The 46,481-nt window shown below is 73.5% G+C and carries 51 protein-coding genes (1 of these 51 only partly in view); 24 read left to right on the top strand and 27 right to left on the bottom strand.

The window, feature by feature from the left end; translation table 11 throughout:
* Positions 1-411 precede the first annotated feature (411 nt).
* Both ABZV78_RS05915 and ABZV78_RS05910 read right to left on the bottom strand, forming a co-directional pair.
* Positions 412-1,095 carry a response regulator transcription factor gene (locus ABZV78_RS05915; RefSeq protein ID WP_355635693.1) on the bottom strand — a complete coding sequence of 228 codons (684 nt, stop codon included), beginning with the start codon at positions 1,093-1,095 and terminating at the stop codon, positions 412-414.
* A gap of 23 nt (positions 1,096-1,118) precedes the next feature.
* Complete coding sequence (locus ABZV78_RS05910; protein WP_355635691.1) at positions 1,119-2,411, bottom strand: ATP-binding protein; 1,293 nt, start codon at positions 2,409-2,411, stop codon at positions 1,119-1,121.
* Positions 2,412-2,622: 211 nt separating this feature from the next.
* Between ABZV78_RS05910 and phoU the strand changes: the two genes are divergently transcribed.
* Positions 2,623-3,276: a phosphate signaling complex protein PhoU gene (phoU, locus tag ABZV78_RS05905; RefSeq protein ID WP_189198221.1), complete on the top strand. Its 654-nt coding sequence runs from the start codon at positions 2,623-2,625 to the stop codon at positions 3,274-3,276.
* Positions 3,277-3,328: 52 nt separating this feature from the next.
* On the opposite strand, the gene ABZV78_RS05900 is transcribed toward phoU, so the two are convergent.
* Entirely contained in the window at positions 3,329-4,096 is a 768-nt protein-coding gene (locus ABZV78_RS05900; RefSeq protein ID WP_355635689.1) for a phosphoglyceromutase, read from the bottom strand.
* A 151-nt stretch (positions 4,097-4,247) separates the two neighbouring features.
* Between ABZV78_RS05900 and ABZV78_RS05895 the strand changes: the two genes are divergently transcribed.
* Positions 4,248-5,573, top strand: a complete 1,326-nt coding sequence (locus ABZV78_RS05895; protein ID WP_355635687.1) for an MFS transporter — start codon at positions 4,248-4,250, stop codon at positions 5,571-5,573.
* 107 nt (positions 5,574-5,680) lie between these two features.
* Complete coding sequence (locus tag ABZV78_RS05890) at positions 5,681-6,937, top strand: MFS transporter (protein WP_355635685.1); 1,257 nt, start codon at positions 5,681-5,683, stop codon at positions 6,935-6,937.
* Between the two features lie 379 nt (positions 6,938-7,316).
* On the opposite strand, the gene ABZV78_RS05885 is transcribed toward ABZV78_RS05890, so the two are convergent.
* From ABZV78_RS05885 to mshA, 3 genes are all read right to left on the bottom strand, one after another.
* On the bottom strand, positions 7,317-8,243 hold the full coding sequence (locus tag ABZV78_RS05885) for a hypothetical protein (RefSeq protein WP_355635683.1): 927 nt from the start codon (positions 8,241-8,243) through the stop codon (positions 7,317-7,319).
* A 187-nt stretch (positions 8,244-8,430) separates the two neighbouring features.
* A complete protein-coding gene (locus tag ABZV78_RS05880; protein WP_355635681.1) occupies positions 8,431-8,964 on the bottom strand; it encodes a YbjN domain-containing protein in 534 nt (177 codons plus the stop codon).
* A 48-nt stretch (positions 8,965-9,012) separates the two neighbouring features.
* Complete coding sequence (gene mshA, locus ABZV78_RS05875) at positions 9,013-10,374, bottom strand: D-inositol-3-phosphate glycosyltransferase (protein ID WP_355635679.1); 1,362 nt, start codon at positions 10,372-10,374, stop codon at positions 9,013-9,015.
* A gap of 171 nt (positions 10,375-10,545) precedes the next feature.
* On the opposite strand from mshA, the gene ABZV78_RS05870 reads away from it, so the two are divergent.
* Both ABZV78_RS05870 and ABZV78_RS05865 read left to right on the top strand, forming a co-directional pair.
* Positions 10,546-11,325 (top strand): SDR family NAD(P)-dependent oxidoreductase, encoded by a 780-nt coding sequence (locus ABZV78_RS05870; RefSeq protein ID WP_355635677.1) that lies wholly within the window; start codon positions 10,546-10,548, stop codon positions 11,323-11,325.
* Between the two features lie 43 nt (positions 11,326-11,368).
* Positions 11,369-12,151, top strand: coding sequence for a class I SAM-dependent methyltransferase (locus ABZV78_RS05865; protein WP_355635675.1), 783 nt, complete (start codon positions 11,369-11,371; stop codon positions 12,149-12,151).
* Between the two features lie 153 nt (positions 12,152-12,304).
* Here ABZV78_RS05865 and ABZV78_RS05860 read toward each other — a convergent pair whose 3' ends face one another.
* Positions 12,305-13,396, bottom strand: a complete 1,092-nt coding sequence (locus ABZV78_RS05860; protein WP_355635673.1) for a UDP-N-acetylmuramate dehydrogenase — start codon at positions 13,394-13,396, stop codon at positions 12,305-12,307.
* A gap of 70 nt (positions 13,397-13,466) precedes the next feature.
* Between ABZV78_RS05860 and ABZV78_RS05855 the strand changes: the two genes are divergently transcribed.
* From ABZV78_RS05855 to ABZV78_RS05820, 8 genes are all read left to right on the top strand, one after another.
* The gene (locus ABZV78_RS05855) at positions 13,467-14,222 is read left to right on the top strand and encodes a maleylpyruvate isomerase family mycothiol-dependent enzyme (RefSeq protein ID WP_355635672.1); all 756 of its coding nucleotides are present in this window, start codon (positions 13,467-13,469) and stop codon (positions 14,220-14,222) included.
* A 199-nt stretch (positions 14,223-14,421) separates the two neighbouring features.
* Positions 14,422-15,732, top strand: a complete 1,311-nt coding sequence (locus ABZV78_RS05850; RefSeq protein WP_355635670.1) for an extracellular solute-binding protein — start codon at positions 14,422-14,424, stop codon at positions 15,730-15,732.
* Between the two features lie 68 nt (positions 15,733-15,800).
* Positions 15,801-16,787 (top strand): sugar ABC transporter permease, encoded by a 987-nt coding sequence (locus tag ABZV78_RS05845; protein ID WP_355635668.1) that lies wholly within the window; start codon positions 15,801-15,803, stop codon positions 16,785-16,787.
* On the top strand, positions 16,787-17,620 hold the full coding sequence (locus tag ABZV78_RS05840) for a carbohydrate ABC transporter permease (protein ID WP_355635666.1): 834 nt from the start codon (positions 16,787-16,789) through the stop codon (positions 17,618-17,620). Before ABZV78_RS05845 ends, ABZV78_RS05840 begins: the two co-directional genes overlap by 1 nt.
* On the top strand, positions 17,617-18,984 hold the full coding sequence (locus tag ABZV78_RS05835) for a GH1 family beta-glucosidase (protein WP_355635664.1): 1,368 nt from the start codon (positions 17,617-17,619) through the stop codon (positions 18,982-18,984). The genes ABZV78_RS05840 and ABZV78_RS05835 overlap by 4 nt, the downstream gene beginning before the upstream one ends.
* Positions 18,985-19,003: 19 nt before the next feature.
* Complete coding sequence (locus ABZV78_RS05830) at positions 19,004-20,011, top strand: LacI family DNA-binding transcriptional regulator (RefSeq protein WP_355635663.1); 1,008 nt, start codon at positions 19,004-19,006, stop codon at positions 20,009-20,011.
* A gap of 79 nt (positions 20,012-20,090) precedes the next feature.
* Entirely contained in the window at positions 20,091-20,510 is a 420-nt protein-coding gene (locus ABZV78_RS05825; RefSeq protein WP_355635705.1) for a RidA family protein, read from the top strand.
* Between the two features lie 41 nt (positions 20,511-20,551).
* On the top strand, positions 20,552-21,457 hold the full coding sequence (locus ABZV78_RS05820) for a GNAT family N-acetyltransferase (protein ID WP_355635661.1): 906 nt from the start codon (positions 20,552-20,554) through the stop codon (positions 21,455-21,457).
* Here the strand turns inward: ABZV78_RS05820 and ABZV78_RS05815 are convergent.
* Positions 21,454-21,969 carry an O-acetyl-ADP-ribose deacetylase gene (locus ABZV78_RS05815; protein ID WP_355635659.1) on the bottom strand — a complete coding sequence of 172 codons (516 nt, stop codon included), beginning with the start codon at positions 21,967-21,969 and terminating at the stop codon, positions 21,454-21,456. The genes ABZV78_RS05820 and ABZV78_RS05815 overlap by 4 nt on opposite strands.
* 1 nt (position 21,970) lies before the next feature.
* Positions 21,971-22,765, bottom strand: coding sequence for an EI24 domain-containing protein (locus ABZV78_RS05810; protein WP_355635657.1), 795 nt, complete (start codon positions 22,763-22,765; stop codon positions 21,971-21,973).
* A gap of 37 nt (positions 22,766-22,802) precedes the next feature.
* On the opposite strand from ABZV78_RS05810, the gene ABZV78_RS05805 reads away from it, so the two are divergent.
* A complete protein-coding gene (locus tag ABZV78_RS05805; RefSeq protein WP_355635655.1) occupies positions 22,803-23,804 on the top strand; it encodes a WYL domain-containing protein in 1,002 nt (333 codons plus the stop codon).
* Here the strand turns inward: ABZV78_RS05805 and ABZV78_RS05800 are convergent.
* Complete coding sequence (locus ABZV78_RS05800; protein ID WP_355635653.1) at positions 23,795-24,709, bottom strand: SDR family oxidoreductase; 915 nt, start codon at positions 24,707-24,709, stop codon at positions 23,795-23,797. The two genes, ABZV78_RS05805 and ABZV78_RS05800, sit on opposite strands and share 10 nt — an antisense overlap.
* Before the next feature lie 76 nt (positions 24,710-24,785).
* Here ABZV78_RS05800 and ABZV78_RS05795 point away from each other — a divergent pair, with 76 nt between their 5' ends.
* Positions 24,786-25,457, top strand: a complete 672-nt coding sequence (locus tag ABZV78_RS05795) for a nucleotidyltransferase domain-containing protein (protein WP_355635703.1) — start codon at positions 24,786-24,788, stop codon at positions 25,455-25,457.
* Between the two features lie 7 nt (positions 25,458-25,464).
* Here the strand turns inward: ABZV78_RS05795 and ABZV78_RS05790 are convergent, their stop codons facing one another.
* The 5 genes from ABZV78_RS05790 to ABZV78_RS05770 form a co-directional block, all read right to left on the bottom strand.
* Positions 25,465-26,202 (bottom strand): alanyl-tRNA editing protein, encoded by a 738-nt coding sequence (locus tag ABZV78_RS05790; RefSeq protein ID WP_355635651.1) that lies wholly within the window; start codon positions 26,200-26,202, stop codon positions 25,465-25,467.
* Between the two features lie 11 nt (positions 26,203-26,213).
* Positions 26,214-27,101, bottom strand: a complete 888-nt coding sequence (locus tag ABZV78_RS05785; RefSeq protein WP_355635649.1) for an alpha/beta hydrolase — start codon at positions 27,099-27,101, stop codon at positions 26,214-26,216.
* Positions 27,098-27,418: a DUF2516 family protein gene (locus ABZV78_RS05780; protein ID WP_355635647.1), complete on the bottom strand. Its 321-nt coding sequence runs from the start codon at positions 27,416-27,418 to the stop codon at positions 27,098-27,100. The genes ABZV78_RS05785 and ABZV78_RS05780 overlap by 4 nt, the downstream gene beginning before the upstream one ends.
* A gap of 72 nt (positions 27,419-27,490) precedes the next feature.
* Positions 27,491-28,156: a hypothetical protein gene (locus tag ABZV78_RS05775; protein ID WP_355635645.1), complete on the bottom strand. Its 666-nt coding sequence runs from the start codon at positions 28,154-28,156 to the stop codon at positions 27,491-27,493.
* Entirely contained in the window at positions 28,153-28,764 is a 612-nt protein-coding gene (locus tag ABZV78_RS05770; protein WP_355635643.1) for a helix-turn-helix transcriptional regulator, read from the bottom strand. Before ABZV78_RS05770 ends, ABZV78_RS05775 begins: the two co-directional genes overlap by 4 nt.
* 111 nt (positions 28,765-28,875) lie before the next feature.
* Here ABZV78_RS05770 and ABZV78_RS05765 point away from each other — a divergent pair, with 111 nt between their 5' ends.
* Complete coding sequence (locus tag ABZV78_RS05765; RefSeq protein ID WP_355635641.1) at positions 28,876-29,673, top strand: alpha/beta hydrolase; 798 nt, start codon at positions 28,876-28,878, stop codon at positions 29,671-29,673.
* Between the two features lie 9 nt (positions 29,674-29,682).
* On the opposite strand, the gene ABZV78_RS05760 is transcribed toward ABZV78_RS05765, so the two are convergent.
* The 4 genes from ABZV78_RS05760 to ABZV78_RS05745 form a co-directional block, all read right to left on the bottom strand.
* Entirely contained in the window at positions 29,683-30,642 is a 960-nt protein-coding gene (locus tag ABZV78_RS05760) for an asparaginase (protein WP_355635639.1), read from the bottom strand.
* A gap of 94 nt (positions 30,643-30,736) precedes the next feature.
* On the bottom strand, positions 30,737-31,564 hold the full coding sequence (locus tag ABZV78_RS05755; protein WP_355635637.1) for a 3-keto-5-aminohexanoate cleavage protein: 828 nt from the start codon (positions 31,562-31,564) through the stop codon (positions 30,737-30,739).
* A gap of 118 nt (positions 31,565-31,682) precedes the next feature.
* Positions 31,683-32,795, bottom strand: a complete 1,113-nt coding sequence (locus tag ABZV78_RS05750; RefSeq protein ID WP_355635635.1) for a folate-binding protein — start codon at positions 32,793-32,795, stop codon at positions 31,683-31,685.
* Positions 32,792-33,220, bottom strand: a complete 429-nt coding sequence (locus ABZV78_RS05745; protein WP_355635633.1) for a Fur family transcriptional regulator — start codon at positions 33,218-33,220, stop codon at positions 32,792-32,794. Before ABZV78_RS05745 ends, ABZV78_RS05750 begins: the two co-directional genes overlap by 4 nt.
* Positions 33,221-33,287: 67 nt before the next feature.
* Here ABZV78_RS05745 and ABZV78_RS05740 point away from each other — a divergent pair, with 67 nt between their 5' ends.
* Positions 33,288-34,136 carry an aminotransferase class IV gene (locus ABZV78_RS05740; protein WP_355635631.1) on the top strand — a complete coding sequence of 283 codons (849 nt, stop codon included), beginning with the start codon at positions 33,288-33,290 and terminating at the stop codon, positions 34,134-34,136.
* An 86-nt stretch (positions 34,137-34,222) separates the two neighbouring features.
* Here ABZV78_RS05740 and ABZV78_RS05735 read toward each other — a convergent pair whose 3' ends face one another.
* Together ABZV78_RS05735 and mtfM are read right to left on the bottom strand one after the other, a co-directional pair.
* Positions 34,223-34,813, bottom strand: a complete 591-nt coding sequence (locus ABZV78_RS05735; protein ID WP_355635629.1) for an FABP family protein — start codon at positions 34,811-34,813, stop codon at positions 34,223-34,225.
* Complete coding sequence (mtfM, locus tag ABZV78_RS05730; RefSeq protein ID WP_046570768.1) at positions 34,807-34,911, bottom strand: small membrane protein MtfM; 105 nt, start codon at positions 34,909-34,911, stop codon at positions 34,807-34,809. Before mtfM ends, ABZV78_RS05735 begins: the two co-directional genes overlap by 7 nt.
* Positions 34,912-34,923: 12 nt before the next feature.
* Between mtfM and ABZV78_RS05725 the strand changes: the two genes are divergently transcribed.
* The 3 genes from ABZV78_RS05725 (at position 34,924) to ABZV78_RS05715 (ending at position 37,815) form a co-directional block, all read left to right on the top strand.
* Positions 34,924-35,298, top strand: a complete 375-nt coding sequence (locus ABZV78_RS05725) for a DsrE family protein (protein WP_355635627.1) — start codon at positions 34,924-34,926, stop codon at positions 35,296-35,298.
* Positions 35,299-35,383: 85 nt separating this feature from the next.
* Positions 35,384-35,764, top strand: a complete 381-nt coding sequence (locus ABZV78_RS05720) for an SCP2 sterol-binding domain-containing protein (protein WP_355635625.1) — start codon at positions 35,384-35,386, stop codon at positions 35,762-35,764.
* Complete coding sequence (locus ABZV78_RS05715; protein WP_355635623.1) at positions 35,761-37,815, top strand: glycogen debranching N-terminal domain-containing protein; 2,055 nt, start codon at positions 35,761-35,763, stop codon at positions 37,813-37,815. The genes ABZV78_RS05720 and ABZV78_RS05715 overlap by 4 nt, the downstream gene beginning before the upstream one ends.
* Before the next feature lie 54 nt (positions 37,816-37,869).
* On the opposite strand, the gene ABZV78_RS05710 is transcribed toward ABZV78_RS05715, so the two are convergent.
* From ABZV78_RS05710 to ABZV78_RS05685, 6 genes are all read right to left on the bottom strand, one after another.
* Positions 37,870-38,649: a hypothetical protein gene (locus ABZV78_RS05710; protein WP_355635701.1), complete on the bottom strand. Its 780-nt coding sequence runs from the start codon at positions 38,647-38,649 to the stop codon at positions 37,870-37,872.
* 243 nt (positions 38,650-38,892) lie between these two features.
* Complete coding sequence (locus tag ABZV78_RS05705; protein WP_107075761.1) at positions 38,893-39,216, bottom strand: DUF1416 domain-containing protein; 324 nt, start codon at positions 39,214-39,216, stop codon at positions 38,893-38,895.
* 4 nt (positions 39,217-39,220) lie between these two features.
* Entirely contained in the window at positions 39,221-40,069 is an 849-nt protein-coding gene (locus ABZV78_RS05700) for a sulfurtransferase (RefSeq protein WP_355635621.1), read from the bottom strand.
* Positions 40,070-40,273: 204 nt separating this feature from the next.
* Entirely contained in the window at positions 40,274-40,351 is a 78-nt protein-coding gene (locus tag ABZV78_RS05695) for an Ms5788A family Cys-rich leader peptide (RefSeq protein WP_311202345.1), read from the bottom strand.
* 82 nt (positions 40,352-40,433) lie between these two features.
* Entirely contained in the window at positions 40,434-41,219 is a 786-nt protein-coding gene (locus ABZV78_RS05690; protein WP_355635619.1) for a DUF2993 domain-containing protein, read from the bottom strand.
* Positions 41,220-41,301: 82 nt separating this feature from the next.
* Positions 41,302-42,345 (bottom strand): hypothetical protein, encoded by a 1,044-nt coding sequence (locus ABZV78_RS05685; RefSeq protein ID WP_355635617.1) that lies wholly within the window; start codon positions 42,343-42,345, stop codon positions 41,302-41,304.
* 250 nt (positions 42,346-42,595) lie between these two features.
* Between ABZV78_RS05685 and ABZV78_RS05680 the strand changes: the two genes are divergently transcribed.
* The 4 genes from ABZV78_RS05680 to pstS all read left to right on the top strand — a co-directional run.
* Positions 42,596-43,309, top strand: coding sequence for a response regulator transcription factor (locus ABZV78_RS05680; protein ID WP_091267462.1), 714 nt, complete (start codon positions 42,596-42,598; stop codon positions 43,307-43,309).
* 154 nt (positions 43,310-43,463) lie between these two features.
* Positions 43,464-44,333 (top strand): polysaccharide deacetylase family protein, encoded by an 870-nt coding sequence (locus ABZV78_RS05675; RefSeq protein ID WP_355635615.1) that lies wholly within the window; start codon positions 43,464-43,466, stop codon positions 44,331-44,333.
* A 66-nt stretch (positions 44,334-44,399) separates the two neighbouring features.
* Positions 44,400-45,326, top strand: a complete 927-nt coding sequence (gene mshD, locus ABZV78_RS05670; protein WP_355635613.1) for a mycothiol synthase — start codon at positions 44,400-44,402, stop codon at positions 45,324-45,326.
* Between the two features lie 301 nt (positions 45,327-45,627).
* Positions 45,628-46,481, top strand: partial view of a phosphate ABC transporter substrate-binding protein PstS gene (gene pstS / locus ABZV78_RS05665; RefSeq protein ID WP_355635611.1) — the 5' portion only. Its footprint extends 250 nt past the window's final position; the window shows 854 of its 1,104 coding nt (coding positions 1-854); its start codon is at positions 45,628-45,630; its stop codon lies beyond the right edge, outside the window.

Here is a 46,481-nt window from a genome sequence, read left to right as displayed (position 1 = left end):
CGGCCATTCCACCGTCGGGGTGCCGCGGACCACCCGCACAAACCGGACACCGCGCCCACAGCGGGACGGTCGGTGGAACAGCATGGGTGTATCCGCGCCCCGGAGACACCCATGGCGTTCCACTCAGCCGCCGAGCGCCGGCGGGAAACGGACATTCACCCAAGCCCGAGGCCCGTCAGGGCTGGCTTCGTCTTCAGTCGGCGCCAGCAGGTCGACAGGGCCCTGTCGAGCGACCTGATGAACTCCGGCTCGCCGAAGCGGGTATCCGGCACCCCGCGACACCGCCACCTCGCCGAGCCGGCGTCGATGGCGCCGCAGAGTGCACAGAAGGCGGCATCCGGAACATTCCGGACACCGCCTCCTCGCCGAGCGGGGTGGATCAGTCGAGGCCCGGCCCGGCCCCGGGACCGATCACGGTTCGAACTTGTAGCCCAGGCCGCGGACCGTGACGATGAAGCGCGGCGCGGACGGCTCCGGCTCGACCTTGGAGCGCAGCCGCTTGACGTGCACGTCCAGCGTCTTGGTGTCGCCCACGTAGTCGGCGCCCCAGACCCGGTCGATGAGCTGCCCCCGGGTGAGCACCCGGCCGGCGTTGCGGAGCAGCAGCTCCAGCAGCTCGAACTCCTTGAGCGGAAGCTGCACGGCGGCGCCGTCCACGGTCACGACGTGCCGCTCGATGTCCATCCGGACCGGCCCGGCGGCCAGCGTCGGCGCACCCGACTCGGTCGCCTCGGCACTCTGCCGGCGCAGCACCGCCCGGATCCGGGCGACCAGCTCGCGGGGCGAGTAGGGCTTGGTGACGTAGTCGTCGGCCCCGATCTCCAGGCCGACCACCTTGTCGATCTCACTGTCCCGGGCGGTGACCATGATGATCGGCACGTGCGACCGCTGCCGGAGCTGGCGGCAGACCTCGGTGCCCGACATTTCCGGCAGCATCAGGTCGAGCAGCACGATGTCGGCGCCGGTCCGGTCGAACTCGGTGAGGGCCGAAGTGCCCGTCGCGGCGACGGAGACCTCGAAACCCTCCTTGCGGAGCATGTAGGACAGGGCGTCGGAGAACGATTCCTCGTCCTCCACCACCAGTACGCGGCTCAACGGGGTGTTTCCTTTCCTGTCGGTCAGACCTGCCGGAGCTCGGCCGGGCCGGCCTCGATCCCAGCGGAGGAGAGTGTCGCCTCCAGGTCGTCCGGGGGGCGGGCGGGCAGCCGGAGGGTGAACGTCGACCCCCCACCAAGAGTGCTCGACACATCCACCCGACCGCCATGGTTGCTGGCGATGTGTTTGACGATGGCCAGGCCCAGGCCGGTGCCCCCGGTGGCCCGGGAGCGGGCCTGGTCGGCCCGGTAGAAGCGTTCGAAGATCCGGTCGACCTCGTTCGGGGCGATGCCGATGCCCTGGTCGGCGACGGCGATCTCGACGTGCTCGTCGGTGGCCCGCGCGGTCACCCGGACCGTGGTGTCCTCGGCCGAGTAGTTGATCGCGTTCTCCACGAGGTTCGCCACCGCGGTGGCGAGCTGGCTGTCACTACCGTACGCGGTCAGCCCGCGTTGCCCGTCGACGACGATCTCCACGTGCCGCGCGGTGGCCGCGGTGCGGGTCCGGTCGATCACCTCGGCGATCACCCAGTCCAGCGAGACGGGCTCGGGGGCGGGCTGCGGCTCGGCGCCCTGGAGCCGGGTCAGCTCCAGCAGTTCCTGCACTAGCCGGCCGAGCCGGGTCGACTCGTGCTGGATCCGCTCGGCGAACCGTCGGGCGGCGACCAGGTCCTCGGACAGCTCGGCCGGCCCGTCGCCGGCCGGTTCGGTGGCGTCCACCAGCGCCTCGGCGAGCAGTTGGAGGGCGCCGATCGGGGTCTTCAGCTCGTGGCTGACGTTGGCAACGAAGTCCCGCCGTACCCGGGCCAGCCGGTGCGACTCGGTGACGTCGGCCGCCTCGATCGAGATGTAGCCGGCGCCCAGTCCCATGGCGCGCAGGTGCACGCCGAGCGGGTTGTCGCCCGCGCTGTCGCGACCGCGCGGCAGGTCCAGCTCGATCTCGCGGCGCACGCCCGTGCGGCGGACCTGCCCGGCGAGGGTACGGATCAACGGGTGCGCGGCGATGGAGCCGGGTGTCGCCCCGGTGCGGAGCAGGCCCATCGCCCGGGCGGCGGGGTTCACCAGTACCGGCACGTCGTCCGGGTCGAGCACCACCACGCCGGCGCGCAGCGCGTCGACCGTCTTGCGGCCGAGCCCGGTGAGCCCGCCCTGCTGGTCGTCGGGAATCGCGGGCCTCCCTGAACTGCGACGGGAGGTCACGCCTCCCGGCGACACCGACCGGCGCCGCCACTGCTGGACGGGTCCGGACAGCAGCAGGCCGGCGACCAGCCCGGTCGCCAGCGCCACGGCCACCACGACCGCCACCGCCCATTCCACCCGGCGATCGTAGGGTCATTGTTAACCCGGGCATCGGTCAGAACGGGACGAACCACTCTCACTTTCGGGAATGTTCACTCGCGGGCCCCGCGTCGTTCACCCGCGTTCATCTCGGCGCCGGTTCCCCCGGCCTACCGTGGGTCGCGCACCTGCTCACGCCGTACCTCGGCCACCTGGCCGGGGCGGTGACCACCGACCCCAGGAAGTGACGATGCGCGACGAGTTCCGGGCCGACCTGCAGATTGTCAGCCAGCTGCTGGTGGACATGGCCGAGGGGGTACGGGCGGCCATGCGGCAGGCCACCAGGGGCCTGCTCACCGCGGACCGCGCCGCGTCGGAGACGGTGATCGCGCGGGACGCCGAGATCGACGAGCTGTACCGGCACGTGGAGGAGCGGGTCTGCGACCTGCTGGCCCGGCAGGCGCCGGTCGCCTCCGACCTGCGCGCCATGATCACCGCCCTGCACGTGGCCGCCGACCTGGAGCGGATGGGCGACCTGGCCGACCACGTCGCCAAGACGGCGCTGCGCCGGCACCCCTCGCCGGCGGTGCCGGCCGAGCTGCGCCCGGTCTTCACCGACATGGCCGCCATCGCCGACCGGATGGCCGAGAAGATCGCCTCGGTTCTGGCGAAGCCCGACGCCGACCTCGCCGCCGAGCTGGACCGCGACGACGACACCATGGACGACCTGCACAAGAGCCTCTTCGGCGTGCTGCTCGGCGACGACTGGCCCTACGGGGTGGAGACCGCGATCGACGCGACCCTGCTGGGCCGCTTCTACGAGCGCTTCGCCGACCACGCGGTGAACGCCGGCGAGCACGTGGTCTACCTGATCACCGGCGAGACCGCGCCCTCGGCGAGCTGAGCCGGACACGACGAAGGCCCCCGGTCACCCGAGGGCCTTCGTCGTCGGCGCGTCAGCGGCCCTGGTTGGCGACCGCGGCGGCGGCCTCCTTGGCGGCCTCGGGGTCGAGGTAGGTGCCGCCGAGGACCTGCGGGCGCAGGTCGGGGTCGAGGTCGTAGCGGAGTGGGATGCCGGTGGGGATGTTGAGCTTGGCGATCGCCTCGTCGGAGATCTGGTCGAGGTGCTTGACCAGAGCGCGCAGCGAGTTGCCGTGCGCCGCCACAAGCACCGTCCGGCCGGCCAGGACGTCCGGCACGATCGAGTCGTACCAGTAGGGCAGCATCCGCTCGACGACGTCCTTGAGGCACTCGGTGCGCGGCATCAGCTCGGTCGGCAGCAGCTTGTACCGGGCATCGCCGACCTGCGACCACTCGTCCGCGTCGTCGATCGGGGGCGGCGGCGTGTCGTACGACCGGCGCCAGAGCATGAACTGGTCCTCGCCGTACTCGTCCAGGGTCTGCTTCTTGTTCTTGCCCTGCAGGGCGCCGTAGTGGCGCTCGTTGAGCCGCCAGGACCGGCGCACCGCGATCCAGTGCCGGTCGGCGGCGTCCAGCGCCAGCTCGGCGGTGCGGATCGCGCGGCGCAGCACGCTCGTGTGCACCACGTCGGGCAGCAGGTTGTGCTCGCGGAGCAGCTCACCGCCGCGCCGCGCCTCGGTCTCGCCCTTGGCGGTCAGGTCGACGTCGACCCAGCCGGTGAAGAGGTTCTTGGCGTTCCAGTCGCTCTCGCCGTGCCGCAGCAGGACCAGCGTCCCGACGGTGGGCCCCTCGCTCGCAGTCATGCGGATCATCCTGCCGTACCGCGTCGCCGGACACGCGGGGACGGGTCGTGACGACCACCACGTGGAAAAGCTGATGACCGGCGTTCCCGGGCGCGACTAGGTTGTAAGGCGCTGCGGATAGATCGGTCATTACCAAAACGGGGGCGCGGGGATGCGGACGGTGCGGGGCTGGTTCCGGGACACCACAGGCGGGCTGCCGAGGACCTTCTGGTACCTCTGGACGGGCACGCTGATCAACCGGCTCGGCTCGTTCGTCCTGGTCTTCCTGGCCATCTACCTCACCCAGGAGCGTGACTTCTCCGCCTCACAGGCCGGCCTGGTCATCGGGCTCTGGGGCGTCGGCGGCGCGGTGGGCACCACGATCGGCGGCACCCTGACCGACCGGTGGGGACGGCGGCCCACCCTGCTCACCGCGCACCTCGGCGCGGCCACCATGATGGTCGCGCTCGGCCTGGCCCGGCCGCTCTGGGCGGTGGCGCTGGGGGCGCTGCTGCTCGGCACCTTCGCCGAGGCGGCCCGCCCGGCGTTCGGCGCCATGATGGTCGACGTGGTGCCGGAGAAGGACCGGCTGCGCGCCTTCTCGCTGAACTACTGGGCGATCAACCTGGGCTTCGCCTGCGCCGCGGTGCTGGCCGGCGTCGCCGCCCAGGCCGGCTACCTGCTGCTCTTCCTGGTCGACGCGGCGACCACGCTGGTCACCGCTCTGATCATCTTCACCCGGGTGGGTGAGACCCGGTCGGCGCATGCCGGCCCGGTGAGCAAGGGCGCGGCGGCCCCCACGGGCGCCCTGCGGACCATCCTCACCGACCGGGTGTTCCTGGGCTTCGTGGCGCTCAACCTGTTCGGCGCGCTGGTCTTCCTCCAGCACATCTCGATGCTGCCGATCGCCATGGGCGACTCCGGGCTGAGCCCGGCCACGTACGGCTCGGTGATCGCGCTCAACGGGGTGCTCATCGTGGTCGGCCAACTCTTCGTGCCCAGGCTCATCAAGGGCCGGAGTCGGTCGCACGTGCTCGCGCTCGCCGCGCTGGTGATGGGCGCCGGGTTCGGGCTGACCGCGTTCGCCGAGACCGCCTGGCTCTACGGCCTGACCGTGCTCATCTGGACGGTCGGCGAGATGCTCAACTCGCCGTCCAACGCCACCCTCATCGCCGAGCTGTCCCCGGCCGCGCTGCGCGGTCGCTACCAGGGCGCCTTCTCGCTCTCCTGGCAGCTCGCCGGCGCGACCGCGCCGGTCCTCGGCGGCCTCGTGCGGGAGCACGCCGGCAACACCGCGCTCTGGCTCGGCTGCGCCGCGATCGGCGCCGTGATGGCGGTGGCCCATCTGGTCTCCGGCCCGGCCCGGGAGCGGCGCGCCGCCCGGCTCCGCACCGCGGGCGCGCCGGTCACGCCGGTCACCGTGGCCCGGACCCCGGTGCCGGAGGCGGCCGAGGCCGCGGCCACCGCACCCGCCGAGCCGGTCCGCGCCGCCTCCTGAGGTACGCCCCGTCCGGGCGGTGGTGACCAGGGCCACGCCCGCACCGCCGGTTCGGGCTACTACCGTCGGCAGAGCGGATCGGTTAACAAACTTTCCCAGGAGGACGGGTGCGCGGCCTGCGGCGCTGGTGGGACGACACGGCCGGCGGGCTCCCCGCCACGTTCTGGTATCTCTGGTCCGGGCTGCTGATCAACCGGGCCGGCGCCTTCGCCATGCTCTTCCTGTCGCTCTACCTGACCGCCGCGCGCGGCGCCTCGGCGTCGCTCGCCGGCCTGGTGGTCGGGGCGTACGGGGCCGGCGGCGCGGTCGGCACGCTGCTCGGCGGGGTGCTGGCCGACCGGTGGGGCCGGCGGGCCACCCTGCTCGCCGCTCACCTGGGCGCGGCCGGGCTGATGGTGGCGCTGGCGTTCAGCCGGCACCTGGCCGTGATCGCCGTGCTGGCCGCGCTGGTCGGGGTGGTGCACTCGATGCCCAGCCCGGCGTTCGTGGCCGCCATCGTGGACGTGGTGCCCGAGGCCCGTCGCTCCCGCGCGTTCAACCTGCAGTTCTGGGCGTTCAACCTGGGCATGGCGGTGGCCTCGCTGCTGGCCGGGGTGCTCGCCGAGGCCAGCTTCCTGGCGCTGTTCCTGGTCGACGCCGCGGCGACCCTGGCGGCGGCCGTGGTCATCGCGCTGAAGGTCCCGGAAACGATGACCCGCCGCCCGGCGATCACCCTGCGCGCCGTGGCGGGCCGGCGGCCCGGGCTGCACACCGCGCTGACCGACCGCACCTTCCTGACCTTCGTCGGGCTGACCTTCCTGCTGGCCGTGCTGACCATGCAGACCTCGACCATCATGCCGCTGGCGATGCGGGCCGACGGCCTGCGCCCCACGGCGTACGGGGTGGTGGTGGCGCTCGGCGGCGCGCTGATCGTGGCCGGGCAGCTCTTCGTGCCCCGGCTCATCGAGCCCTACCGAAAGTCGACCGTGCTGGCCGTCTCCACCGGGCTCATGGCGCTCGGCTTCGGGGCGCTGACCGTCGCCGACGGCCTGCCGCTCTACCTGGGGGCGGCGGTGGTGTGGACGGTCGGGCAGATGCTCGCCGCACCGCCGAACGCGCAGATCAACGCGGATCTCGCCCCGCCCGAGCTGCGTGCCCGCTACCAGTCGGTGTTCTACCTGACCTTCCCGGCGGCGTCCTTCGTGGCGCCGGCGCTGGGTGGGCTCAGCCTCCAGCATCTCGGCGAACGGCACTGGCTCGTGGTGGGCGCCCTGGGCCTGGTCGCGGCGGCGGGTCACCTGCTGGCCGGGCCGCCCCGGGAACGCCGGGTCGCCGCGCTGCGGGCGGCGGCCGAGCGGGCGGAGACGGTGTCGGCGGGGCACTGAACGTCCCCGGAACGGCGTCGAGCGCCCACCACGACCCCCGTCGTGATGGGCGCTCGCACCGTACGCCCGGCGGCGGCGGGCGACCCTCACCCCCGTAAGCGTCGCCCGCTCGCGCCGCCGGTTCCACGGGTGGCACCGTCCCCCAACGGTGTGCTCCACCCGATCCCTCGCGCCTCGCTTGCGCGGATCTGATCGATCCGCCGCTCCCCCGAACGTTTCCAAGCGTGGCGCGGTGCAATAAAGTTAGTTCGCCCGGATTCCGGATTCAACCCAGATTGCTGTCTTGCCCGTCACAGCACTCGTGTCGGAAATCCGGCTGTCCCTGCTCCGGTCTCTTCGTTGGCCAACAGCGGGTTCCCGCCGACCATTCCCGTAAACCTCAGGCGTCCTCGCGATTCGGGTTCTCGGTCCGGAAGAAGTTGCTCTGCCGGCCGTCCCGCATCTGCTCCTGATAGATCAGGTTCAGGCCGCGCAGGTCGAAGGTCCGGAACCAGTCATCCCAGCTCACCTCGCGGATCCGGCTGCTCTCCCGGTATCCGGGGATGTTGAACGTCAGCACCCCGGGGCGGTCGCCGCGCTCCGTCCCGGCGATCGTGGCCGGTTTGGCGTTGCGGGCCCGGGCCCAACGCTGGATGACCTCGTGGTTGGTCGTCACCAGGCTCCGCCCGGGACGTTCGGGACGGTCGTCCAGCGACGTGATCTGCTGGGACGAACTCACCGACCGGGCCGCGGACCGACCGCCGCGGATCTGGGTGGCGGTCGCCGCCCGTGCCCGGGCCGGTCCCGTGGCCTTCTTCGCGGGTGCCGCCCGGGCGCCCGCGGCCTTCTTCGCGGGCGCCGCCTTGGCCCGGCCGCCCGCGGCCTTTTTCGCGGGCGCCGCCTTGGCCCGGCCGCCCGCGGCCTTCTTCGCCGGTGCCGCCTTCGCCCGGACACCCCCCGCCTTCTTCGCCGGTGCCGCCTTCGCCCGGACACCCCCCGCCTTCTTCGCCGGGGCCGCCTTCGCCCGGGCACCTGCCGCCTTCTTGGTCGGCGCCGCCTTCGCCCGGGCGCCGGTGACCTTCGCGGCCGGCGCGGCCTTGGCCCGCGACGGCGCGGCCTTGCGCGCCGCGGTGGTCTTCTTCGCCGCGGCGGTCTTCTTCGTCGCGGACGGCCGGCCGGCCGGGCCGGTGCTCTTCCGGGCCGCGCCACCGCGACCCTCCGAGCGCATGGTCCGGGCCAGCGTCTGCACCAGCTCCGGCTTCCGCAGGGCGGAGATCCCGGCGACCCCGCGCCGGCGGAGCTGGCTCCGGATGTCGTCGACCTTCATCCGGGAGATCTCGGATTCGGAGATGCGCGGCGTGTTCGGCGTCTGGTTGCCGGCTTGCCGCTTGGTCCTGGTCGCAGTCGTGCCGCGACTTGAGCTGTTGCGCTGAGCCATGGGACACGCTCCTCGACAGTCCGTCCTCGGCCCGCGGTGGGTCCCAAGTGCCGCACCGCGCGGTGCGGCATACCCGTCAGGACGGCTCCGAACCTCCGGCGGCCGAGCCGGCCGGGGTCGAGGGCTCGAAGAGGTGGGCGAACGCGGCCAGGTTGGCCGTCGACTCACCCCGCTTGACCCGCCACTCCCACTCCCGACGGATGGCGGTGCCGAAGCCGATCTCCAGCATGCTGTCGAAGGACTCGTCGGCGTAGGTCAGCACGGCCCCGAGCAGGCGGTCCAGCTCGTCCTCGTCGACACCGGTCAGGTTGACCCGCCCGGTCAGGTAGACGTCGCCGACCGCGTCGATGGAGAAGGACACCCCGTACATCCGGGCGTTGCGCTGGAGCAGCCAGGCCCAGAGCTCCTCGCGGCGCTCGTCGGGCTGGCGCATCACGAACGCCTCGACCCGCAGCGCGTGTTCGCCGACGATCAGGTTGCAGATCGTCTTGAGCTTGTGCGTCCCCGGCAGGGTGACCGCGTACGACGTCTCGCCGGTGGACTCCCACTCCAGCTCACGGTCGGCGCAGACGGCCTCGATCAGGGCGGCGACCTCACTCCTGCGGCTCATCGGACCCACTCTACGGCCGCCCGGCGGAGGTCGCCGGGCCACGGGCGCTCACCAGGAGCAGGTGAGCGCGGGGTCGCCGAGCCGCATGGCCAGGCGGGCGCGGTGGTCGGCGATCGCCTCGCCGTAGACGGCGAGCAGGCCGGAGGCGGTGCGGTGCCAGGAGAAGGCGCGGGCGTGCCGTTCGGCGCCCCGGCCCAGGGTGGCCCGGCGCAGCCGCTCGGGCAGCAGGCGGGCCAGCGCGCGGGCCCAGTCGACCGGGTCGTGGCCGTCGATGAGCATCCCGCTGACGCCGTCCCGGACCGCGGTGACCAACCCGCCCACGGCGGCGGCCAGCACCGGCGTGCCGCAGGCCTGGGCCTCCAGCGCGACCAGCCCGAACGACTCGTTGTACGAGGGCACCGCGATCAGGTCCGCCGCGCGGTAGAGGGCGGGCAGGTCGTCGCCGGTCTGCGGCGGGAGGAACCGCACCCGGTCGGCGACGCCGAGCGAGCTGGCCAGCTCGATGAGGGCGGTGGGGCGGTCCAGCCCGCTGCCGCTCGGGCCGCCGCAGATCACCACGGTCACCTGGTCGGCGAGCGCCGGCTCCCGCTCGCGCAGCGCGGCGACCGCCCGGATCAGCACGTCCGGGGCCTTGAGCGGCTGGATCCGGCCGACGAAGGCCACCACGTAGCCGCTGGTCGGCAGGCCGAGGCGGCGGCGGGCCGCCAGCATCGCCGCGTCCCGGTCGCCGAGGGCCGGGCGGAACCGGTCCAGGTCCACGCCGGGCTCCACGACGGCCACCCGGGCGGGCTCTGCGTCGTACCGGTCGATCAGGTCGCGGGCCTCGACCCGGGTGTTGGCGACCAGCCGGTCGGACTCGGCCACCACCTGCTCCTCGCCGATGACCCGCGCCTTGGGCTCGGGCCGGTCCCCGGCGGCGAGCTGGGCGTTCTTGACCTTGGCCAGGGTGTGCGCGGTGTGCACGAGCGGCACGCCCCAGCGCTCCTTGGCGAGCCAGCCCACCTGGCCGGAGAGCCAGTAGTGCGAGTGGATCAGGTCGTAGTGGCCCGGTGGGCGGGCGGCCTCGGCGCGGAGCACCCCGGCGGTGAAGGCGCAGAGCTGGCCGGGCAACTCCTCCTTGGTCAGCCCCTCCAGGGGGCCGGCGGTGACGTGCCGGACGCTCACCCCGGGCGCCATCTCGACCACCGGCGGCAGGTCGCCGGAAGTGGCCCTTGTGAAGATCTCCACCTCGACGTCGGCCTCGGCCAGCCGCCGGGCGACCTCCAGGATGTAGACGTTCATGCCGCCGGCGTCGCCCGTGCCGGGCTGGTGCAGCGGCGAGGTGTGGACGGAGAGGGTGGCGATCCGGCGCGGCCGCGGCCACGGCAGGGCACCTCGCTGACGACCGACACCGGTGTGCAACTCCGCCACGTCCGCTCCCTCTGTCACGGTTGATGCCGTCCCGCACGACCGGCGCTTCTCGGTCAACCTCCGCGCCGGATGTCATCTTCCCCATCGGGCTTCGGAAATGCGTCGCGGCGGGTCCCGGGCGTGACGGACCTCATCGGCGCGGGGAACGGGGCGCCGGGTGAGAATGACCGGATGACCTCAGTCGCGATCGTCACCGGGGCGTCCAGCGGGATCGGCGCGGCCACCGCCCGCCGGCTGGCCGCCGAGGGTTTCCACGTGCTCGCCGCCGCGCGGCGTACCGACCGGCTGGCCGGCCTGGTCGCCGAGATCGAGGCGGCCGGCGGCACGGCCACCGCGGTGGAATGCGACGTGACCTCGGACGAGTCGGTCGCCGGCCTGGCCACCGCGGCCGATGCCGCGCCCGGCCCGGTCACCCTGCTGGTGAACAACGCCGGCGGGGCGCGCGGCCTGGACCCGGTGGAGTCCGCCGACCTCGGCGACTGGCAGTGGATGTATGACGTCAACGTGCTCGGCACCCTCCGGGTCACCAAGGCGGTGCTGCCCGCGCTGGAGAAGTCCGGCGCGGGCACCGTGGTGATCGTCAGCTCGACCGCCGGGCACGTCGTCTACGAGGGCGGCGGCGGCTACACGGCGGCCAAGCACGCGCAGACCGCGATGGCCGGCACCCTCCGGCTGGAGCTGTGCGGCCGGCCGGTCCGGGTCATCGAGATCGACCCGGGCATGGTGAAGACCGAGGAGTTCGGCCTGGTCCGGTTCGGGGGCGACGCCGACCGGGCCGCCGCGGTCTACGCCGGTGTGGCCGAGCCGCTGGTTGCCGGCGACGTGGCCGACTGCGTCGCCTGGTGCGCCACCCGCCCGCACCACGTCAACATCGACCAGCTCGTGGTCCGCCCGCTGGCCCAGGCCGCCCAGCACAAGGTGCACCGGACCATGGTGAAGCGCGAGGAGTGAGCCGGGTCTGCGAGCCCCGCAGTCGCGAACGGGGAGGGTGCTGATGGCCCGGCCGCTCGGGGTGGTCACCCGGGGGACGACGAATCCGAACCGGCTCCGGCGGGTGGACAAATGGATCGTCGCGACCTGCGGCGACGCGCTGCGCGCGGCCGCCGACCCGCTCGTGGTGGACCTGGGCTACGGCGCCACGCCGGTCACCGCGGTCGAACTGCGGGCCCGGCTCGCGGCCGCGGTCCGCCCCGACGTGCGGGTGGTCGGGCTGGAGATCGACCCGGTACGCGTGGCCGCCGCCCAGCCGGCCGCCGACCCGCCCGGGCTCACCTTCGCCCGGGGCGGCTTCGAGCTGGCCGGGCTGCGTCCCGCCCTGGTCCGCGCGTTCAACGTGCTGCGCCAGTACGACGAGGGCGAGGTGGCCGACGCCTGGCGTGCCGTCACCGGGCGGCTCGCGCCGGGCGGGCTGCTGGTCGAGGGGACCTGCGACGAGCTGGGCCGGCTCGGTGGCTGGGTGCTGCTCGACGCCACCGGCCCGCGCACGCTCACCCTGGCCGCGAAACTCACCACCCTGGAGAGCCCGGCGCAGCTCGCCGAGCGGCTGCCCAAGGCGCTCATCCACCGCAACGTCCCCGGTGAGCCCATCCACGACCTGATCGAGGCCCTGGCGGCCGCCTGGCAGGCCACCGCCGGCTACGCCCCGTTCGGCCCCCGCGACCGCTGGACCAGAACGGTCGCCGCCCTGAAGCAGTCCGGCTGGCCCGTCCTCGACCGCCCCCACCGCTGGCGCCTGGGCGAACTCACCCTCCCCTGGCCCACCATCGCCCCCACCTGACCCTCACCCGGCCCCGCCCGCCGGCCGCACTCCCGCGCCCGCACCCGGCCGCCGCCATCACCGTTGATCATGAAGTTAGCGGCAGTTTATGGCCGATTTGTCCCCGCTAACTTCATGATCACCGCGGCTCAGGCCAGGGGGAGAGGAGGGGGGTTAGATCGCGCAGTTGATCAGGACGGGTTCGGGGTGGAGGGGGATGCCGAAGCGGGTGTGGACGCCGTCGCGGATCTCGCGGGCGAGGGCGACCAGGGCGGCCGTGCTCGCGGCGCCGGTGCGGTTGGTCAGGGCCAGGGTGTGCTTGGTGGAGATGGCGACGCCCTCGGGGCCGGTGTAGCCCTTGCCGAAGCCGGCCCTGTCGATCAGCCAGGCGGCGCTCAGCTTGACCGTGTCCCCCGGGCACGGCCAGGACGGCGGCTCGCCCAGATCGGCGGCGCGCTCCCGGAACAGCTCGTACGCCTCACGCTCCAGCACCGGGTTGGTGAAGAACGAGCCCACCGACCAGGTGTCCGGGTCCTGCGCGTCGAGCACCATGCCCTTGCCGGCGCGCAGCCGCCGCACGGTGGCCCGGGCGTCGGCCAGCGGCACCCGGTCGCCCACCTCGACGCCGAGCGCACGGGCCAGCTCGGCGTAGCGCACCGGGCCGGAGTGCGGGGAGCGGGTGAGCCGGAAGTCGACCGAGAGCACCACCCAGCGGTCGCTGTACTTGAAGATGCTGCCCCGGTAGGCGAACCCGCAGTCCGCCGCCGCGATCCGGACCACGGCGCCCTCGGTCCGGTCGTACGCGTCGACGGCGGTGATCGTCTCGGCCACCTCCTGGCCGTACGCGCCGACGTTCTGGATCGGGGTGGCGCCGGCCGAGCCGGGGATGCCGGAGAGGCACTCCAGCCCCGACCAGCCGCGCTCGACGGTGGCGGCGACCAGGTCGTCCCAGGGCTCGCCGGCCTCGACCCGTACGGTGACCGTGTCGGCGTCCTCGGCGACCACCCGGAACCCCCGGGACCGGATCAGCACGACGGTGCCGGGAAAACCCTGGTCGCCGATCACCACGTTGCTGCCGCCGGCCAGCAGGAGGACGGCCTGCTCCCGCGCCTCCGCCTCCCGCACCTTCTGGACCAGCTCGTCGGCGCTGGTCGCGATCTCCAGCCGCCCGGCCGGGCCGCCGAGGCGCAGCGTGGTGTAGCGCGCCAGGGTGGCCGGGTCGGTCGGGTGGGCTCCGGTCGTCGGTTCGGCGTAGACGTCTGACACGCCTCTCACCCTAGGCTGAGGGGTAGCCGCGGCACCCACTGGTGGCCCGGTCACCCCCGGGAGGATTGCGATGAGCAGACTGCACGGCACGAAGGACTTCTGGATCGGCGCGTTGCGGACGGAGGGTCCCGCCTTCGCCGCCGCCGTCGCGGAGGCACCCCCCGAGACACCGGTGCTGTCCTGTCCCGGCTGGACGGTCTCCGACCTCGCCCTCCACCTCACCCGGGTCTACGCCTGGGCCCGCACGGTGCTGACCGCCGGGACGGCCAGCCGCCCGGAGCGGCACGACCCGGAGCCGCCGGCCGGCCTGACCCCGGCCCAGTGGTACGGCCAGGAGTACGAGCGGCTGGTGACGCTGTTGGAGGGGCTGGACCCGGAGGCCCCGGCGTGGAACTTCGCGCCGCAGCCCAAGAAGGCGGGCTTCTGGCCGCGCCGGATGGCGCACGAGACCGCGGTGCACCGCTGGGACGCCCAGCTCGCCATCGGCGCGGGTGAGCCGATCGAGGCCAAACTCGCGGCCGACGGGGTGAGCGAGGTGCTGGACACCTGGCTGCCGGCGGGCCGGCGGATCCAGCCCGGGCAGTGGCACGGGGTGGTCCAGCTGACCGCCACCGACGCCGCCCAGGAGTGGTACCTGCGGCTGCGCGGCGAGGGGATCGCCCTGCTGGACACCGCGACGATCCTCGACCACGACGAGCACCACGCCCGCGCGCAGGCCACCGGCACCGCGAGCGACCTGCTGCTGGCCGTGATGGGCCGGATCAGCTTCGACGCCCTCGGGGTGGCCGGCGACCGTCGCCTGCTCGACGGGTTGCGGGTGGGCTGACCCCGCCGGGGGGGGTCTCGGGGACATCAGGCGGAGAGCGGCGTTTCCCACCGGAGCGCCACTCTCCGCCTTTTTCCGGACGCTCTGAGAGCGCTCTCTTGACAGGCCCGGGGGGAGCCACCACCCTGTCGTGAGAGCGCTCTCTCAGTACCGGAACCATCCACCACCACCCGATACACCTAGAGGGGTCAGATAAGAGATGGTCACCTTCACGCGTCGCCGCCTGGCCGCGGTGGCCCTGGTCGCCACCACCGCGCTGCTGGGCGCCACCGCCTGCGGGGGCGGTGACGACGAGGCCGCCAGCGATGGCCCGGTCACGCTCACCGTCGACGTCTTCGGCCAGTTCGGCTACGAGGAGCTCTACAAGGAGTACATGGCCAGCCACCCCGGCGTGAAGATCGTCGAGCGGGGCACCGGCAGCAACCTGGACGAGTACTCGCCGAAGCTCACCCAGTGGCTCGCGGCGGGCAAGGGCGCGGGCGACATCGTCGCCATCGAGGAGGGGCTGCTGGTCGAGTACAAGGCCAACCCGCAGAACTTCGTCAACCTGCTGGACCACGGCGCCGCCGACCTGAAGGGCAACTTCCTGGACTGGAAGTGGAACCAGGGGCTCACCGCCGACGGCAAGCAGCTCATCGGCCTCGGCACCGACGTCGGCGGCATGGCCATGTGCTATCGCAAGGACCTGTTCGCCAAGGCCGGTCTGCCCACCGACCGGGAGGCGGTCTCGAAGCTCTGGCCCACCTGGGCGGACTACATCAAGGTCGGCGAGCAGTTCAAGGCGAAGAACACCGGTGCCTCGTTCCTCGACGCGGCGACCAACACGTTCAACACCATCCTGCTCCAGACCGCCGGCAACAGCACCGGCTACAGCTACTACGACACCGGCGACAAGCTGGTCGTCGACAGCAACCCGGCGGTCCGGCAGGCGTACGACACCACGATGGACATCATCGACTCCGGCCTGTCGGGCCGGTACGGGTCGTGGTCGGACGAGTGGGTCTCCGCGTTCAAGCAGTCGAAGTTCGCCACCATTGCCTGCCCGGCCTGGATGACCGGGGTCATCGAGGGCAACGCCGGACCGGGCGCCAAGGGCAAGTGGGACATCGCCCAGGTCCCCGGCAACGGCGGCAACTGGGGCGGCTCGTTCCTCGCGGTGCCGAAGCAGGGCAAGCATCAGGCCGAGGCGATCGAGCTGGCGAAGTTTCTGACCAGCGCCAAGGGCCAGATCGGCGCGTTCAAGGCCAAGGGCCCGCTGCCCTCCTCGCCGCAGGCGCTGGCCGACCCGGCGATCGTCGACTCGACGAACGCGTACTTCTCGGCGGCCCCGGTCGGCAAGATCTTCGCTGCCGGCGCCACGGGCCTGAAGCCGGTCTACATGGGACCGAAGAACCAGGCCGTCCGCACCGAGGTGGAGAACGCCGTCCGCACCGTGGAGCTGGGCAAGCGCAACCCGGAGCAGGGCTGGACCGACGCGGTCGAGAACGCCAGGAAGGCCGCTGCCAAGTAACCCGAGCCAGGCGTGCGGGCGGCCCCGGTGACGGGTGCCGCCCGCACGGCGGAAAGGAGTCCCGGGCCATGGCAGTCCAGCTCGACGCCCGCCCGCCGGTCGCACCGGCACCCGGCACCACCCGCCCCTCCCGGGGCGCCCGGCTCAGCCGGTTCGACACGAAATACTCGCCCTACCTCTACATCGCCCCGTTCTTCCTGCTCTTCGGGGTCTTCGGGGTCTACCCGCTGGCCTACACCTTCTGGGTCTCGCTGCACGACTGGGACCTGCTCGGCGCCGAGCACCCGTTCGTCGGCCTCGACAACTACAGCCAGTTGCTGGCCGACCCGGACTTCTGGCACTCGGTGGTCAACACCCTCGGCATCTTCGTCATCTCCACGGTCCCGCAGCTGCTGCTCGCGCTCTGGCTGGCCAACCTGCTCAACCGGCAGCTCCGGGCCCGGACCACCTGGCGGATGGCGGTGCTGATCCCGAACGTCACCTCGACCGCCGCGGTGGCGATCGTCTTCGCGGTGCTGTTCGGCCGCGACTTCGGGATGATCAACTGGCTGCTCGACCACGTCGGGATCGACGCGATCGACTGGAAGGCCAACCGGCTCGCCTCCTGGGTGGCCATCTCCACGATGGTCGACTGGCGGTGGACCGGCTACAACGCGCTGATCTTCCTGGCCGCCATGCAGGCCATCCCGCGCGACCTCTACGAGTCCGCCGCGATCGACGGCGCGGGCCGGTCCCGGCAGTTCTGGTCGATCACCGTCCCGCTGCTCAAGCCGACGATCATCTTCGCGGTCATCATCTCCACCATCGGCGGCCTCCAGCTCTTCACCGAGCCCCGGCTGTTCAACTCCGGCACGAACGCGATCCGCGGCGGCCCGCTGCGCGAGTCGCAGACGGTGACCATGTACATGTTCGAGAACGCCTTCGCGCCGCACTACAACTTCGGCTACGGCTCGGCGATCGCCTGGCTGCTCTTCGCGCTCATCGCGGTGGTCGCGGCCGTCAACGTCCTGCTCCTCCGCCGGCTCGGCGGCGGCGCGCGCAAGGAGGACTCCTGATGACCCGCCTCTGGTCGGCCGGCCGGCTCACCTACCTGGCGCTGGTCCTCACCGCCGTCCTGTCGATCTTCCCGATCTACTGGATGTTCGTGGTGGCCAGCCGGACCAGCGACGCGATGGGCCAGGTCCCGCCCCCGGTCACCCCGGGCGGCAACCTCGGCGCCAACATCGCCCGGCTGTTCGCCAACACCGACGCGTACTTCCTCACCGGCCTGATCAACTCGGCGATCGTGGCCGGCACGGTCACCGTCTCCGTGGTGTTCTTCTCCACCCTGGCCGGGTTCGCCTTCGCCAAGCTGCGCTTCCACGGGCGCAACGCCCTGCTGCTGGTCATCGTGGCCACCATGATGGTGCCCACCCAACTCGGGGTGATCCCGCTCTACCTGCTGATGACGAAGCTGAACTGGAACGACCGGCTGCCCGCGGTCATCGTGCCGGCCCTGGTCACCGGCTTCGGCGTGTTCATGATGCGCCAGTACGCCGGCCAGGCGGTCAGCACCGAGCTGATCGAGGCCGCCCGGATGGACGGGTGCAACACCGCGCGGATCTACTGGAACGTGGTGCTGCCCGCGCTGCGCCCGGCCGCCGCGGTGCTCGGCCTGCTCACCTTCATGACCACCTGGAACGACTTCCTCTGGCCGTACGCGGTGCTCAACGATCCGGAGAACCCGACCGTGCAGCTGTCGCTGCGGGCCCTGTCCGACGGCTACTACCAGGACATGTCGCAGGTGTTCACCGGGACGGCCATCGCCACCCTGCCCCTGCTGCTGGTGTTCGTCGTGTTCGGCCGCCAGATCATCGGCGGGATCATGGAAGGCGCGGTGAAGGCGTGAGCGCGCTGCGGTTCCCCGAGGGCTTCGTCTGGGGGGCGGCCACCGCCGCCTACCAGATCGAGGGCGCGGTCTCCGAGGACGGGCGCGGCCCGTCCATCTGGGACACCTTCAGCCGTAGGCCGGGGAAGGTGTTCCAGGGGCACACCGGCGACGTGGCCTGCGACCACTACCACCGGTACGCCGAGGACGTGGCCCTCATGGCGGACCTGGGGTTGCGGGCGTACCGCTTCTCGGTCGCCTGGCCCCGGATCCGGCCCGACGGCACCGGCCCGGTCAACCCGCGCGGCCTGGACTTCTACGACCGGCTCGTGGACACCCTGCTCGACCGGGGCATCGACCCGTTCGTCACGCTCTACCACTGGGACCTGCCGCAGGCGCTGGAGGACCGGGGCGGCTGGCCGGTCCGGGAGACCGCCGAGCACTTCGCCGACTACGCGCTCGCCGTGCACCAGCGGCTCGGCGACCGGGTCCGCACCTGGACCACGCTGAACGAGCCGTGGTGCTCGGCGTACCTGGGCTACGGCAACGGGGTGCACGCGCCCGGCGGGCGGGACGCGGGGGCGGCCTTCCGGGCCGTACACCATCTGCTGCTCGGGCACGGCCTGGCGGCCCGGGCGCTGCGCGCGGCCGGCGCGGAGGTCGTCGGGATCACCCTCAACCTGGCCGACGTCCGGCCGGCGGACGCCGGCAGCGCGGCGGACGCCGCCGCCGCGCGGCTGGTCGACGGCCTGCAGAACCGGATCTTCCTGGACCCGCTGACCGGCGCCGGCTACCCGGACGACGTGCTGGCCCAGGTGAGCCGGACCGTCGAGCCGGACTTCCTCCGGGACGGCGACGAGAAGGTGATCGCCGCGCCGCTCGACCTGCTCGGGATCAACTACTACGCGCCCACCTACGTGGCCGGCCGGGCCGGCGGCGCCGGGAGCGGCGCGTACCCGGGCACCGCGGGCGGCGTCGAGTTCCTGCCGCCGGTCGGGCCGCTCACCGACATGGGCTGGATGATCGAGCCGGCCGGACTCACCCGGTTGCTGGAACGGGTGGCCCGCGACTACCCGGGGCTGCCCTTGATCATCACGGAGAACGGCGCGGCGTTCCCGGACGGGAACACCGACGGGACCGGCCGGGTGGCCGACACCGACCGGGTCGCCTACCTCGACGGGCACCTGCGCGCCGTGCACGACGCCGTCGCCCGCGGGGTCGACCTGCGCGGTTATCTCGTATGGTCGTTGCTGGACAACTTCGAATGGGCCGAGGGCTACCGGAAGCGGTTCGGGATCGTCCACGTCGACTACCTGACCCAGCGGCGCACACCGAAGGAAAGCGCCCGTTGGTACCAGGAGGTGATCTCCCGCAACGGGCTGTGACGAGGTGGTGGTGACGGGGATGACAACGGCACAGCGACCGACCCTGGAAGCGGTGGCCAAACGCGCGGGCGTGTCCCGGGCCACGGTCTCCCGGGTGGTCAACGGCTCCACCACCGTCGCCGCGTCGATCCAGCAGGCGGTCCGCCGGGCGGTCGAGGAACTGGGGTACGTCCCGAACCTCGCCGCCCGCAGCCTGGTCACCCAGCGCACCGACTCGATCGCGCTGGTCCTGCCCGAGGCGGCCACCCGGGTCTTCTCCGACGACCAGGTCTTCCCGGGGATCATCCGCGGCGCGGCCCAGGAGCTGGAGGCGGCGGACAAGCAGCTCGTGCTGATGCTGGCCGGCTCGCCGGCCGGGCACGAGCGGGTCGAGCGGTACACCACCGGGCGGCACGTCGACGGGGTGCTCTTCGCCTCGCTGCACGGCGAGGACCCGCTCCCCGGCCGGCTGGCCCGGCTCGGCATCCCGGTGGTGTGCAGCGGTCGCCCGCTCGACGGCGCCGAGGTGCCGTACGTCGACGTCGACCACGTCGGCGGCGTGGCCGAGGCGGTCCGGCACCTGATCGCGAACGGTCGGCGGCGGATCGCCACCATCGCCGGGCCGCAGGACATGGTCGCCGGCATCGAGCGGCTGGTCGGCTACCGGGAGACGGTCGCCGCGGCCGGCCTGCCGGAGCTGGTCGCGTACGGCGACTTCACCCGGGAGTCCGGCACCGCGGCCATGCGGCAACTGCTCGCCGCCGACCCGGAGCTGGACGCGGTGTTCGCGGCGTCCGACCTGATGGCGCACGCCGCGCTGCGCACCCTGCGGGAGGCCGGCCGGCGGGTGCCGGACGACGTCGCGGTGATCGGGTTCGACGACATCGAGACGGCGGCCTACACCGAGCCGCCGCTGACCACCGTGAAGCAGCCGATAGTGGAGCTGGGGCGGGCGATGACCCGGCAACTGCTCCGGATCGCCGCGGGCGAGCAGGTCGAGCAGGCGCTGCTGCTCCCCACCGAACTGGTGGTGCGCGACTCGGCCTGAGCGGAACGGAGCCGGTGGGCCCGCTTAAGCCGTCGCGGCGGCGGCACCTGGGCGCTACGGTCGCCCGGTGACCGGCATCGTGCGCCTGATCCGTGCGCCCCAGCTCTCCGACGTCGCCGAGTACGCCTACGCGGCCGAGCTCGCGCCGCCCGCGCGGCTGATCTTCACGGCCGGGGCCTGCCCGCTGGACACCGAGGGGCGGACCGTCGCGCCGGGCGACCCGGCCGGCCAGGCCCGGCAGGTGATGGCCAACCTGGAGACCGCGCTGGCCGCCGCCGGCGCCGGGCTCGCCGACGTCGTCCGGACCACCGTCTACGTGGCCAGCGGCGACCGCACCGACCTGGTGTCCGTCTGGCAGGTCGTCCGCGACGCGTTCGGCGACCACGATGCACCCAGCACCCTGCTCGGCGTGGCCGTGCTCGGCTACCCGGACCAGCTCGTCGAGGTCGAGGCGGTCGCCGCGGTCCGCGCCGAGGTGGGCGAGCGCCCGCCCCGATAATCCCGTCGCCGGTGGCGGGCGACCGCTCTAGGGTCGGCCGAATGACCGACGAGCTGATCCGACCCGCCCGCCCCGAGGACGCGCCCGGCGTCGTGGCGCTGCGCACCGTCGTCCACCCCTACCTGGTGCGCGGCGTCGAGTCGACCCGACGCATGATCGCCCAGCCGCCGCCCGGTGAGGACTGGGCGGCCTGGGTGGCGGAGGCGGACGGGCAGGTGGTCGGCTGGGTGTCGGCGTATCGGAACACTTCCACCTCGGCGGCGAACGTCGGGGAGATTTCCACGCTGCACGTCCACCCGGCGCACCGGCTCCGGGGAATCGGCACGGCCCTCCTGGACGCCGCGCTCGGCCACCTGCGCGGCCTCGGCGCGAAGCGGCTGCTCACCTGGTCCCGGCCCGAGTCGCTGCCGTTCGCCCGCCGGCACGGCTTCACGCCCAGCCGGGAGCTGCGCTACTCCGCTCTCGACCTCCGGCCCGAGCCGCCGATGCCCGAGCCGCCGCCCGGCGTACGGCTGCTGCCGGCCGCCGGGGTGGACCCGCGCGAGGTCCACCGGGTGGACGCCGAGTCGTCGCTGGACGAGCCGGGCGACGTCCCGACCGACGCGCTGGGCTACGACCTCTGGCGTCACGAGGTCTGGGACAACCTGGGGCTGGACCGGGACGCCAGCACGCTGGCCGAGGTGGACGGCAGGTTGGTCGCCGTCAGCCTGGTGAAGCGGGACGGCGACCGGATGTGGTCGGACTTCACCGGCACCGTCCCCGGGCACCGGGGCCGGGGGCTGGCCCGGCTGGCGAAGCAGGCCGCGCTGCACCGGGCCGCGACGTCCGGGGTACGCACCGCGTACACCTCGAATGACGAGGCGAACGCCCCGATGCTGGCGATCAACGCCCGGCTCGGCTACCGGCCGGTCGGCAGCCAGTGGTCCTGCGTGCGCGACCTCGCCTAGCGCCCGGCGGCGACCCGGACGGCGGCCGCGTAGGTGTCCGCGCCGAACAGCACGAGCCGGGCCTCGGTGACGTTGACCGGGGTGGCCGCGTGCAGCACGGCCAGCGCCTGGGCCACCGCGTCCTCGACCGGCCAGCCGTAGACGCCGGCGGAGACCAGCGGGAAGGCGACGCTCAGCGCGCCCAGGTCGTCGGCGACCCGGAGGCTGTTCGCGTAGCAGTCGCGCAGCAGCGCCGACCGGTCCTCGCGCGGGGAGAAGACCGGCCCGACGGTGTGCACCACCCAGCGGGCCGGCAGGTTGCCGGCGGTGGTGGCGACCGCCTGGCCGGTGGGCAGGCCCCGGCCGTAGCGGGAGGCGCGCAGCGCCCGGCACTCCTCCAGGATGGCCGGCCCGCCCTTCCGGTGGATCGCGCCGTCCACTCCCCCGCCGCCGAGCAGCGAGGAGTTGGCCGCGTTGACGATCGCGTCGACCTGCTGCGCGGTGATGTCACCCTCGATCAGGACGGTCTCCATGTCACCCCTCCTCGACGACGGACTGCCCGAGCGACCGGCGGGCCAGCAGGGTGGCCCCGGCCACGGCGGCCGGCATGACCAGCACCGCGCCGAGCGGGATCAGGAAGCAGAGGAAGACCGCCACCCCGAAGCCCAGGGTGGTCGGCCGGTCCGCCCTGAGCAACGACCGCCGCTCCGGCAGCCGCATGCCGCGCCGGTAGAACGGCGCGCCGACCAGTTCCAGGGCGAGGAACCAGCCCCCCACCAGGGCGCCGACCACGGGGACCACCGTCTGCCCGACCACCGGGATGAAACCGGCCACGAACAGGGGTACGCCGACCAGCGCGGAGATGGCCACCAGGCGCAGCGAGTCGAGGATGCTGCGCCGCAGCGAGGCCCAGAACGGCACCTCGATCGCGCCCGGTGTGCCGCCGAGGCGGTCCTCCACCCGCTCGGAGATCTTCTCGTAGAACGGGTCGCCGACGGCCAGGGTGACCGCCGTGAACGTGAGCACGCCGAGCAGGCCGGCCAGCCCGACGACGGCCAGCCCGGCCACCACCCGGACGATGCTCCGCCAGGTCTCCGACCAGTCGTCCGCGAACGGGGTGACCAGCGCGGCCAGGTCGTCCACGAAGTACAGCAGGGTGGCGAACAGGGCCGCGAAGAGCGCGCCGGAGATCAGCGCCGGCACGATCCCGAGCAGCATCAGGCCGGGGCTGCGGAAGTAAAGGCCGAGGCCACGCAGCAGCAGGCCGGCGCCGCTGAGGAAACGGGTGACGGCGCCGGTCACGGGCGCGGCGAGGCGGGGTGCGTCCACGATCAGGGAGCCTAACGGCCGCGCGCACAATGGGCTGGTGCGCGCGTCCCGGCTCATTTCGCTGATCCTGCTGCTCCAGTCGCGGGAGACGATGACCGCCACCGAGCTGGCCCGCGAGCTGGAGGTCTCCGAACGCACCGTCTACCGGGACGTGCTGGCGCTCTCCGCGGCCGGGGTGCCGGTGTACGCCGACCGCGGCCGAACCGGCGGCTACCGGCTGCTCGGCGGCTACCGGACCCGGCTCACCGGGCTGACCCGGGACGAGGCGGAGGCGCTCTTCCTGGCCGGGCTGCCCGGCCCGGCCGGCGACATGGGGCTGGCCGACGCGGTGGCCGCCGCCGAGCTGAAGGTGCTCGCCGCGCTGCCGCCGAGCCTGCGGAACGCGCCGGCCCGTACCGGCCAGCGGTTCCACCTGGACGTGCCGGGCTGGTTCCGGGAGTCCGGCCCGCCGCCGTGGCTGGCCGAGCTGGCTCGGGCGGTCTGGCAGGACCGGCTGGTCGAGCTGCGCTACCGGCGCGGCGACCGGGAGGTGACCCGCGCGGTCGCCCCGTACGGGCTGGTGCTGAAGAACGGCGTCTGGTACCTGGTCGGGCGGGTCGGCGACGGGTGGCGGACGTACCGGGTGGACCGGGTGGTCGGCGTCGAGGTGGGTGGGGAGAGCTTCGTCCGGGACGAGGGCTTCGACCTCGGGGCGTACTGGCGGGAGCAGGCCGAGGCGTTCCTGCGCGACATGCTCCGGGCCGAGGTCACCGTGCGGCTCAGCCCGGCCGGCCTGCGGGCGCTGCGGCACCTGGCCGACGCGCCGTTCGTCTACGCCGAGGCGGTCGCCGCCGCCGGCCCGCCCGACGGGCAGGGCCGGGTGGTGCTCCGGCTGCCCGTCGAGTCGGTCGAGGTGGCGTACGCCCAGCTGCTGGCGCTCGGCCCCGAGGTGGAGGTGCTCGACCCGCCCGAGCTGCGCGCCCGCTTCGCCGCGGCGGCCCGCCGCGCGGCCGCGCTCTACGCGGACGGCGCGGACGGGCCGGACGCCGGTCAGCGGTAGCCGGTGTCGTCCGCCGGCTTACCGGCCTTGATCACCTCTTCGTGGTAGCGGAGAAAGTGCGGGCGGGTGCCGTCGAGGTCGGTGAAGCCGTACACCTGGGCGAGGCTGCCGGCGTCGGTGGAGGCGCCGTTCCAGCGGGCCCGGTCCGGGTCGGCGGCCAGGGCGGCCACCGCGCGCCCGACGAAGGCCGGCGTCTCCGACATGACGAAGTGCGGGTCCTTCGCGGCACCGTCGCGCCAGGTGGCCTCGGTGACGCCGAAGTGCTCCAGCATCGCCTCCGAGCGCAGCCAGCCGGGGGTGAGGGCGACCGCCGTGGCGCCGTGCGGCGCCAGTTCGTGCGCCTGGCTGAAGGCGAGCCGGTTCACCGACACCTTGGCCAGGTCGTAGAAGACCGAGAGCCGGTACTCGGTGTCGTTGTACTCCTTGGTCCCGTCGCCGATCTCGACCACCAGGCCACCGGGGTTGCGGATCAGCAGCGGCAGGGCGAAGTGGCTGGTGATGATGTGGGTGTCGACGGCCAGCCGCAGGGTGCGGAAGCCGGCGTCCAGGGGCTGCTCCCAGACCGGCTTCTCCCAGGTGATCAGCGGGTCGGCGCCCCAGATGTCGTTGACCAGCACGTCCAGGCGGCCCTGTTCGGCGTCGATCCGCGCGACGAGGCGGCGGACCTGCTCGGGGTCCAGGTGGTCGACGGCGACGGCGACGCCGGTGCCGCCGGCCGCGGTAACCAGCTCGGCGGTCTCCTCGATGGTCTCCGGCCGGCCCATCTCGGAGCGGCGCTCCCGGGTGGAGCGTCCGGTGACGTAGACGGTGGCCCCGGCGGCGCCGAGCTGGACGGCGATCTGCCGCCCGGCGCCCCGGGTCGCGCCGGCGACGAGCGCGATCTTCCCTGTCAGCGGTGTGGTCATGGCACCACCGTGGCACCGATACCTGACAGCGGAAGTCCGGTTTCCCGGATGATCCCGATCAGCCATCATGACCGGCATGCACCTGCTGCTCTCCGGGATCGTCGGCTCGGTCGCGTACGGGCTGGCCGGGCCGGACTCGGACGTGGACCGGATCGGCGTCTTCGCCGCGCCCACGGTCGCCTTCCACGGCCTGCACCCACCGCGCGAGTCCGTGGTGACGACCGGTCCGGACGTGACCCTGCACGAGTGCGCGAAGTACGCCCGCCTGGCGCTGAGCGGGAACCCGACCGCCACCGAGCTGATGTGGCTGCCCGACGAGTGCTACGAGACCCGAACGGAGTTCGGCGAGCGGCTGATCGGCATCCGCGCGGCGTTCCTCAGCGCGCCCCGGGTGCGGGACGCCTACCTCGGCTACGCGAGCCAGCAGTTCCGCAAGCTGACGGCCCGGGACTCCTCAGTCGGGGGTCGGCGGCGGTCCGCGAAGCACGCCCGGCACCTGGCCCGCCTGCTGCACCAGGGCCGGGTGCTCTACGCGACCGGCGTGCTGGAGATCCGGCTGGCCGACCCGGAGTGGTTCCGGGCGTTCGGCGAGCGGGTGGCCGGCGGTGCGCTGGCCGAGGCGGAGGCCCTGGTGGCGGCGGCCGAGCGGGACTTCGACCGGATCCGCACGCCACTGCCGGAGCGCCCGGACGAGGACACCGTGGAACGGTGGCTGCTCGACGTCCGGGCGGCCCACCTGCCGCGCTGACCCGGCCTCAGTCGACCAGGCGGACGCGTACCCGGCGGTTGGCCCGGCCCTTGCTCTCCACCTTGACCACCTGGACCTTGCCGATCTGGGCGGTGGAGGCGACGTGGGTGCCACCGTCGGCCTGCACGTCCAGCCCGACGATGTCCACGATCCGCACCTCCTGCTCGTCCGGCGGGATCAGGTTGGACTGGGTACGGATGATGTCCGGCAGGGCCAGCGCCTCCGCCCGGGGCAGCACCCGGACGGCGACCGACCGGTCCGCGGCCACCTCGGCGTTGACCAGCTCCTCGATTCGGGCCTTGAAGTCCGGCGGCACCTCGGGGAGGTTGAAGTCCATCCGGGCCTCGCCCGGCTCCATGTTGCCGCCGGTGACCAGCGCGCCGAAGTCGCGGAACACCACGCCGCAGAGCACGTGCAGGCCGGAGTGGGTACGCATCAGCATGGTGCGCCGGGTGTCCTCGATCGCGCCGGTCACGGCGGTGCCGACCGGTGGCAGCGGGTCACCCTCGGCCGGGACGAGCCAGAGGTCGTCGCCCTTGCGGCTGCCCACGATCCGGGTTTGCACGCCCTGCCAGAGCAGCACCCCGTGGTCCGGCGGCTGCCCGCCGCCGCCCGGGTAGAAGGCCGACCGGTCCAGCACGATGCCCTGCTCGGGATCGGCCGCCAGCACCGTGCACGCCCACTCCCGCAGGGTGGGGTCGGCGAGGTCGAGGCGGTGCGTACGGCCGTGGTGTGTGACGCCCATGCCCGACGACGTTACCCGTTGAGGAACGTCGAGATCCGCTCCCGCAGGTCGGCGCGTTCCGTCCAGAGCACGCCCGGCCGGTCGTAGACGTGCAGGGTGGCCCGGGGCAGCGCGGCGGCCAACTGCTCGGCGACGGCCACCGGGTGCAGGTCGTCGCCCGCGCAGCCGATCACCAGGGCCGGCGCGGTGACCCCGGCGAGCACCTTGGCGTCGCGCAGCGGGGCCTGCTCGGGCAGGCCGGCCAGGCCCGGCGCGAGCCCGTCGCGGAGCAGCTGGTCGAGCCGCTGCCGCAGGTAGGCCCAGCCGGCCGGGGTGTTGCGCACCGAGGGCGGCAGCTCCAGCGACACCACGTCGGCCAGCGCGGAGGCGTCCCCGTCGGCCACGGCGTCGAGCAGGTCGGTGAGCCGGGTCCGGGCCACCTCGCCGCGCGGGGTGTCCAGCACGGCCGGCAGGAAGAAGACCAGCTTCTCGAAGCGTTCCGGGCTCTCGACCAGCAGCCGGCAGAGCGCGCCCGCGCCGAGGCTGGCCCCGAAGGCCCGGGTGGCGCCGCCGAGATCGGCGACGGCGCGCAGGTCACGGGCCAGGTCGAGGTAGCTCCACGGTCCGGGCGGCGAGTCGGAGCGGCCGTGCCCGCGGAACTGGAAGAAGAGCCGCCGGCCGGTGACGCCGCTGCCGAAGGGGCGGGTGGTGGCGATGCCGTTGCCCAGCCCGTGCGCGAACACGGTCACCGGGTCACCGGTGCCGGTGACCAGCCGCTCCAGCCGTACGCCGTGCGGGGTGGTGACCAGTTCGGTCTCCGGCTCGGGTAGGGCCGGCCGGCCGGTGCGGGGCGCGCCGGGCCCGGGACCCCAGGTGCGGGGGCCGCCGTCCGGCGGCGGGGGCCAGCGGAAACCTCTCACCAGAAGCCCCGGCCGTCGTGCAGGTCGCGCAGCCCGACCCGGACGTCCAGCAGGTAGATCAGGGCCGCGGCGATACCGATCAGACCGAAGATGCTGATCACGCCCCCGCCGACACCGAGCAGGGTGAGCAGCATGCAGACCAACAGGATGGCGATCCACCCGCCCTTGGGCAGCGTGCCGATCGCGGCGAACGCGTCGGACCGCTGAGTGATCGCGTGCACCAGGGAGACGGCCTCGATGACGAGGGCGAAGACGAGCAGGATCAACTCGATCACGAGGCGGACGTCGTCGAAGAAGAGCGGCGCGGCAGTGGCCATGTCGGCAAGCTTATGCCGAGACCCCGGAAACGTCCGACAGGACGCTGTCCGGGGTCTCGGTCCAGCTTCGACTCACTCGGCGGCCGGGCGGGTCCGCTTCGTGGTCTTCGGCAGCTTCGCCGACGGGGTGGCGGGCTTGGCGACGGTCGCCTTGGCCCGGGTCCGCTTCACCGCGGCGGGCTTGGCCTCGACGACCTCGGCCACCTCGGCCGGGGTCGGCACCTGGGCGGGCGCGGCCGGGGTGGTGTCGGCCTCGGTCGCCTCGATGTCGGCGTTCACCGTGTCGGCGGCCTCCAGCACGCCCGCGCCGACGACCCGCTCACCGCGGGCGACCAGCTCGGCGTACGCGGCGAGCGCGCGCTCCTGCGCGGCCTGCGCGCCGGCCAGCACGGCGGCGGCGTTGCGGCCGGCGGCCTCGCGCAGCTTGTCCAGGTTGGCGGCCTCCCGGAGCTTGTCCAGGTTGGCGGCCTCGCGCAGCTTCTCCAGGTCGAGGTCGGCCGAGCCGGCCTTCTCCCGCAGCCCGGTCGCGGTCAGGTTGGCGGTCTTCAGCGTCTCGGTCGCCTTCTGGCGCAGCTCGAACCCGGTGAGGACGGCCTTGCCACCGAGGTCGGCGACGACCCGGGTGCCGAGGCCACCGACCACGGTGGGCAGCTTGCGCAGCTGCTGGAGGGCGAGCTCGCCGGCGCCGGCGGCGGCGTAGACGGGGGCCGGGATGCGGTTGGTCTTCGGCTGGGTCATGACTGCTCCTCTTCGGCCGCACCGGCGGCCTTCCGGACCACCCTGCGGGCGGTCTTCTTCTGGGGGACGGCGGTGGTCGGGGCGGGCGCCGGGCCCGCCTCGGTGACGGCGACCGACTCGAGGACCGCCTCGGTCGGCGTGCCGTCCGGCGTCGTGGGGCCGGTCGCGGCCGGCGCGACGGTGGCGGGGGCCTCCGGCGCGGTGGCCGGCTCGGTCGGCGGCGTCGGTTCGGTGGCCGCCTGGGCCGCGGCCGTCGCCTCGGCGAGGCGCGCGTTCTCCCGGCGGAACGTCTCGTAGATCTGGGTGAGCGACTGCTTCTGGGCCATGGTCAGCTCGGCGTCGACGGCGATCGCCGCGAGCACGCCCTGCCCCTCCTTGTCGTCCAGCAGCCCGGCCCGCAGGTACATGGCCGGGGTCGAGACGCGCAGCGCGCTGGCGAGCTGCTGGAGCACCTCGGCGCTCGGCTTGCGCAGACCGCGCTCGATCTGGCTCAGGTACGGGTTGCTGACGCCGGCCTGCTCGGCGAGCTGGCGCAGCGAGATCTTCGCGTTGCGGCGCAGGTCGCGAATGAACCCGCCGACGTCGGGTAGGTCCTTGCTGGTGGCCATGACTCCACGCTAGCCCGTGCTGCTAGCTGCTGCAAGCAAAGTGCTAGCCAGAGTTAGCGAGGTCACCGATGGCCGGTTGCGCGACGGGTGTCCGGTCCGTACGGTGCCCCCGTGGCCAAGATCGAAGTGAACGGCGCCTCGCTCGCGTACGACGAGGCCGGCAGCGGCAGCCCGGTGGTGCTGCTGCACGCGGGCATCGCCGACCGGCGGATGTGGCGGAACCAGCTGCCCGCGCTCGCCGCCCGGCACCGGGTCATCGCCGTCGACCTGCGCGGCTACGGCGACTCCGAGCTGCCGCCCGCCGCGTTCGCCCACCACGACGACGTGATCGGGCTGCTCGACGCGTTGGGCGTGACGCAGGCCGCGCTGGTGGGCTGCTCGTTCGGCGGCAAGGTCGCGGTGGACACCGCGCTGGCGTACCCGGAGCGGGTGGCCGCGCTGGCCCTCTTCGGCGCCCCGGTCTCCGGCAACGAGTGGTCCGAGGAGACCGAGCGGCTCTGGGAGGAGCTGGTCGGCGACGTGGACCCGGAGGACTTCGCCGCGACCGCGGCCGGCGAGGTGCGGTTCTGGGTGGTCGGCCCGACCCGCCAGCCGGCCGACGTCGACCCGGAACTGATCCGGTTCGCCGAGGAGATGGACCGCCGGGCGCTCGCCGCCGAGCAGGCACTCAGCGCGGTCGAGGCCGGCGAGCTCGACCCGCCGGCGATCGACCGGCTGGCCGAGCTGCCGATGCCGGTGCTGACCGGCGCGGGCGCGGACGACCTGGCCGACATCCGCCGGCTGGCCGACCGGATCGCCGCCGAGGCCCCGCGCGGCGTGCGGCTGCCGGACGTGCCGGACGCCGGTCACCTGCTGCCGCTGGAACGCCCCGAGCCGGTCAACGCCGCGCTGCTCGACTTCCTCCCCTGAGGACGGCCGCTACCAGACCGGACGGACGGCGCCGACCGGCAGGCCGCCGCCGAGCAGCGGGATCTCGGCGTACTCGGCCAGCACCGGGGCCTCGACGCCGAGCCGGCGCAGCGCCGAAACCAGCACCGGCATCCGGGCCCGCCCGGCGCCGTCGTCGATCTTGAGGGCGACCGCGCCGGCCCCCGGGACCGCCGCCGCGATCACACCCTCCGCGCCGACCTTGGCCAGCAGCCCGGGTACGCCGCGCATCAGCCGGGTGTCGTCGGCCTGGGTGCCGCCCACCAGTTCCGGATACGCCCGCATCGCGTCGGCCACGGTCCGCTCGACGGTGCCCGGCTCGGCGGAGACCAGCCGCAGGAAGGCCCGCGCCAGGCCGGTCAGCGAGACGGCGAGCACCGGCGCGCCGCAGCCGTCCACTCCGACGGCCGCCGCCGTCTCCCCGGTGAACTCCTCGATCGCGGCGGTGAGCCGCTGCTGGAGCGGGTGCTCGGGACGCCAGTAGCCGTCCAGCGGCCAGCCGGCGGCCAGGCAGGTGAGCAGCATCCCGGTGTGCTTGCCGGAGCAGTTCATCAGGGTCCGGGTCGGCCCGCCCCCGGCGCGCAGCACCGCCTCCCGGGCCGCCTCGCCGACCGGCAGGTCCGGCGGGCAGTGCAGCGCCTCCTCCGTCAGGCCGGCGCCGCGCAGCAGGGTGGTGACCCGCTCGACGTGGAACTCCTCGCCGGCGTGGCTCGCCGAGACCAGCGCCACGTCGGCCGGGTCGGTCAGCGGCAGGCCGGACCGGAGCATCCCGATCGCCTGCATCGGCTTGTTCGACGACCGGGGGAAGATCGGCGAGGTGGCGTCCCCCGCCCCGGACACCGGCGCGCCGGTGGCGTCGAGCACCGCCACGGAACCACGGTGGACACCCTCCACGAACCCGGACCGGACCACCTCGGCGAGCGGCACGCCGCCCTCGTACGTCTTTCCCACGGAGTGGACGGTACCGACGGGCTCGGCGGGCCCGGCACCGGGGTGACCAGCGGCGTCAGCCGCGCACGTACAGGGGTGCCGGGCGGGTCGTCGCTTACAGGCCGAGCAGCGCCCGGGCCTCGGTGGTGGTCAGCGGCGGACGCTGGGCGAGCTGCGCGAAACCGACCGCGCGGGCGACCAGTTGCATGTTGGACTCGACCGGCCGGCCCTTGGCGTAGGTGACCGTGTCCTCCATGCCGACCCGGAGGTGACCGCCGGCCGACAGCGAGGCCAGCATCACCGGAATGGTGCTGCGACCGATGCCGGTGGCCGAGAAGGTGGTGCCCTCGGGCAGGTCGCGCAGCATCTGCTGGGCGGCCACCAGGGTGGCGGTGGTGCCCGGCATGCCGCCCGGCACGCCCATCACGAAGTCGACGTGCACGTGCCCGCCGTGCGGCAGGCCGTACTTGCCGAGCAGGCGCTGGAGCGCGGTGAGGTGGCCGAGGTCGAAGATCTCGTACTCGGGGACGACGCCCCGCTCCTGCATCCGGGTGTGCAGCTCGACGATGAACTCCCAGCGGTTCAGGAACACGTCGTCGCCGAAGTTGACCGTGCCCATGGTGCAGGAGGCCATGTCCGGACCGGCGTCGAGCACGGCCAGCCGGGCGGCCTCCGGGTCGGTCACCGCGCCGCCGGAGGAGAGCTGCACGATCAGGTCGGTGCTCTGCCGCAGCGCCGCCACGGTCTCCCGCAGCCGGCCCTGGTCGAGGGTGGGCTTCGCCTCGTCGTCGCGGATGTGGACGTGGATCACGGCGGCGCCGAGCGCCTCGCACTCCTTGGCGGTCAGCAGCAGCTCGTCGAGGGTCACCGGCAGCGCCGGCACCTCCGCCTTGGCCGACTCCGCGCCGGTGGGGGCAACCGTGATCAACGTTCCTGTGGTCATGCCCGGATCCTAGACCGCCGACCGCCCTCCGGTCGACAGCCGGAACGCTGCAGAATCGTGCGCACCTGCCGCCGAAAGCGGAAGATTTTCCGCCTTAGGACCGCCGGAACGACATCCCTTACGCCGGTTCGATGGCGGCGGCGCTCTCCCCCACCAGCAGCCGGGCGTCGTCGGCCACGTTGCGCTTGACCACGGCCAGGGCGATCTGACCCAGCTCGAAGTGGTGCACCGCGGTGCCGACGAAGCCGACCGCCCGGCCGTCCAGGGTCACCGGCGTGCCGGCGGCCGGCGGCTGGTCGGTGGTCACCCCGTCCAGGTGCAGCAGGACCAGGCGGCGCGGCGGCTTGCCCAGGTTGTGCACCCGGGCCACCGTCTCCTGCCCGCGGTAGCAGCCCTTGTCCAGATGCACGGCCGAGCCGATCAGGCCCACCTCGGCGGGGATGGTCCGGTGGTCGGTGTCCACCCCGGCCCGGGCGCGCCGGGCGGCCACCCGCACCGCCTCGTACGCCCACAGCCCGGCCACCGGCACGCCGGCGCCGCGCAGCTCGTCGACCACCCCAGCCATGGCCGGGCGAGGCACCAGCAGGTCGACGCCGAGCGCCACCCTCCGGGCCCAGCCACCGACGGCCAGCGGCTTCACGTCGTACACCACGGAGGGCCGGGGCGGCAGGTCGCCGGAGCGGAACTTCGGGCCCGGCACCGCGACCACGTCCGGCGCGGCCAGCCCGGTGACCCCGAGGGTGTCGAGCGCGCCGGTGGCCTCCGGCCCGACCAGCGAGAGCAGTGCGTGGTCGGCCGTGACGTCACGCGGGTCGACCTTGCTGAAGAACCGCATCTTCTCCAGGTAGGACAAAAGACCGCCGGTCATCCCCGGCTCGGTGTCCAGCCAGGTGGTCTCGCCGTCCTCGGCGACCAGGGCGTGCTGCTCGACGTGCCCGTGCGGGGAGAGCACCAGCAGCTCGGTGCCCTGCCACGGGCGCAGCGCGGCCAGGTGCTGGCTGGTCAGCGTGTGCAGCCAGGTCATCCGCTCCTCGCCCGGCACCGCGACCACCCCGCGGTGCGAGCGGTCGACCAGGCCGACGCCGGTGGCCAGGATGCGCTGCTCGCGCATCGGGTCGCCGTAGTGGGCGGCCACCGGGCCGACCCCGGCCGCCCGGTGGGCCGGCTCGGGCTGGTCCCGGGTCTCCTCGTCGATGGCCTCGGCGGTCACCGCGCCCGCGATGTCGATCATTTACGTTCCCCGTCCTCGCATTGGCCGCAGACGCCGAAGAGCGCCACGTGCCCGATGTCGACCTGGAATCCCCGCTGCGCGGCCAACTGGTCGGCCAGCGGCCGGAGCAGCTGGGGGTCGATCTCGTCGATCGCGCCGCACTCCCGGCAGACCAGGTGGACGTGCTGGTGCTCACCGGCCGCGTGGTAGGTCGGCGAGCCGTGCGACAGGTGGGTGTGGGTCACCAGGCCCAGCCGTTCCAGCAGCTCCAGGGTCCGGTAGATGGTGGTGATGTTGACCCCGGCGGCCACCTCGCGCACCGCCGTGTGCACCTGCTCCGGCGTGGCGTGCCCCAGGTCCATGACGGCCTGGAGGACCAGCTGCCGCTGCGCCGTCAGCCGCAGCCCACGGGAGCGGAGCAGTTCCGCCAGGGAGGATTCGGACACCGTCCGATCATAGTTCGGCCGCCGCGCCGGTCCGCCCGCCGGCGAGGTACGCCACTACGCTGCGCTCGTGGTGGCGACGCGGGTGGCCGTGCCGGGCCGGGGTGTCGTACCGGCCGGCGAGGCGGTGCTGCGCGGCGACGACCGGGGCGTGCTGCACGGCGACGGCCTCTTCGAGACCCTGCACCTGCGCGGCGGGCAACCCTGGCTGCGCGACGCCCACCTGGCCCGGCTGCGGGCCGGCGCGGCCGCGATCGGGCTGGCCCTGCCCCCCACCGAGGTGCTGGTCGAGCTGCTCGACACGGTCCGGGCCGGCTGGCCGCCGGATGTCGAGGGCGCGCTGCGGCTGGTCTGCACCCGGGGGCCGGAGGGCGGCGGGCCGCCGACGGTCTACGCCACGCTGGGCGAGGTCCCGGCGGCCGCCCGGCGGGCCCGGCGGGACGGGGTGACTGTCGCCACCCTGCCGCTCGGGGTGGCCGCCCGCTCCCGACCCGAGCTGGGCTGGCTGCCGGTCGGGGTGAAGTCCACCTCGTACGCGCTGAGCACCGCCGCCCGCCGCTGGGCGGAGCGGGCCGGGGTGGACGACGTGCTCTGGGTCTCCACCGACGGCTACGTGCTGGAGGCGCCGACCGCGAACGTGGTCTGGCTGACCGGCGACACCCTCCGCACGGTCCCGGCCGGGGCCACCGGCATCCTCCCCGGCGTCACCGCCCGCTGGCTCCTCGACCACGCGGGCGAGCTGGGCTTCGGGACCGACGAAGACCTACCCACCCCGACCGACCTGCACGAGGCCGACGCCATCTGGCTCACCTCGTCGCTGCGCGGCCTGGCAGAGATCAGATCCCTGGACAAAACCCCCCGCCCTCGCTCCCCCCAGACCCCGGCCCTCCTCACCCTCCTGGGCTTCGAGGCGGGTTGATCATGAAGTTGGCGGCGTTCCGCGTCCGATTTGTCGCCGCTAACTTCATGATCGACGGGGTGGCCTGCCCCGGGGCTGGGCAGGGGTCAGCCGGCTACTCGGGTTAGGCGGGCGGACAGGTGGGGGCTCAGGGCATGGCCCATGGCGGCCATCTCCTGGGCGTAGAGGAGGGCGCCCTCGACGATGCCGAAGAGGCGGGCGCCGGCGGTGACCTCCTTGGCGGTGGCCGTCCGGACCACCGCGTCGGTGGCGAACTCGATCTGGGTGCCCTTGCGCTTGCCGATGTGCAGCTCCATCACGCCGGTGGGCGTGGTCATCAGCGCTTCCAGCTCGTCGGTGACCCGGTCGCCGTCCATGACCGGACGCCACCAGCCCACCTCCCGGCCGGCCGGGCGGACCGGGCGGCTCTGCTCGTCGAGGATCCAGGCCCGGGACTCGTAGAACAGGAACGGCCGGCCGTCGTGGCTGATCCGGATCTCCTGGGCGAAGTCGAAGTCCTCGATGGTGGGAAACCCGCCGCGACCCCGCCCGCGCCACACCCCGATGTACGGCAGCAGGCCGTCCAGGCTCCGGTGCAGCTTCGGGCCGACGCGCAGGTCGTGGCTCTCCTCGTACGGGTACGGGTCGACCGGCGGCGCGTTCAGCCACGGGGGCTGGAGCGGGTTCTCGCTCACCATTTTCCTCTCGAGATGCGAACAGCGAGGTAGACCAGGCCACCGGCGAGCGCACCCAGGCCGGCGACCAGCAGGCTGACGAACCCGATCTCGGTAACCATCCCGGCCATCCTATGCTGGTCGTCATGGCCCGCACTCTGGTCGTCAAGGCCACCGCCGGCGCGGACGCCCCGGAGCGTTGCGCACAGGCCTTCACCGTCGCCGCCACCGCGGCCGCCGCCGGTGTCGACGTCTCACTCTGGCTCACCGGGGAGTCGACCTGGTTCGCGCTGCCCGGGCGCGCGCAGGAGTTCGAACTGCCGCACTCCGCGCCGCTGGGCGAGCTGCTGCACGTCATCCTGGCCACCGGCAAAGTGACCGCCTGCACCCAGTGCGCCGCCCGCCGCGACATCGGCCAGGACGACGTGATCCCCGGCGTACGGATCGCCGGGGCGGCGGTCTTCGTCGAGGAGGCGATGACCGAGGGCGCCCAGGCCCTGGTCTACTGAACCGTCCGGCCGCGCGGCGGATGTCCGTTCCGCGTGGACTGCCGATCCTGACCCGACATGTCCGACCGCTGCCTACGATTCGGATGTGGGTGAGGCGATCGAACGGTTCTTCGCGTCCCTGCCGGCGCGTGCCCCGGCGGTGCTGCGCGGTCCGATCCATGGCCACCTTCAGCTCGACCTGACCACCGGCAACCGCACCGAGCACTGGTTCCTGGTGATGGCGCCCGGGTCGATCCAGGTGAGCCGGGAGCAACTGCCGGCCGACGCCGTCTTCACCGTCAGCGCCGACCTGTTCGAGGGGCTGGTCACCGGCCGGGAGCAGGGCCTGGCGGCGGTGCTGCGCAACGAGGCCACGTTCAGCGGCAATGTGGTGCTGTTCCTGGTGTTCCGCCGGTTCTTCCCCGGTCCGCCCGGCGTCCGGGACCCCCGGGAGACCGCCCGCGAACACGTCCGGCGGTCGGGATGAAGGAACGCGTCAGCATCCTGGACGGCAACACGTTCCTGGTCAGCGACCGGCGCGGCGACATCGAGCCGTCGTTCGACTTCCCCACCGGGCTCTTCTCCTTCGACACCCGCTTCATCTCGACCTGGCTGCTCACCCTCAACGGGCAGCGGCTGCACGCGCTCTCGATCGACGACTCGCTGTCGTACCGGACCCGGTTCTTCCTGGTCCCCGGCGAGCCGACGCACTATCTGGACGCCAAGGTCTCGGTGATCCGCAGCCGGTCGATCGGCGGCAGCTTCGACGAGGAGCTGACCCTGCTCAACCACTCGGGGCAGGAGGTGGAGTTCGCCCTCCGGCTCGACATCGGCTCCGACTTCGCCGACCTGTTCGAGATCAAGCACAAGCGGGAGAAGAAGGGGCGCACCACGCCCACGGTCAGCGACCGTCAGCTGCGGCTCACCTACCGGCGGGAGGGGTTCCACCGGGAGGCGGTGGTGAAGAGCACCGCCGAGGCCGAGGTCGACCAGGCGGGGATGACCTTCCGGATCCGGGTCGGGCCGCACGGCGAGTGGACCAACCGGCTGCACGTGTCCACGATGATCTTCGGGGCCCGGGGGGAGGACTTCCGGGCCACCCTGCCGCTCGGCGGGCAGCGCACGGTGGCGGCCATCCACGCCGAGCAGAACGAGCTGATCGCGCGGGCCCCGAAGCTGGGCTGCGACTGCCAGCCGCTGGCCGGGGCGTACCGGCGCAGCCTCAACGACCTGGCCGCCCTCCGGTACGAGTCGATCACGCTGGGCGTACGGCTGCTCGCCGCCGGCCTGCCCTGGTTCATGACCCTGTTCGGGCGGGACAGCATCTTCACCTCGCTCCAGGTGCTGCCGTTCCTGCCGGAACTGGTCCCGCCGACCATCGCCATGCTGGCCGCTCTCCAGGGCAGCCGGCTGGACGACTTCCGGGACGAGGAGCCCGGCAAGATCCTGCACGAGCTGCGCTACGGCGAGACCGCCGGCTTCGAGGAGCAGCCGCACTCGCCGTACTACGGTTCGGCCGACACCACGGCGCTCTTCGTCGTCCTGCTCGACGAGTACGAGCGGTGGACCGGGGACGCGACGCTGGTCAAGCAGCTGGAGCAACCCACCCGGGCGGCGCTGGCCTGGCTCGACACGTACGGGGACCTGCTCGGCACCGGCTACGTCTGGTACATGACCCGCAACCCGGAGACCGGCCTGCAGAACCAGTGCTGGAAGGACTCCTGGGACTCGATCTCCTACTCCGACGGCCGGCTGCCGGAATTTCCCCGGGCCACCTGTGAACTCCAGGGCTACGCGTACGACGCCAAGCTGCGGGGCGCCCGGCTGGCCCGGACCTTCTGGAACGACCCGGCGTACGCCGACCGGCTGGAGCGCGAGGCGGCGGCGCTGAAGGAGCGGTTCAACCGGGACTTCTGGATCCCGGAGCGGGAGCACTACGCGCTCGCCCTGGACCCGGAGGGGCGGCACGTGGACGCCCTCTCCTCCAACATCGGCCACCTGCTCTGGAGCGGCATCGTCGACGAATCCCGGGCGGCGGCCGTCGCCGGACACCTGCTCGGGCCGCGGCTCTTCTCCGGCTGGGGCGTGCGGACCCTCGCCGACGACCAGGGCCGGTACAACCCGGTCGGCTACCACGTCGGCACGGTCTGGCCGTTCGACAACTCGATCATCGCGTGGGGCCTGTGGAAGTACGGCTTCCGGGACGAGGCCGGCCAGATCTGCGACGCGATGCTCAGCGCGTCCCGCTTCTTCGGCGGGCGGCTCCCCGAGGCGTTCGCCGGCTACGAGCGGGACCTCACCGACTACCCGGTGCAGTATCCGACCGCGTGCAGCCCGCAGGCCTGGTCGGCCGGCACCCCGCTGCTGCTGCTGCGGGTGATGCTCGGCCTGGAGCCGCAGGGCGAGCACCTGATCATCGACCCGGCCGTCCCCGGCGGGATGGGCCGGGTGGAGCTGCTCGACATCCCCGGCCGGTGGGGCCGGGTGGACGCCCTGGGCCGCAGCCGCTCGCCGCACGAACACCAGCCCGGGCACTGACCGTCGACCCGGTCCGCCGGAAGACGCGCGGTCGCCCGGCCGGCCGCCGGGACGTCAGCCGGCGCAGCCGGTGGAGGCCGCCAGCCGGAGCTGGTCGCCGGTGGCGTCGGCCAGCACGACGACGGATCCGCTGCGGTAGGCGTATTCCTCGGGGCGGTCGACCACCGCGGCGCCGAGCGGCTTCAGCGCGGCCAGCGACACCGGCTCCGCGCCGGCGGCGACGCGGACCGTCCGGGCGACCCCGCCCGCCGGGCACGGGGCGACGAGATGCTCGGGGCCCGGTGGGGCCGGCCGGCCCAGGGCCCGCAGCGCCCCGTCGAGTTCCGACCCCAGGGGGTACCCCGGCAGCAGGTGGGCGTCGACGACGGTGGTGTCGAGCGGGCGGCAGCCGGTGTCCACCGAGAAGCGGACCCGGCCGTCGGCCACCGCCCGGCCGTCGACCGCGACGAACTCCCCCGCGTCGGCTCGCAGCCGGGGGCTGCCAGCCTCCATGGCCACTCCGGCCCGCCAGTCGGCGGGGAGCCGCCGCGCCACGCGCTCCAGCACCTCGCGCTCCCCACCGGCGGGCACCAGCACGTCCACCCCCCGGGTGAGCGACGCACCGTCGGCCAGCGGGGTGACGCGGCAGCCCCGCTCGACGACGGGCGGCGTGAACGCCCAGGCGGCGTCGTCGAGGGCGGCCACCAGGTGGCCCGCCGCCCGAGTCGCCACCGGCACCGCCTCGCCCAGGGTGCGCTGCTCCTTCACGGTCGGCGGGTCGTGCCGCACCGACCACCAGGTCAGCCCGGCGAGCAGCACCGCCCACGCCACCGTGGCGGCCACCAGCCAGCGCAGCCGACGCCGGCCGCGGCTCGGCTGGTCGGGGCGGGTCGGCGGGGCGTATCCCGCCTGGACGGCACCAGTCACCGGGCCATGGTGTCACGCGGCGGCGACCGGTCGGGCCGCGCCTCGGCGCACCGCTGGTCGGGCCGGCGCGACCGCGGGCCGAAGCACGCTGCCGCGGCGGGCGTGCCGGCTCCGGAACGGCCCGTGGCCCGCCGCCCCGGATGGAGCGGCGGGCCACGATCAGAGCGTGGGTCAGGCGGCGACCGTGACGGTCACCTCGTTGATCCCGCGGGCGGCGGCGACGGCGGTGTCGCCGTTGCCGTGCCGGGAGAGCGCCCGCAGGGTCCAGTTGCCCGGCGCGGCGAAGAACCGGAACTGGCCGGCCGGGGAGGTCACCACCTCGGCGGTGAACTCGCCCGTCGAGTCGAGCAGCCGCACGTAGGCGCCCGGCACGGCCTCGCCGGACTCGGCCTTGACCAGGCCGGTGATGACAGTTTCCTTCTCCAGGTCCAGGCTGGCCGGGAGGGGGGCGGCCTGGTCCGGGGCGGCGCAGCCGGCGGCGGTGGGAGCAGTCATGGGATCACGCCTCCCCGGGCTCGTCGCCGAGTGCGACCGGAACGCCGACCAGCGAGCCGTACTCGGTCCAGGAGCCGTCGTAGTTCTTCACGTTGCGGTGGCCGAGCAGCTCCTGGAGGACGAACCAGGTGTGCGAGGAGCGCTCGCCGATCCGGCAGTAGGCGATGGTCTCCTTGCTGTCGTCCAGCCCGGCGTCGGCGTAGATCTTGCGCAGCTCGTCGTCGGACTTGAACGTGCCGTCCTCGTTGGCCGCCTTGGACCACGGGACGCTGATCGCGGTCGGCACGTGGCCGGCACGCTGGGCCTGCTCCTGCGGGAGGTGGGCCGGGGCGAGCAGCCGGCCGGCGTACTCGTCGGGGCTGCGCACGTCGACCAGGTTCTTGGCGCCGATCGCGGCGACCACCTCGTCGCGGAAGGCACGGATCGAGGTGTCCGGCTCCTGCGCGACGTACTGCGTCGCCGGGCGCTCCACCTTGTCGGTGACCAGCGGCCGGGCGTCCAGCTCCCACTTCTTGCGACCGCCGTCGAGCAGCTTGACGTCGCGGTGGCCGTAGAGCTTGAAGTACCAGTACGCGTAGGCGGCGAACCAGTTGTTGTTGCCGCCGTAGAGGATCACGGTGTCGTCGTTGCCGATGCCCCGCGCCGAGAGCAGCGCCGCGAACTGGGCCTGGTTGACGAAGTCCCGGCGCACCGGGTCCTGGAGGTCGGTACGCCAGTCGAGCTTGACGGCGCCCGCGATGTGGCCGGTGTCGTAGGCCGAGGTGTCCTCGTCGACCTCGACGAAGACGACGCCCGGGGCGTCGATGTTCTTCTCGGCCCACTCGGCCGAGACGAGTGCGGTGTCGCGACTCATCAGATCACTCCCTGTGAGGATGGATGGTGAGCCAGCGCGCGGAGATCGAAGTCGGTGATTGTCGCACCACGCGCGGGACCCAGAGCTAGGAACGGATCACGGGTACGTGCGACGGCGCCGCTGCCGGGCGATCAGGGGGAAAACCGGAGGGTACGCGGACCCTGCGTGCCGGTGGCCGCTAGGCGGCCGAGGACAGCCCCGCCGTCAGATGACGGGGCGACACAGGCAGGTGGCCACGCGGCACAGGTCGACCGCGCGCCGTTTGGTGAGGAGCGTCCCCATGGGGAGGGACACTACCAGCCGGCCGGGCCGGCGCCACCGGGCCGACCAGCATCCGGGACACCGCCGGGGTGGCGGGCCGGCCTCAACCGGCGGAGTTGATCGGCACGTTCCGCGCGTCGGCGGTGACCACCAGGCCCTCCGGCTGCGGCTCCACCTTGCGCACGTTGAGCTGGAACGGCAGCTCCGGCAGGGGCACGTCGATGGAGATGCCCCGGGCGTAGTTGGCCAGCAGCGTCTTCGCGAGCGGCAGGTTGGGCAGGCCCTCGGCGGTCAGGTCGTTGAAGCGCAGCGCCACCTTGCCGTTGGCGACCGTCACGTCGGCGGTGCCGTTGACGGTGAGCTTGGCGCCGAGGATGTCCACCGGCGCGGTGACCGCGAGCTTGCCGTTCCGCTCGCCCAGGGTGAGCCCGGGCCGGTCGAGCAGCTTCGCCAGGCTGTCGTAGGTCACGGTGCCCCGGCCGTCGACGCTCTCGGCCACCACGTCGCCCTGTCCGGAGCGGAGGGTGTCCAGCGACGCCTTGACGTTGCGGGCGTCCACGTCCAGCCGCGGCACGTTCACCGCGTCGCCCTGCACGTTGCCGCGCACGTCGGTCAGCACGATCGAGATGTGCTCGTACTTGCCGGCGAGCACCTGGGTGAGGAACGGGAAGCCGCCCACCTCGACCTGGGGCGCCGCGGACTGCGCGTCCTGCTTGGCGACCTCCTGCTTCACCTGGTCGGCGATGGCCCGCTCGGCGACACCGGCGGCCACCCGGTCGGCGACGACCAGGAGCCCGGCCAGGACCAGCAGCAGGACGACGAAACCGACCAGCACCTTCCGGCCCCGCCGCCGGGGCCGGCCCTCGTTCGCCGGGTACGCCTCTGCCACGCCGCCTCCTGCCCTCGCGCCGAACACCGCGTCTCGCGGCGCAACCGTACTTACCCGACGCGCCGTTTCCCCAACCGCGCGCTCAGAGGAACAGCACGCACATGGCGTACGCGGCCGGCGCGGCGAGCGCGAAGCCGCCCAGCGGGCCCTGCATGTGCCGCGCCACCCACATGGTGGGCGGCTCCCCGGCCATCAGCCGGCCCGCCTCGGCGTAGCCGACGGCGAGGTCGGCCAGCACGGCCGTGCCCGCGGTGACCAGGCCGACCAGCGCGGCGCTGGTCGGGGTGAAGCCGACCAGGTAGCTGCCGAGCACGGCGCTGGTCAGGGTGCCGAGCATGGCGCCGGCGACCACGCCGGCGGCGCCGCGGGGCACCTGCGGGGCGAGCCGGGGCCAGGGGGCCACCGCGTCGGTCAGCCGGGCCACCAGCAGGGCCACCCCGGTGGCGGTGAGGCAGACGGTGATCGCCTGGGTGCCCTTCGGGATCCGGCTGAGCACGATCAGCGTGGCGAACGCGACCACCCCCACCACGATCAGCAGGGTGCTGCCCAGCGAGTCGGTCACCCGGACCCGGTCGACCCGGCGGACGAGCTGGCCGAGCACGCCGAGCACGAAACCGGCGGCGGCCGCGTAGCCGAGGGGGGCCAGGCCGGCGATGTCGGACTGCACGGCCGCGGCGTCGGCGATCCCGGCCGCACCGGCGCTGACCAGCGCGACGACCAGCAGCGCGGGCGGGCGCATGGCCATCGTCCAGGCCAGCACGAAGAGCAGCTGGACGCCGAAGATGATGAACGCGAAGGGCAGCCGGTGCCCCGGGCCGGCGGTCTGCGCGCCGAGCACCAGGCCCACGCCGAGCAGCGCGGCGAAGCCCGCGACGGTCGCTGCGAGCGGGCGGCGCACCGGGACCGGCGGCACCTCCTCCTCGGGCGCCTCGTCGGACTCGTCGTCCGGGCGCCGGCCCGGCCCGCCCTTGCGGAGCCGGCGGGGGCCCTTCCGCTCCCGCCCGTCGTCGTCGGCCGGGCCGGTTCGCGGGGCCGGCGGGTAGCCGCGGGCGGGGCCGGCGGGCCCGCGGGCCGCGTCGTCGGACCACGGGTCACGGCCGGTGTCGGGCGAGGTCGAGGGAAACACGCCCCGATCGTGCCAGACCGGGCCGGCCCGGCCGAGTCACGGTTTCGGCAACGTTAAAACCTGAGCCGCGATCAGGGGCAGATCCGACAAACAGGAAAGGGCACAGAGGTGACGGCCGGGCCATCGGTTACGCTCAAGCCGTTACCCGCCCGTCAGCGACGCCGGGACCCACGCAAATTCTCAGCGCCACCCTCTCGGGAGTGCCGCTGGTCGCGCGCGGCCGCAGAGCCGCCGGGACGGAGGTGATCGTGTGGAGCTCCTGCTGCTGGTGACCGCGCGCGCAGGTGAACCATCGGCGGTGCTGCCGGCGCTCGACCTGCTGCCGCACTCGGTCCGCACCGCGCCGCGCGACGTGCGCACGCTGGTCTCCGGCCCGACCCCGGACGCCGTCCTGGTGGACGCCCGCGCCGAACTGAGCGAGGCCCGCGCCACCTGCCGGATGCTGCACGCCACCGGGCTGGGTGTGCCGCTGGTCGCGGTCGTCACCGAGGCCGGGCTGATCGCGCTGAACGCCGACTGGGGCGTTGACGACGTGATCCTGGCCGGGGCGGGGCCGGCCGAGGTGGAGGCCCGGCTGCGGCTCGCGGTCGGCCGGCTGAGCAACGCGACGGCGGGTGCCGGCGGCTCGATCCGGGCCGGCGAGCTGACCATCGACCCGGACACCTACGCGGCCAAGCTGAAGGGCCGCCCGCTCGACCTCACCTACAAGGAGTTCGAGCTGCTCAAGTTCCTCGCCCAGCACCCGGGCCGGGTGTTCACCCGGGACCAGTTGCTCCGCGAGGTCTGGGGCTATGACTACTTCGGCGGCACCCGCACGGTCGACGTGCACGTCCGCCGGCTGCGCGCCAAGCTCGGCTCGGAGTACGAGTCGATGATCGGCACGGTGCGCCAGGTGGGTTACAAGTTCGTGGTGCCGCCGTCCCGCTCGTTGCCGGAGTCGGAGCCCGCCCCGCTGCCCGTCTGACGGAGGTCCCCGACCCTCCCCCATCGGGGGGCCTTCCGCCGTTATGCCCCTTTTGCCCGCCCAGTCAGACCTACTCTGACTGCCGGATCTGCCGGGCGAAGGGGGCGACGGTGCGTGTGGTGACCACGGAGGCGACGAACGGTCGGGCCCGCTGATGTCGGCCTCGACGCTCCGCGCGGCCGGGATGGTGACGCTGGTGCTGGCCGCGCTGCTCGGCTCGGCCTACGCGCTCGGGCGCAGCCTGGTGCCCGATCAGCCGCACCGGGGCACGGGCGTGGCGGCGAGCGTCCGCGCCCCGCACTACGGCGATCAGCCGCCCAGCACCGACTTCCCCGGCCCGCCGGGCGGCGGTTACGGCGGGCCGAGCCCGGACGCCAGCCCGAGCGCGCCGGACCACACCCCCAAGGCCGACGACAGCGAGGGCCCGTACGGCGCCGAGGTCAGCACCGGCTCGGCCCGGATCGCGCTGACCTTCGACGACGGACCCGACCCACACTGGACGCCGCAGGTGCTCGCCCTGCTCAAGGAGTACGGCGTGAAGGCCACCTTCTGCGTGGTCGGCGAGAACGCGGAGAGCCACCCGGACCTGGTCCGGTCGATCGTGGCCGACGGGCACACCGTCTGCAACCACTCCTGGAACCACGACATCGCCCTGGGCAAGCGCTCGCCGGGCGCGATCCGGGACGACCTGCTGCGCACCAACGACGCGATCCGGGCGGCGGCCCCGGACGCGCGGATCGCATACTTCCGGCAGCCGGGCGGGGCCTGGACGTACCCGGTGGTGTCGGTCAGCGAGGAGATGGGCATGACGCCGCTGCACTGGGCGGTGGACCCGGCGGACTGGCAGGCGCCCGGCGCCGCCCGGATCGCCGAGACCGTGCTGGCGCAGACCAGGCCGGGCTCGATCGTGCTCCTGCACGACGCGGGCGGGGACCGCTCCGGCACGGTCGAGGCGTTGCAGCACCTGCTCCCCGAGCTGCTGAGCCGCTTCCAGCTCGAGGCGCTGCCCACCGGCACCACGTGATCACCGCCACCGTCCGGTGCCCGCGTCCGGCATGATCGGCGGCCCGCCGGCCGCTACGGTGGCGGGATGAGCAGCACCGCGCCGACCGCCGACCGTGTCGCCCGCGCCGACCGGCTGGCGCCGGTCGAGGTCGCCGAGGTGCTGGCGCTGGCCCGCGTCGCCGGCGACGCGGACGGCGCGGACCCGCTCGACGAGCACGTGCTGCTCCGGCTGCGCGACCCGCAGGCGCCCGCCGTGCACCTCACCGCCAGGGCCCCCGACGACACCCTGAGCGGGTACGCCCACCTCGACACCACCGACCCCGCGGACGGGATCGGGGTGGAGCTGGTGGTGCATCCGGCGTACCGGCGGCGCGGCACCGGCCGGGCCCTCGTCCGGGGCGTGCTGGCCGCCGCCGCCGGGCCGCTGCGGGCCTGGGCGCACGGCGACCACCCGTCGGCCGCCGCCCTCGCGGTCGACCTGGGCTTCACCCGAGCCCGGGTGCTCTGGCAACTGCGCCGCCCGCTGACCGCCGCCCTGCCCGAGCCCACCCTGCCCGACGGGGTACGGCTGCGCGCGTTCCGCCCCGGCCAGGACGACGACGCCTGGCTGGCGGTCAACAACGCCGCCTTCGCCCACCACCCCGAGCAGGGCCGATGGACCGCCGCCGACCTGCGGGTACGCCTCGCCGAGCCGTGGTTCGACCCGGCCGGCTTCCTGCTCGCGGAGGACTCGGCCACCGGCCGGCTGCTCGGCTTCCACTGGACCAAGGTGCACGAGCGCCCGGGCTCGGCCCGGATCGGCGAGGTCTACGTGCTCGGCGTGGACCCGTCCGCGCACCGCGGGGGCCTCGGCCGGGCGCTCACCACCGCCGGCCTGGCCTACCTGCGGGACCAGCGCGGGCTGGACCGGGTGATGCTCTACGTGGACGACTCCAACGCCGCCGCGGTGGCCCTCTACGAGCGGCTCGGCTTCGCCCGCTGGTCGGGACACGTCAACTACCACCTCGGCTGACGGCTCGACGCCACCTTCTCCGCCCCCTCGGGTAAGCGGTCACGGCCGCGTCACGTGGTGGACTCGGCCGGATAACGGCTGCCCGGAAAAATCGTACTATTAGCGATAGTGGGCCGCGAGTTCACGAATTGGACAACCGGCCCTCAGGCTACGGCCACCCGGCCTGCCGCGCCTGTTCATCTTCCGTTCACTTCCGACCGGCAAACCGTCTACCTGGCACTTCTACCTTTCCTTTCAGCCGGTCAGCGCCGGCGCCCGGGAGACCGGGCGACCTGACAAAGACGTGAAGGGAACCCCTCAGGTGAAGCTCCAGCGGCACGGCGCCATTGCCTGCCTCGCTCTTACCGCGGTGCTCGGTCTCAGCGCCTGTGGCTCGGACAACAACGAGCCGACCGGCACCTCCGCCTCCGGCTCCGCTGCCGCCGTCGACTGCGGCAAGGGCACGCTGAACGCGCAGGGCTCCTCCGCGCAGAAGAACGCCATGGCCGAGTGGATCAAGGCGTACCAGCAGAAGTGCGCCGGCACCACGATCAACTACGAGCCCACCGGCTCGGGCGCCGGCATCCAGGCCTTCATCGCCGGCACCGCCGACTTCGCCGGCTCCGACTCCGCGCTCAAGCCGGAGGAGCAGCCGCAGGCGGACGCCAAGTGCGCCGGCGGCCAGGCCCTCAACCTGCCGATGGTCATCGGCCCGGTGGCGATCGTCTACAACGTCAGCGGCGCGGACAACCTCCAGTTCAGCCCGGCCACCCTGGCGAAGATCTTCGCCGGCAAGGTGACCAAGTGGGACGACGCGGCGATCAAGGCCGACAACCCGGACGCCAAGCTTCCGTCGACCGCGATCCAGGCGGTGCACCGCTCCGACGAGTCGGGCACCACCGACAACTTCACCAAGTACCTGTCGAAGACCGCCGAGTCCGACTGGACCTTCAGCAACGCCAAGGCCTGGAAGGCCCCGGGCGGCGTCGGCGCGGCCAAGTCCGACGGCGTGGCCGCCAAGGTCAAGAGCACCGACGGCACCATCAGCTACGTCGAGTGGTCGTACGCCGAGAACGGCGGCCTGAAGATGGCCAAGGTCAAGAACGGTGCCGGTGAGTTCACCGAGCTGACCGGTGAGTCGGCCGGCAAGACCATCGCCGGGGCCAAGTTCGAGGG

The sequence above is a fragment of the Micromonospora sp. NPDC004540 genome, from assembly GCF_040610095.1.
Classification (GTDB): domain Bacteria; phylum Actinomycetota; class Actinomycetes; order Mycobacteriales; family Micromonosporaceae; genus Micromonospora.
This window is presented reverse-complemented; position numbering and strand designations above follow the sequence as displayed.

Excerpts from the sequence above, each read along its gene's own strand:
- phoU (WP_189198221.1), top strand. The coding sequence starts at position 2,623 with ATGCGCGACGAGTTCCGGGCCGACCTGCAGATTGTCAGCCAGCTGCTG.
- ABZV78_RS05900 (WP_355635689.1), bottom strand. The coding sequence starts at position 4,096 with ATGACTGCGAGCGAGGGGCCCACCGTCGGGACGCTGGTCCTGCTGCGG.
- ABZV78_RS05895 (WP_355635687.1), top strand. The coding sequence starts at position 4,248 with ATGCGGACGGTGCGGGGCTGGTTCCGGGACACCACAGGCGGGCTGCCG.
- ABZV78_RS05885 (WP_355635683.1), bottom strand. The coding sequence starts at position 8,243 with ATGAAGGTCGACGACATCCGGAGCCAGCTCCGCCGGCGCGGGGTCGCC.
- ABZV78_RS05880 (WP_355635681.1), bottom strand. The coding sequence starts at position 8,964 with ATGAGCCGCAGGAGTGAGGTCGCCGCCCTGATCGAGGCCGTCTGCGCC.
- ABZV78_RS05870 (WP_355635677.1), top strand. The coding sequence starts at position 10,546 with ATGACCTCAGTCGCGATCGTCACCGGGGCGTCCAGCGGGATCGGCGCG.
- ABZV78_RS05865 (WP_355635675.1), top strand. The coding sequence starts at position 11,369 with ATGGCCCGGCCGCTCGGGGTGGTCACCCGGGGGACGACGAATCCGAAC.
- ABZV78_RS05855 (WP_355635672.1), top strand. The coding sequence starts at position 13,467 with ATGAGCAGACTGCACGGCACGAAGGACTTCTGGATCGGCGCGTTGCGG.
- ABZV78_RS05850 (WP_355635670.1), top strand. The coding sequence starts at position 14,422 with ATGGTCACCTTCACGCGTCGCCGCCTGGCCGCGGTGGCCCTGGTCGCC.
- ABZV78_RS05845 (WP_355635668.1), top strand. The coding sequence starts at position 15,801 with ATGGCAGTCCAGCTCGACGCCCGCCCGCCGGTCGCACCGGCACCCGGC.
- ABZV78_RS05840 (WP_355635666.1), top strand. The coding sequence starts at position 16,787 with ATGACCCGCCTCTGGTCGGCCGGCCGGCTCACCTACCTGGCGCTGGTC.
- ABZV78_RS05830 (WP_355635663.1), top strand. The coding sequence starts at position 19,004 with ATGACAACGGCACAGCGACCGACCCTGGAAGCGGTGGCCAAACGCGCG.
- ABZV78_RS05820 (WP_355635661.1), top strand. The coding sequence starts at position 20,552 with ATGACCGACGAGCTGATCCGACCCGCCCGCCCCGAGGACGCGCCCGGC.
- ABZV78_RS05815 (WP_355635659.1), bottom strand. The coding sequence starts at position 21,969 with ATGGAGACCGTCCTGATCGAGGGTGACATCACCGCGCAGCAGGTCGAC.
- ABZV78_RS05800 (WP_355635653.1), bottom strand. The coding sequence starts at position 24,709 with ATGACCACACCGCTGACAGGGAAGATCGCGCTCGTCGCCGGCGCGACC.
- ABZV78_RS05795 (WP_355635703.1), top strand. The coding sequence starts at position 24,786 with ATGCACCTGCTGCTCTCCGGGATCGTCGGCTCGGTCGCGTACGGGCTG.
- ABZV78_RS05790 (WP_355635651.1), bottom strand. The coding sequence starts at position 26,202 with ATGGGCGTCACACACCACGGCCGTACGCACCGCCTCGACCTCGCCGAC.
- ABZV78_RS05780 (WP_355635647.1), bottom strand. The coding sequence starts at position 27,418 with ATGGCCACTGCCGCGCCGCTCTTCTTCGACGACGTCCGCCTCGTGATC.
- ABZV78_RS05775 (WP_355635645.1), bottom strand. The coding sequence starts at position 28,156 with ATGACCCAGCCGAAGACCAACCGCATCCCGGCCCCCGTCTACGCCGCC.
- ABZV78_RS05770 (WP_355635643.1), bottom strand. The coding sequence starts at position 28,764 with ATGGCCACCAGCAAGGACCTACCCGACGTCGGCGGGTTCATTCGCGAC.
- ABZV78_RS05755 (WP_355635637.1), bottom strand. The coding sequence starts at position 31,564 with ATGACCACAGGAACGTTGATCACGGTTGCCCCCACCGGCGCGGAGTCG.
- ABZV78_RS05750 (WP_355635635.1), bottom strand. The coding sequence starts at position 32,795 with ATGATCGACATCGCGGGCGCGGTGACCGCCGAGGCCATCGACGAGGAG.
- ABZV78_RS05735 (WP_355635629.1), bottom strand. The coding sequence starts at position 34,813 with ATGGTGAGCGAGAACCCGCTCCAGCCCCCGTGGCTGAACGCGCCGCCG.
- mtfM (WP_046570768.1), bottom strand. The coding sequence starts at position 34,911 with ATGGTTACCGAGATCGGGTTCGTCAGCCTGCTGGTCGCCGGCCTGGGT.
- ABZV78_RS05725 (WP_355635627.1), top strand. The coding sequence starts at position 34,924 with ATGCTGGTCGTCATGGCCCGCACTCTGGTCGTCAAGGCCACCGCCGGC.
- ABZV78_RS05715 (WP_355635623.1), top strand. The coding sequence starts at position 35,761 with ATGAAGGAACGCGTCAGCATCCTGGACGGCAACACGTTCCTGGTCAGC.
- ABZV78_RS05705 (WP_107075761.1), bottom strand. The coding sequence starts at position 39,216 with ATGACTGCTCCCACCGCCGCCGGCTGCGCCGCCCCGGACCAGGCCGCC.
- ABZV78_RS05700 (WP_355635621.1), bottom strand. The coding sequence starts at position 40,069 with ATGAGTCGCGACACCGCACTCGTCTCGGCCGAGTGGGCCGAGAAGAAC.
- ABZV78_RS05695 (WP_311202345.1), bottom strand. The coding sequence starts at position 40,351 with ATGGGGACGCTCCTCACCAAACGGCGCGCGGTCGACCTGTGCCGCGTG.
- ABZV78_RS05675 (WP_355635615.1), top strand. The coding sequence starts at position 43,464 with ATGTCGGCCTCGACGCTCCGCGCGGCCGGGATGGTGACGCTGGTGCTG.
- mshD (WP_355635613.1), top strand. The coding sequence starts at position 44,400 with ATGAGCAGCACCGCGCCGACCGCCGACCGTGTCGCCCGCGCCGACCGG.